A 57,047-nucleotide genomic window follows, 5' to 3' on the forward strand; every position below is an offset into this window, starting at 1 on the left:
GTGAACTGCGAGCCGTCCGAGTTGGCCAGGAAGGCCAGCTTCTGGGTCGAGCCGTCGGCGATCGACACGCCGTTGAACTTGGCGTTGGTGACAGCCTTGGTGATCTGGTCACGCAGGCTTTCGAAGTCCGACTTCAGGGCGTTGAACGACGCGGTGTTCAGCGAGGTGTCGGAAGCGGCCAGGGCCTTTTCCTTCATCTTGCCAAGCAGGTCGGTGATGGTGTCGCCGGCGGCCAGGGCCACGTCGATGGTCGACTGGCCGCGTTGCAGCGAGTCCTTCACGGCGTTCAGCGAAGAGGAGGTGGCCGATTGGTTCTTGGCCATGGCCCAGATCGCGCCGTTGTCCTTGGCGGTCCCGACCTTCTTACCGGTGTTGATGCGTTGTTGCGTGACCTGAAGCTCCGAATTGGTGCTGTTCAGGTTTTGCAGGGCGATCATCGCACCGGCGTTCGTGTTGATGCTATTCAGCGGCATCGCGACAGTTCCTATTCAAGGGTTCCGACGTCATTTTGACTGCCGGGAGCATTTTGCTCGTTGAACTAGGAAGCAATGATCGGGCCAAAACTGCCCAGTAGGCAGAAATTTCCAACCACTTGAAATTGCAATGTTATAGTTTTGTTTACCGTGATTTTGATCGGCAATAATTGCCGAGCGACACATGGTCTCGGCAAAATCTGCCGGGCAATTTTTAGGTGGGCTTCGGACAATTCGACGAACGTCGGTCCTAAAAAAAGAAATGCCGGACGGTCCGTAGACCGTCCGGCTTTGATCGCTTCTTGGAGCCTAGTCGCCGATCACTTGAACAGCGAAAGGATCGACTGAGGCGTCTGGTTCGCGATCGAGAGGGCTTGAACCCCCAGTTGCTGCTTCGTCTGCAGCGACTGCAGCTTCGCGCTTTCCTTGGCCAGGTCCGCATCGACCAGGTTGCCGACACCCGCGTCCAGGCTGTCCTGCAGCTTACCCGTGAAGGTCAGGTGCATGTCCAGGCCCGTCGAGCTGGTGCCCAGGCTCGCCAGCTTGTTCGTCGCCGTGGTCATCGACTTGGTGATCGTGTCGATCATGGTCTTGGCCGCGGCGGCGGTCGTGAAGGTCGAGGTCGTGGTCAGACCCAGGCCCTTCAGCGAGAGAGTCTTGGCGCTCACCGTGTAGGCGACACCGTCCGAGTTGCTGAGGAACTGCAGCTTGGTGGTGGTGCCGTCGACGAGGCTGACGCCGTTGAACTTGGCGTTGGTGACAGCCTTGGTGATTTGGTCACGCAGCGAGGTGAAGTCCGAGACCAGGGCGTTGAACGAGGCGGTGTTCAGCGAGGTGTCGGAAGCGGCCAGGGCCTTTTCCTTCATMTTGCCGAGCAGGTCGGTGATGGTGTCGCCAGCGGCAAGGCCGACATCGATCGTCGATTGACCGCGTTGGAGGGAGTCCTTCACGGCGTTCAGCGATTGCGACGTCGCGCTTTGCATCTTGGCCATCGACCAGATCGCGCCGTTGTCCTTGGCGTTGGAGATCTTCTTGCCGGTGTTGATGCGTTGCTGAGTGTTTTGCAGCTCCGTGTTGGTGGAGTTCAGGTTTTGCAGCGCGATCATGGCGCCGGCATTGGTGTTGATCGAGTTCAGCATGGTGTGTCTCGCCATTTTGGGAGGATTGCCCCGGCGTTTTGCCGGTCGGGCGTTTTGCCCGCGGGAACCATCGCAAGCGGCGGGCCAGTCGGCGCCACACGGTGCAAGTCTTTAAATTGCTGTTTTGAAATGGCTTTTTCGAATACCACGTTCGCCGTGGCGCCGCCGATCGCCTGCAGAAACCGCCGGGCGGCAGCTTTTACCGGAAAGGTTTGCCGCCGGCGCCGCTAGCCCCTGCCCGCTCGCGGCGCATGGAAAAGGCGGGCGCCGAAACCGACGCCCGCCTCGCCATGACGGCTGAATTCAAGTTGGCCCGTCGGGCCGGGATCAGGCGCCGTCGGAACGGCCGGCCAGGCCCTGCATGATCATGCGGTTGATCTCGATCAGCGGCTCGAAATCCTCCTCCTTGCGCATGATGGCGCTGGAGTGGCGCCCGACCCACAGGCTGAGCGAGATGATGCTGGCCCGCAGCTGCACCGGCAGGGTGTTTTCCGGCAGGGCGCAGTCGGTCGCCAGGGCCGACCACACGCGCCGGTTCCAGTCGAGCGCGTCGATGCGCGTGGCGATGTCGTCCGCCGGCGCTTCGGACGCGGCCATGAGGGCGCGCGTCACCTGACCGAACAGACGGTATTCCATCTCGCGCGGATTTTCGGTCCGCGTCGCCGTCTGTTGATAGGCCCTAAGAGACATGCCCCAACCTCTGATCTTCGTACTCGATTAGCTTACGGCTCAGCATGAGCGCCTTGTAGTATTCCCGCGCCATCACGTGCTTGGAGATGGCGATGCAGTCGCCCAGCACGTCGGGATTGCGCACCACGCCCATGAATTCGGTCAGGCGGGTGGCGAATTCCTCGTACTGACGCTCGGCGCCGGCCTCGTCCAGGTACATCATCATGACCGGGAAATAGATCCGGCGCGCCGGCGTCGTGGCCTCGTCGGGCTGCATGATGTCCTTTTCACGCAGCACCGAGGCCTTGTTCTGGAGCACCAGCACGCCGCGACGGTCGCCGTTCTGGACGACCGCCCCGTTCAGCACGAATTTCTCGCCGGGTTTCAGCGACAGCTTCAATGGCACAAGGCCGCTCCCTCTTGCATTGCCGTGTCGCCCCATCCGCCGGAAGAGCGGTTCGGAGCAGAAGCTAGGCGGAGGCGGTTAACGTCCCCTTGCCAAGCCTGCGACCGGGAGACGCAGCTTAGGATACAATTAAACATACTGACCCAGAGGATGACTCTCTCCAACCGCCAAGGCCGCAATAGATGTCTCGCAGTCGCGACACCCAGATCTCGGCCGCCGCGCTGGCCGTCGCACAGGAATCCGTCGTTCAGCCCGTTAACCTTGGCTTCCAGACGGCCACCGGCGACGCCGCCTCGACCGAGGCCCTGGAGCGGCTGGATCGACAGGTCCACGAGGTGCGCAATCGGGAAGCCTCGCGGCTGCTGGAGCGCTCGGTCAGCGCCATGCACGGCGGCGACTTCGCCAAGGGCGAGAAGCTGGCGCTGAAGGCGCTGGAGTTCGACGACAAGCTGGGCGTGGCCTGGCACGTGCTGGGCATCGCCCGCGAGAAGATCGGCGACTTCGCCGGCTCGATGCACTGCTACGAGGCGGCGCTGAAGCTGCTGCCCAATCACGACGGCGTCGCCGGCGACCTGGGCCGCCTGGCCTTCCGCCTGAACATGCCGGAAATCGCCGTCAAGTTCTTCGCCCACTACGTCCAGGCCCGCCCCGGCGACCTGGAGGGCGTCAACAACCTGGCTTGCGCCCTGCGCGACCTCAATCGCTGCGAGGAGGCCATCGAKGTCCTGCGACCGGCCATCAACGCCAATCCCGAACAGCCGCTGCTGTGGAACACCCTGGGCACGATCCTGTGCAGCCAGGGCGACGGCAAGACGGCCCTGACCTTCTTCGACGAGACGCTGCGACTGGCCCCCAGCTTCGGCAAGGCCTACCACAACCGCGCCTACGCCAAGCTGGACCTGGGCGACGTCGAGGGCTCGCTGGCCGACTGCGACCAGGCGATCGCCTTCGCCGAATCCGCCGAGGACCTGGCGACGATGCAGTTCGGCCGCGCCACCACCCTGCTGGCCCTGGGCCGGGTCGGAGAAGGCTGGAGCGCCTACAAGGCCCGGCTGTCCAAGGACCTGACCGACGCCCCGCGCTTCACCATCGACGCCCCGCGCTGGAGCCCGGGCATGGACCTGGCCGGCAAGTCGCTGATGATCTGCGCCGAGCAGGGCCTGGGCGACGAGGTGATGTTCGCCAACATGCTGCCCGACCTGGTCGAGGCGCTGGGCCCCGACGGCAAGCTGACCCTGGCGGTCGAGCGCCGGCTGGTCCCGCTGTTCCAGCGCTCGTTCCCCAAGGCCGCCGTCTTCCCGCACAAGACCGTCGCCTACGAGGGCCGCGTCTATCGCGGCGCGCCGGAGATCGAGGACTGGAGCGGCATCGACTTCTGGGCCCCGATGGCCGACCTGCTCGAGGTGTTCCGTCCCAGCCTGGCCGCCTTCCCCCACCGTCCCAACTTCCTGACGGCCGATCCGGCCCGGGTCGCGCACTGGCGGCGGGTCCTGGACGAGAGCGCGCCCAAGGGCCCCAAGGTCGGCCTGCTGTGGAAGAGCCTGAAGCTGAACGGCGAACGGGCCCGGCAATTCTCGCCCTTCCTGCTGTGGCGGCCGATCCTCGAAGTCCCGGAGGTCACCTTCGTGAACCTGCAGTACGGCGACTGCAGCGAGGAGATCGCCCTGGCCAAGGCCGAGTTCGGCGTCGACATCTGGCAGCCGCCGGGCATCGACCTGAAGCAGGACCTCGACGACGTCGCCGCCCTGTGCTGCGCGATGGATATGATCGTCGGCTTCTCCAACGCCACCACCAACCTCGGCGGAGCCTGCGGCGCACCGATCTGGATGCTGACGGGCGCGGCGTCCTGGACCCGGCTGGGGGCCCAGACCTGGCCCTGGTACCCGCAGGCCCGTTGCTTCATCACGCCGGACTTCAACGACTGGAACCCAACCATGCAGGCGGTCGGCGCGGCCCTGCGCGAGCGCTTCCCGACCGCGTGACGGACAAGGCTTCGCCACGAGGCCACCGCATTTCAGCGGTAGACGAACACCGGCGTTGGGGCTTCATGTTCCCAACCTAACCTTGAGTACGCCCTTGCCGCTCGCCATCCTCCAAGCTCGCATGTCATCGACGCGGCTTCCMGGCAAGGTTTTGGCCGATCTGGCCGGCAAGCCGATGATCCTGAGGCAGATCGAGCGCCTGAAACGCGCCACGCGGCTGCAAAGGATCGTGGTGGCCACCTCCGACCAGGTCAGCGACGACCCGTTGGCCGTGTGCCTGATCGCCGCCGGCGTCGAGGTGTTCCGCGGATCGCTGGACGACGTGCTGGCCCGCTTCATCGGCGCGATCGACACCTTCGGACCGATCCGCACCGTGGTGCGCCTAACGGCCGATTGCCCCCTGGCCGATCCCGACCTGATCGACCAGACCCTGGCCCTGCACGAGCGCTCCGGCGCCGACTACACATCCAACACCCCGGCCCGGCGCAGCTTCCCCAAAGGCCTKGACGTCGAGGTGTTCGAATCCGTGGCCCTGAAGATCGCCGCCGACGAGACGACCGATCCTTACGACCACGAGCACGTCACGCCCTTCCTCTATCGCCACCCCAACCGCTTCAAGATCGAGGGCCTCGAGCAGGCCGCCGACGAGGGCGACGTGCGCTGGACGGTGGACCGGCCTGACGACCTGGACTTCGTCCGCGCGGTGTACGATGGACTCTACGCCGCCAATCCGACCTTCACGTCGGACGAGGTCCGGGCCTTCGTGCGAGGCCGACCGGACCTTGCGGCCCTGGGAGGAGATCGCCGCGTATGACCACTGGAGCCTCGGACGCCCCGTCCCACGCCGTCGTCCTGCGCGACGTGACCGAAGACGATCGTCAGAGGCTGCTGGACTGGCGCAACAGTCCCGAGGTCGCGGCCTACATGTACACCGACCACAAGATCGGCCAGGCCGAACACGACCGCTGGTTCGACGGCATGGCGAGCGACGCCCGCCGACGCTACTGGGTGATCGAGGTGGACGGCGAGCCGGTGGGCCTGGCCAACCTGGCCGATATCGACGCCAGGAACCGCCGCTGCGCCTGGGCCTACTACCTGGCCAGCCCGTCGGTGCGGGGGCTTGGCGTGGGGTCGTACATCGAGTTCTGGGTGATCGAATACGTCTTCGGCCCCCTGGGCTTCGACAAGCTGTGGTGCGAGGTGCTGCTGTCCAACGAAAGCGTCTGGAAGCTGCACGAGCGCTACGGCTTCCAGCGCGAGGCGCTGTTCCGCCATCACGTGATCAAGGACGGCGCGCCGGCCGACGTGGTCGGCCTGGGCCTGCTGGCCCAGGACTGGCCGGCCCGGCGCGAGGAGATGGCCCGGCGCCTCCTGGACAAGGGCTACGCCCTCCCCTTCGCCTAGCGCGACCGACGGAACAATCGTCACGGACGACGGGTTGAATCCGGGACAGCGGGGGCGTCGCCCTCGCCCTTCTGGTTTCAGGGAGCCCGCCATGCCCACCGACACCGACTATGACGACCAGGACGGCGCCGAGGTCCTGGACGAGACCAACCTGACAGAGGACGGCGACGACATCGCCAATTTCGACGAGCTGGACGACGTCTATGACGTCACCCAGGCCGACGGCGATGAAGACGAGGACGAAGAAGACACCGACTTCGACGACGAGGACGCCGACGAGATCGATGACGACCTGGAAGGCGAACGCGACGACGAGGGGCTGGACGTCGAGCGCGAACCGCTCAGCGCGATCGCCGGCGACGACGAGGATGTCGAAGACTCGATCTCGGACGACGACGACAGCGCCGCCGACTTCGAATCCACCGAACTGGCCGAGGACGACATCGAGTCGCTGGGCTACGCCAAGGAGAGCTGAGACGTTCAAGACGGCCGGACCGGCGTTGAAGCTGTATCCCCGCGCGCCTAGATTCATAAGGCGATAGGAGACCTGCCATGTCCGACGCCTCGCCCGAATCCGACCATGACGACCCGACGGAATATCTCGAGGACCAGCTGGAGGAAGGCCTGGAGGACAGCTTCCCGGCCAGCGACCCGCCGTCGGTGGCCCGCCGCCACCGCAAGCCGCCGCCCGAACTGCTGAAGCCGCGCGACGGAGCCTGACCACAAGCTGGCCCACAAGCTGGCTTGATCCGGCCGACCGTTGGTCTGTAGGTTAGTCCTGATTTGAACAACTGTTCGAGGCGGCTCACTGGAGCCGCCGTCAGGAAACCGTATGAGCTCGCGCTTCGAAGGCACCGCCGACTACGTCGCAACCGAAGACCTGAAGGTCGCCGTCAACGCCGCCGTGGCGCTGGAACGCCCGCTGCTGATCAAGGGTGAACCCGGCACCGGCAAGACCGTGCTGGCCTACGAAGTGGCCAAGGCGATGAACGCGCCGCTGCTGACCTGGCACATCAAGTCGACCACCAAGGCCCAGCAGGGTCTCTACGAGTACGACGCGGTGACCCGCCTGCGCGACAGCCAGCTGGGCGACGAGCGGGTCAAGGACGTCCGCAACTACATCAAGAAGGGCAAGCTGTGGGAGGCCTTCGAGGCCCCGGTCCGCCCGGTCCTGCTGATCGACGAGATCGACAAGGCCGACATCGAGTTCCCCAACGACCTGCTGCAGGAGTTGGATCGCAACGAGTTCTACGTCTACGAGACCGACGAGACGATCGCGGCCAAGGTCCGGCCGATCATCATCATCACCTCCAACAACGAGAAGGAGCTGCCGGACGCGTTCCTGCGCCGCTRCTTCTTCCACTACATCCGCTTCCCCGAGGAGGCGACGATGCAGGCCATCGTCGACGTGCACTTCCCGGGCATCAAGCAGAAGCTGGTCGCCGAGGCCCTGCGCATCTTCTACGACATGCGCAAGGTGCCGGGCCTGAAGAAGAAACCGTCGACGTCCGAGCTGCTGGACTGGCTGAAGCTGCTGCTGGTCGAGGACATCGACGAAAGCACCCTGCGCGAGAAGGATCCGACCAAGCTGATCCCGCCGCTGCACGGCGCCCTGCTGAAGAACGAGCAGGACGTCCACCTGTTCGAGCGCCTGGCCTTCCTGGCCCGCCGCGAGGGCTCGGGCGCGCGGCCCGGGCAGTAAGGGCCGTTACCGCGATTTCATTGGATTTCCGAGCGCCGCCGGACCACGTTCGCGTCGAACGGGAGATTCCTTTTATGCGACACCTGACGCTGCTGGCCGCCGCGAGCCTGGCCGCCCTTGCCTGCGCCTGCTCGCCCAAGGTCGAGGTCAGCCAGGGCGATCACAAGACGCCCGGCAAGCGCGCGCCGCTGCGGGTGATCAGCCGGCTGGACTGCCCCGACAAGCAGGGCGAACTGACCCGCGTCAGCGCCGCCGCCGACGGCCAGACCTGCGCCTATACCGGCCAGAACGCCGAGGTCACGCTGAGCCTGGTCGCGCTGAACGGCGGCGACGCCGAGGCCGCCTTGGCGCCGATCGAGACCGACCTGAAGGCCCTGATGCCGGCGGTCAAGTCGCCGCCCCCGCCGCCGCCCGGCGGCAAGGCCAAGGGCGACAGCGCCAAGATCAGCCTGCCCGGCATCAAGATCGACGCCCATGACAAGGGCGCCGACATCAAGATCGGCGGCCTGACGATCAACGCCAACGACGACACCGCCGAGGTCAAGGTCTCCAAGAACATCACGACCCGCGACGGCGACAGCACCAAGCGGGTGACCGAGCGGACCAGCGGCGGCAATTCCAACGTCAGCGTCCAGTCCACCAACGAGGACGAGGGCGACACCGAGATCCACGCCACCAACGAGGGCGCCCAGATTCGCCAGCGGCGGGGCGGCGACGGCGTGCGCGCCACCCTGATCCTGGCCAGCGACAAGGCCGTCAGCGGCTACCGCGTCGTCGGCTACGAGGCCCGCGGCCCCAAGGGCGGCCCGCTGGCCGTGGCCGTGGTCAAGGCCAAGGGCCGCGACGGCAGCGACCACGACATCTTCGAGGACATGAAGACCCTGGTCCGCCACAACGTCGGCGGTTAGACCGGCGTCACCTCCATCACCTTGTAGGTCAGGGCCCGGCCGTCGTCGTCGGTGACGGTGACGTATTCGCCCAGGGCGAAGCGGTGCTGGCCCAGCCGGTGGACGGGCTCGTCGTCCAGGTCCTCGCCCTCGTCATAGTCGAAAAACCAGCGCTCGCCCCGACGGTTCAGGCGGCCGTCGGCGGCGTCCTCGTCGGGGGCGAAGCGGCGGACCACGCACTCGTCCTTGGCCTTGGCGTAGGCGGCGGCGTCGAGGTGGCCGTCCTCGGTCAGGGGCGCGGTCAGGGCGTAACCGCGGTGGTCGTCGCCTCCCGCGAACTCGGTGCCGGGATTGCGGGCCAGGCGCATGACGATGCGTGACAGGGACATTGACCGTCCTCCTTCTTCTTTCAAAAAACGCTAGTGCGACAGGAACAGCGAAGGGCCGTCGCTGTTCAGCAGGCTCCGGGTGGTGCCGCCGAAGATGAACTCCTGCAGGCGCGGATGGCCGAAGGCCCCCGCCACCAGGAAGTCGGCGCCGACGTCCTTGGCCGCGCCCAGCAGCAGGGCCGAGGCGTCGCCGCCCGTCCCCTCCACCGTCTTGGGCTCGGCCTTGACGCCCCGGGCCGACAGGAACGCGACCAGGCGTTCCAGCTCGAAATTGCGCGACGAGGCGCCCGGCGCCCCGGCCACCACCACCTTGCCGGCCTTCTGCAGCAACGGCAGCGAAGTTCGCATGGCCCGGCTGGCCTCCTTGCCGCCGTCCCAGGCCACCAGCACCGTGCCGCCGACCTTCAGGCCCGGCCGCGCCACGACGACGGGACGCTGCTCGTCGGCGATCATCTGCTGGAACGATTCCGCCAGCGGCCCCTTGCCGCGCGCCGCCGCGCTGTCGAACACGATCACGTCCGACAGCCGGCCCTCCATGGCCAGGCCCGCCCACACCGGCGATTCCAGGCTGATCGCCGTGGCCCGGGCGTAGCCCAGCTCGGCCACCAGCTTGTCGACGGCGTGGTGGCCCTCGACGGCGGCCTCCTTCAGGCTCTCCAGCGCCGTGACCTGCACGCCGCCCATGAACCCCTCGCCCATCCAGGGCATCAGGTCGGCCATGTCGGCCGGGGCGTGGACGCAGGCCAGCTCGGCGTCGAAACCCGCGGCCAGGGTCTTGGCCGCTTCCAGGACGCCTCGGTCGGCGGGGGTCCCCGCCAGCGGCGCCATGATTCTCGCCCAGCTCATGATCGATCTCCCGGGTCAGACGCTTCCTAACGGCGACGGCATTTCCACAGGCAACCGGCCGCCGCTCATTGATCTTTGTCAAACGATGGGCCAGTCCAGACTGTGTAAGGCCTGCACCTTCACCGTAAGGAACGATCTCGTGGCCAAAGGGCTGCATAAAACTCCGCCCCGGGCGTGGCAGCGCATGCTGTCGGGCCGCAGGCTCGACCTGCTGGATCCCTCGCCGATGGACATCGAGATCGAGGACATCGCCCACGGCCTGGCCAGGGTGGCGCGCTGGAACGGCCAGACCACCGGCGAGCACGGCTTCTCGGTGGCCCAGCACAGCGTGGTGGTCGAGGAGATCGCCGCCCACATCAAGCCCGACCTCGAGCCGAAATGGCGCCTGGCCGCTCTGCTGCACGACGCCAGCGAATACGTGATCGGCGACATGATCAGCCCGTTCAAGGCGGCGCTGGGCGTCAGCTACAAGGACTTCGAGGCCCGGCTGGAGGACGCCATACACATCCGCTTCGGCCTGCCGCCCAAGGTGCCGGCCGCGATCAAGAAGCTGATCAAGCAGGCCGACCGGGCCTGCGCCTTCTTCGAGGCCACCCAGCTGGCCGGGTTCGAGCACGCCGAGTCCCTGGCGATCTTCGGTCCGCCCCCGGCCGGCTACGACCTGAAGATCCTGCCCCTGCCGCCGTTCGAGGCCCAGGCCCGCTACGTTCAGCGCTTCCATGTGCTGTCCCGCGCCGCCGGCTTCGAAAGCGCGCCGGGCATGGCGTTCGAGACCGAATGACCAGCGGGKCCGGCCCCACCTCGGTCGTCATCGGCCTGTCGGCGGTGGTGGTGGCCATCCGCGACGGCGAGGCCGTGGTCCTGACCGTGCGGCCGCACGACGCCGTCACCGACGTGGCCAGCCCCCTGCCCGGCCTGCCGTTCGGCCCGTTCGACCCGGCCGGCCACCGCACCTTCGAACTGGGCCTGCGGGCCTTCGTCACCGAGCAGACCCGGTTCCAGCTGGGCTATGTCGAACAACTCTACACCTTCGGCGACGAGGGCCGCGACGCGCCGCGCGCCGAGATGGGGGCCGGGGCGGCCCGGATCGTCTCGGTCGGCTATCTGGGCCTGACCCCCACGGCGGTCGAGACCCAGGTTCCCGACACCGCCTGGGCGCCCTGGTCGGCCTTCTTCCCGTGGGAGGACTGGCGCCACGGCCGTCCCGCCTTGCTGGACGAGGCCATCGCCCCCGCCCTGCGCCGCTGGGCCGGCGAGGACGCCGGCAAGTGGTCCCGCGCCCGCCTGGCCTTCGCCCTGGACGGCGCGCCCTGGAACGAGGAGCGCGTCCTGGAGCGCTACGAGCTGCTCTACGAGGCGGGCCTGGCCCCCGAGGCCGCCCGCGACCGGGCCCGGGCCGAGGGCCACGACCCGGCCGAGCCGGCCGCCCTGTCGGCCGCCCTGGGCGAGCCGATGATCTCGGATCACCGCCGCATCCTGGCCACCGGCCTGTCGCGCATCCGGGGCAAGATCAAGTACCGCCCGGTGGTCTTCGAGCTGATGCCCGCCGAGTTCACCCTGTCGGCCCTGCAGCGCACGGTCGAGGCCATCGCCGGGGTGCCGCTGCACAAGCAGAACTTCCGCCGCGTGGTCGAGCGCGAGGACCTGGTCGAGGGCCTGGGCCGCCAGGACGCCGACACCGGCGGCCGCCCGGCTGAGCTGTTCCGTTTCCGGAGGGAGATCCTCTCGGCGCGGCCGGCCATGGGGCTGAGCCTGCCGCTGCTGCGGGACTGATCGACACTTGCCCCCTACGGACCGCTTCGTGGTCGTCTTCCCCCACAGGGGGAAGATGGCCCGCGTTTTCGGCCTCCGCCCCCTGTGGGGGCGGACAGGCGGCGAAGCCGCCAGGTGGGGGCAAGTGTTCACCGGCGCAGTCTGACCAAACTTGCACCCGGCCGCTTCACGGCTAGGCTGCACGCCAAGATGGCAGCCCTGACCAGACCCCAACTCATCGCCGGCGGCGCGGCCGTGCTCGTCCTGGCCGGACTGGGCGCGGGCCTGACCGCCTACGTCCTGCGCGACACCCAGGCCGAGGCCGTCGATCATCGCGCCGACGACGTCGAGGCGATCGCGGGCGCCCGGATCGCCGTCGCCGACCGTTTCCCGGAGGCCCAGGGCGTCGACTTCGGCAAACTGTTCGTCCATTGGGACGGCGAAATCCCCTCCGTCTGCGGCGAGGTCGACATCGTCCAGGAGCAGGACGGCTTCGACGGCCCCGAGCGCTTCGTCTGGTCGCAAGGCGACCTGAAGCTGGAAGAGACCGACGGCAGCGACGCCCTGGACCAGTCGTGGAGCGACCTCTGCGTCTGAGGCGCGTCTCGGCCGCCTCACACGGCGAGCCGCTGAAGTTCGGGGAGGGCTGCGGAGCGCCGGGCCGGGCCCGGAAGCTTTTGAAGAAATACCGTTTCGACCAGGACCGACGCTCCGCGCGACCGTTATCCAGGAGCGTCCGGCGTCCGGCCCTGTTCGGACCTCGCCGGTCTAAAGCCCCCGACGGGCGGGCCGGGCCCACGAAGCCCGGTCCCGGAACGCGCGGGTCACCCCGCGCCTGTCGCCCCGCCGACCCTCATCCAACGCCGTATCTGTGGACCACGCCCGGCCGGCACCAGATGGATGAGGTCGCGGCCCCTCTCGGAACCGCCGCCGACGAGCGCTTCCCGCTCGACCGCCCCCCAAGGCCGCGAAGGTCGCAGGCCTTAGCGCCCTCCCCATCGCCTCGAGGTGGCCTGATTATGCGCCGGCGTGAAAGGGGGAGGATAAGTGATTTCGGAGCGTTGTTTTTGTTCAGGAAACACGCCGGGAGAGAGGGGGATAATTTTCCTGACTCTTTTGATCCCTCTCTCTTAGAGAGAGGGAGGGGCCCGCCGCGAAGCGGTAGGAGGGTGAGTGGTTACAATCTCTCAGGACAAAGCTCAGACGAAGACGCCGTATGTCCGGCCGCCACAGTGGAAGTCCGGATCATTTCGAAGAGCACGACGGCTCTGAATTTGCCTGCCGGCGGTGAAACCACTCACCCTCCCACCGCCTGTCGGCGGTGGGCCCCTCCGTCTCTCAAAGAGAGAGGGGTTTCAGCGCGTCCGCCACCACCTCCTCCAGCACGCCGACATCGACGTCCTTCACCGACCTGAAGCTGATGCAGTACCCCGTGACCTTGGCCTTGCCGAGCCGCGCCCCACAGGTCTTCGACAGGTAGGTCTTGTCCTCGAGACCCATGACGTAGAGCGACAGGCCGGAGGTATTTGCGCTGAGGCCGATCTTGTAGAACGCCCGCGTCTCCCCGTTGGCGTAGTGGAGCGTCTGCGCCCCGTATCCGATGTTCGGGTTGGAGACGACCTTGCCCTCGGCGTTCCGGCCGTCCAGGAACCACAGCTCGGCGTCGGGTGAAATCGCCTGGATGCGCCGGTCCAGGTCGCGCAATTCGTCGCGCTTGGCCGGAGACAGGCCGTCGATATAGCCGTCGATCTGTTCGCGCACGCCCATGCGAAGACCTCCATCTGTAGCTTCGCCAACGCCATGGCCCGGACCCGGTAGGCCGGCCGTTCGTCTGGAAGACGATCGAACCTGTCCGGAACCGACACGGGCCGCCGACTTTCCTCGTCCTTCGACCGCCTGCCGGACTCGCCTTCGTGGACAAGGTTTCACGTGCGTAGCTTGAGCAGACTTGTCACTGTGGCCGCGCCGGGCCGACACGCCTGACGTCAGGGACCGGCGGGGGGCCGTCATGATCTATGCCAAGGCCGCGGCCTATCTCATCGGATGGGTGACGCTGGCCGTCGTCCTGATTCGAGTCATCGTCGGCCCGCTCTGGGGCTCGGCCACCGACATCGGCCTGATCGCCGCGCCCCTCGCCTTCGCGATCGGCGTCGTCGGTCTCGGCAAGCTGGCGTCGATCATGCTCAAAGACCTGCACAAGACACGCGAACCGACCAACGAGGATATCGGGGAATGACTGAAGACTTCCAGACCAAGGCCGCCAAGGCCCGCGCCAAGGCCAAGGCGGCCGGCCGGAACTTCGCCGTCGGCGGGGTCAGCCTGCTGGTCCTGGTGGTGGGCTCGTGCAGCGTGATCTCGCACAGCACCACGGTCGAGCCCGGCAACGCCGGGGTGAAGATCAAGACCCTCGGGTCCGGCGCCGGCGTCTCGCCCGAGCCCCTGCCCGCGCGCTGGTACTTCCGCGGCATCGGCGAACGGATCATCCAGTATCCGGTGATCCAGCGCACCTACAGCTACACCCGCGAGAAGGACGAGCGCGGCAACGAGAACGAGGAGATCACCTTCTCCGACAACACCGGCCTGCCCATGACGGCCGACGTCTCGGTGACCCTGCAGGTGAACCCCGCCTCGGCGCCCAACCTGTACCAGACCTATCGCCTGTCGTTCGACCAGCTGCTGGACGGCCCGATCCGAAACGACGTGCGTTCGGCCGTCGCGGCCGAGGCCGAGAAGGTCGGCGTCGAGACTCTCTACAGCGGCGGCCGCCAGGCGGTGATGCAGCGCGCCTTCGCCCGGGTGTCGGGCAAGTGGGCCCGTCACGGCGTCACGGTCTCGCAGATGGATTGGATCGGCTCGATCCGTTATCCGGACGCCATCATCCAGCAGATGCAGAACAAGACCCAGCTGGAGCAGGAAGCCCTGGCGGCCAAGGCGCTGGAGGCCAAGGAGACCGCCCTGGCCAACGCCGCCATCGCCAAGGCGCGCGGCGAGGCCGAATCCATCCGCATCAAGGGCGAGGCCCTCCGCGCCAATCCGCAGGTCCTGCAGCAGCAGGCCATCGAGAAGTGGAACGGCGAACTGCCCAAGGTGACCGGCGGCTCGACGCCGTTCGTCAAGATCGACTAGGCAAACGGCCCGGGCGCGGCTCGCCGAGCGCGCCCGGCGTCGCCGCCTATTCCGCCGCCTGCGTCTCCGGCGTCGCCTTGCCGTCCCGCTCCAGCCGCGCCCGCCACTTGGCCTTCAGGGTGTGGGACGTGTCGCGCGAGCCGTCATGGCTCCAGCCCGGCGGGCCGAAGACATAGCCCAGGGCGTGGCGCGGGTGGGCGACGACGTCCTTGGCGATGCCGATGAACTCGTGGAAGACGTTGGTCAGCAGGTTGAAGCTGGCCAGGTTCTTGACCGTGCCGTAGCGGCACGCTTCCTCGTCCGACTCCGGGATGAAGGTGCCGAACATCCGGTCCCAGATGATCAGGATGCCGGCGTAGTTGGCGTCCAGATAGCGGGCGTTGCGGGCGTGGTGCACCCGGTGGTGCGAGGGCGTGTTGAACACCGCCTCGAACCAGCGCGGCATGCGCTTGATCGCCTCGGTGTGGATCCAGAACTGGTAGATCAGGCTGATCCCCTTCTGGATGGCCACCATGGCCGGCGGGAAGCCCAGGAACGACAGCGGCAGCCACAGCAACCACGTGCCGACCACCCCGCCCGTCCAGGTCTGCCGCAGGGCGGTCGACAGGTTGTAGTGGGTGGAGGTGTGGTGGTTGACGTGGCTGGCCCACCAGAACCGCCGCTCGTGGGCGATGCGGTGGAACCAGTAGTAGGTCAGGTCCTCGGCGAAGAAGAGGATCACCCAGGCCCAGACGGCGGTCATCGGGATCGTGAAGATGCGGTGCTGGTACACCCACACCGTGGCGGCGAAGATCGCCCCGCCCAGGATCGCGCCGGCGACGCTGCTGCCCAGGCCCATGGTCAGGGACATGGCGGTGTCCTTGGCCTCGTAGCGGGCGTCGGCCTTGCCCAGCCGGGCCAGGACGATCTCGAGGATGACGGCCAGCACGAAGAACGGAATGGCCATCTGCACGGGGTCGAAGGTCTTCATGCGAATTCCCGCGGCGGCCAGACGCCGTCCTTCAGGGCCAGGCGCGGGGCGCCGTCGGCGGTCTTGAGGCGGAGGAAACCCTTGTCGGCCTTGGCGGCCAGGGCGGCGCTCCAGGCCAGGTCGCGGGCCACGTAGCCGTCGCCCTTGCGCCAGGCGACCAAGGCCCGCTCGCCCGACCGCGCCACCAGGCCCGCGCCGTCGGCGGCGATCCACAGGGCGTCGACGCGGTCGTCGGGGAACTCCACGCCCAGCAGAGCGCGGGCCCCCTCGGCGTCCAGCGGCGGGGTCGGACGCGGAATCCGCGCCCAGGCCGCGATGGCGACCAGCAGGCTGACGGCCACGGCCGAGCCCACCAATTGAATCAACAGCGCCTTGTCCAAGCGACGCTTCCTCCCGAAACTTGACGCCAGCGTCACGCTTCACGGCGCGGGCGTCAAGCCGGCTCCGCCGAGGCATGGCGACGCGCGTCGGTCGAAAAGCGCCTTTACGGTGGGGCTTGCGCCGCCCTACGGTACCGCCAGGGTTGTTCAGTGCTCGCGAAGCCGATCTTTTGGGGGAAATCGATGTCCTTGATGTTTGAGCCATTGMGCCGCTACGCCGATTTCGAAGGGCGCTCGCGACGGACGGAGTATTGGCTCTTCTTCCTGTTCCATATCCTGGCCGCCCTGGTCTTCACCATCGTCACCGTGTCGTTGGTGGTCGCGGGCGCGGAGGCGAGCAAGGGCCAGGGCCAGAGTGGACCCGGCGTCGCCTTCGTCGTCTGGATCCTGGTCGCCATGGCGGGCGCGCTGGCCCTGATCGTCCCGACCCTGGCTGTCCACGTCCGCCGACTGCACGACATCGACCAGTCGGGCTGGATGGTGCTGCTGGGCCTGATCCCCGGCGTGGGCGGGATCATCCTGCTGGTCTTCCACCTGATGGACGGCACGCCCGGCCCCAACCGCTACGGCGAGGACCCCAAGGGCCGCCAGCCCTACGGCGGCGGACCGACCGTGCATCACCATCACTACGCGCCCGGCGCGGAGCCGCCCACGGCCTGATTGAGGACCGGCTCGGAATCAGAACGCGCGCCCCGGGCTCGAGGCGCGCGTTCTTCGTTTCGGGGGGCCTGGATCCTAGAACTTCCGGGCGTAGCCCACCGAGACCACGTTGGCGTCGGCCGCGTCGTCGTCGCGGTACTGCTGACGGGTGTAGTCGACGCGGACGCCGTTCTTGTCGTCGAACTTGTACTGGGCGCCGACGCCGTAGTTGACGCTGTCGGCGTCGAACTTGTTCTCGACCCCGGCCACGGTCTGCTTGAACTGGCTGTTGCCGTAGCCKACGCGGCCGATCAGGTCGATGTTCGGGGTCACCGGCAGGAAGCCCACGCCGTAGACCGCGGCCTGGTGGGTCTGCTCGAGCTTGGAGCGGACGCCGGCCTGGTCGATATTGTCGTCCTTCACGCCGCCGGACAGTTCGCCCTCGACGCCGAAGTGCGGGGTCAGCTTGGCGCCCAGGCGGCCTTGGACGGCGCCGGTGTCGGCGCCTTCGGCGCGGGACCCGGCATAGCCTAGCGTACCGTAGACGCCGGTGTCCTGGGCTTGCGCCAGGCCAGGCGCCGAAGCGAGCGAGATCGCGACCACGGGAGCGGCCAGCACGGCCGCCGACATGAGAGTCTTCATTGTTGTACTCCTTGGTACTGGCGAGGCTGGGGGAGCGCCTCGACGGTCCTGGGATAGCCTTGCCATTGGGCCGCCTTTGGACCCTGGCGAGCCCGTTTGGGGCCATTGCGTGTCGATCGCGACACGTCCGTGGCGATTGTGGCGGCGCGGAATCGTTCCCCTCCCCGACCCGAAAGCGGCAAGGTGTTGCCCTCCTGCCGCGCGGGGAAACGTGACGGCTGCGCCAAGCGTGCTATTGATCGGGCAAGAACCGAAAGGCGCGCCCCCCTTAATCTTGGAGGAGGCTCGCCAACGTCACCGGGATCKCCGCCTTGCCTAAAGCCGTCATCGTCGCCACGGGGCTGTACACCCCGCCGTTCAGCGTTTCGAACACCGAGTTGGTCGAGACCTTCAACACCTATGTCGAGCGCTTCAACGCCGCCAACGCCGAGGCCATCGCCGCCGGCGAGGTCACGGCCCTGCTGCCCTCCTCGCCCGAGTTCATCGAGAAGGCCTCGGGCATCAAGTCGCGCTTCGTGATGGACAAGACCGGGATCGTCGATCCCGAGGTCATGCGCCCGATCCTGCCCGAGCGCCCGAACGAAGAGATCTCGATCCTGGCCGAGATGGCCGTCGAGGCCGCCAAGCAGGCCATCGCCCGCTGGGGCAAGCCGGCCTCGGAGATCGGCGCGGTGATCTGCGCCGCCTCGAACATGCAGCGCGCCTACCCCGCCATGGCCATCGAGGTGCAGCAGGCCCTGGGCATCGAGGGCTTCGCCTTCGACATGAACGTCGCCTGCTCGTCGGCCACCTTCGGCATCAAGACCGCGGCCGACTTCATCGCCACGGGCAGCGCCAAGGCCGTGCTGATGGTCAATCCCGAGATCTGCTCGGGCCACCTGAACTTCACCGACCGCGACAGCCACTTCATCTTCGGCGACGTGGCCACGGCCGTGATCCTGGAAGAGGAAAGCCAGGCGACCGGCGGCTGGGAGATCCTGGGCACGCGGCTGAAGACGGTGTTCTCCAACAACATCCGCAACAACTTCGGCTTCCTGAACCGCGCGGCCCCGGAAGGCATCGGCGCCAAGGACAAGCTGTTCGTGCAGGAAGGCCGCAAGGTGTTCCGCGAGGTGGTGCCGATGGTCAGCGAGATGATCGTCGAGCACGCCGGCGACATCGGCGTGGAGCCGACGGGGCTGAAGCGCCTCTGGCTGCATCAGGCCAACATCAACATGAACGAGATGATCGGCCGCAAGGTGCTGGGCCGCGATCCCGCCCCCGGCGAGAACGTGATCATCCTGGACACCTACGCCAACACCAGCTCGGCCGGCTCGATCATCGCCTTCCACACCGCCAACGACGACTTCAAGCCCGGCGACACCGGCCTGATCTGCAGCTTCGGCGCGGGCTATTCGGCCGGCACGGTGTTCGTCCGCAAGCGGTAGCGGCTGGGGACACGCACAAGTGCATGTCCCCGACCCTATTTCGCCTAGTCCGCCTTCGGATGCGCCGCCTTCCAGTCCATCGCCCGGCGGATGCGGTTACCCACGGCCGGGTGGTCGTAGAACAGCACCTCCTCCAGCCGGCTGGGCGTGGCCGCGCGATATTCGATAGTCTTGACCAGGGCCTTGGACAGGCCGTCCGGCTCGTTGAAATGCTCCAGGCTGTAGTGGTCGGCGTCGCTTTCGGCGATGCGGACCAGGCTGTTGGTCAGTGGCGTGCCCAGCAGCGACAGCACCGCCAGGATCACGCTCAGCACCGGCAGGCCGGCGGGATCGGCCAGGCCCTTGATCGTGTCGCCGCCCAACAGGGCGCAGACCGGCGCGAACAGCCGGTCGACCAGGAAGAACGACACGATGGCCAGCAGGCTCATCACCCCGGCGATCCACAGCGAGTGGTAGTGGGCGTAGTGGCCCATCTCGTGGCCGACGACGCCGCGCACCTCAGCCAGGTCCGCGCCCTGCTTGAACATCGTGTCGCTCATCGCCACCCGCGCCGAGCCGAACAGGCCCGAGACGTTGGCGGTGTAGGCGTTGGACTGCTTGGAGCCGTTGTAGACGAAGATCTTGTCGGCCGGGATGCCGTTGGCCTTGGCCATGGCCACCACCTGATCGCGCACGGGGCCGGCCGGCGCGGGCGTGTAGTGGTTGAAGATCGGCTCGATATAGATCGGCGACAGCACCATCAGGACGGTGATGAACACCGCGGTCAGCCCGCCGCTCCACAGCCACCAGGTGCGCGGCGCCTTGCGGATCAGGGCGTAAAGCGCCGTCAGGAACAGGCCGAAGGCCACGGCGCTGATCAGCAGGCTGATGGCGCTCTCGCCCAGCCAGCCGCTGAAGGCCTGGCTGGTCAGGCCGTACTGCTTCTGCCGCCACCAGCCGGCATAGGCCGACCACGGCAGGCTCAGGACGCCGTCGATCAGCAGGTAGACGACGCCGACCGCCAGGCTGACCAGCACCGGTCGCGGCTTGCGCCGCTCCATCCCGCGCCGCAGGCCGACCAGCACGCCGCTGCGCACGATCAGGAACGACACCAGCACCGAGACCAGGAAGCCCCACAACAGCAGCCAGTGGCCGCCCTGGGTGTAGGCCGTGGCCTTGGCGTGGGCCTCGGGCGGCAGTTGCGCCAGATAGGCCGCGGTCGCCGCGGCCGGGTCGAACAGAACCATGGAATCCCCCGATGGGTTACGCAGCCTCGCAGGAAGCCAGACCGGGGACCCGTCGTCAGGTTAAATCTCGGTCAGGTTGGGTCGCGCACGCTCCCGGCGACGCTTGCCTCTGGCGGCGGCTCGCGGGGCGTATAGAAATGCGCCCCTGACTTTTGTCTTTCGAGGCTTCGCATGCGATTCCCCGCTCGTCGTGAACTCCTGACCGCCCTGGGCGTGGGCGCCGTCGCGCTCGGCCTGGGCGCCCTGGCCGCCTGCGGGGGCAAGACCGGCGACGTGGCCGAGACGGGCCTCAAGCGCGTCGAATCGACCAAGGTCCTGCGCGTCGGCCTGGAAGGCACCTATCCGCCGTTCAACTTCCAGGACAAGGACGGCCAGCTGGCCGGGTTCGAGGTCGACTTCGCCAAGGCCCTGGCCGCCCAGATGGGCGTCAAGGCCGAGTTCCACCCCTCGCCGTTCGCCGGCCTGCTGGGCGCGCTGGAATCCAAGCGCATCGACGTGGTGATCAACCAGATCACCATCACCCCCGAGCGCGCGGCCAAGTACGACTTCTCGCGGCCCTACACCGTGTCGGGCATCCAGATCATCGTCCGCAAGGGCCAGACCGGCATCGCCGCCCCAGCCGACCTGGCCGGCAAGAAGGTGGGCGTGGGACTGGGCACCAACTACGAGAGCTGGCTGCGCAAGAACGCCCCCAAGGCCATTGTCCGCACCTATGACGACGACCCCACCAAGTACCAGGACCTGAAGGCCGGCCGGATCGACGCCGTGCTCAACGACCGGCTGGTGGCCGCCGACTTCGTCAAGACCACGCCGGACTTCGAGGCCTCGGGCCCGCCGTTCGCCAGCCAGGGCATGGGCGTGGCCATGCTGCGCGATCCCGCCCTGAAGGTGACGATCGATCAGGCCATCGACGCCCTGCGCGCCAACGGCCAGCTGGCCGCCATCTCGACCAAGTGGTTCGGGCAGGACGTGACGAAGTGATATCCCGCGCTAGGATCGGGGTCATGTCCCTCTCCGTGTCCCCGGCCGTCGGCCGATGAACCCCGCCCTCGATCTCGTCGCCCAGTCCGCCCCGCTGCTGCTGAAGGGCGCGGTCTACACCGTGCTGCTCAGCGTGATCGGCATGGGGGTGGGCCTGGTCATCGGCTTCGGCCTGGCCCTGATGCGGCTGTCGCGCAGCCCGCTGCTGCGCTGGCCAGCGGCGGTCTATGTCTCGGCGATCCGGGGCACGCCGCTGCTGGTCCAGCTGTTCCTGATCTATTACGGCCTGCCGCAGCTGGGGATCGAGCTGCCGCCGCTGCTGGCCGCCGGGATCGGCTTCTCGATCAATATCGGCGCCTATGCCGGCGAGATCCTGCGCAGCGCCATCGCCGCCGTCGACAAGGGCCAGTGGGAGGCCGCCAGCGTGCTGGGCATGAGCCGCGGCCAGACCCTGCGCCGGGTGATCCTGCCCCAGGCCGCCCGCACCGCCGTCGCGCCCCTGTCCAACAGCTTCATCAGCCTGGTCAAGGACACCTCCCTGGCCGCCACCATCCAGGTGCCCGAGCTGTTCCGCCAGGCCCAGCTGATCACCGCCCGCACCTACGAGATCTTCGCCATGTATCTGGCGGCCGCCGCAATCTACTGGGTCCTGTCCAGCCTGCTGGCCCTGGGCCAGACCCGCCTGGAACGCCGCGCGGAGGGCCGCAGATGAGCGCGATCGACGCTAAGGGCCTGATCAAGCGCTTCGGCGCGACCACCGTCGTCAACGGCGTGGACCTGACGGTGACGCCCGGCGAGACCGTCGCGGTCATCGGCCCCAGCGGCTCGGGCAAGAGCACSCTGCTGCGCTGCCTGGCCGGGCTGGAGGTCATCGACGGCGGGACCCTGACCGTGGCCGGCGTCACCGCAGGKACCAAACCGCCTTTCGCCCGCGCCCTGAAGGGCCGGGTCGGCTTCGTGTTCCAGAGCTTCAACCTGTTCCCGCATCGCACGGCCCTGCAGAACGTGGCCGAGGGCCTGATCGTGGTGCGCGGCGTCAAGCCGGCGGAAGCCTACGACAAGGCCCGCGCCCTGCTGACCAAGGTGGGCCTGGCCCATCGGGTTGACGCCTATCCACGCGAGCTGTCCGGCGGCCAGCAGCAGCGCTGCGCCATCGCCCGCGCCCTGGCCATGGATCCGGAGGTCATCCTGTTCGACGAACCGACCTCGGCGCTCGACCCGGAACTGGTCGGCGAGGTGCTGACGGTGATCCGCGACCTGGCCGCCGAGAAGCGCACCATGGTCATCGTGACCCACCAGATGGACTTCGCCCGCGATGTGGCCGATCGGACGCTCTTCATGGATGACGGCGTTATTATTGAACAAGGCCCTTCCGCCGCCGTGCTCGGTTCGCCTAAGGAAGAGCGCACGCGGCGATTCCTCAGCAAGGTGAGCGGCCTAAGGTCATAATTTGGCCTCCGGCGCCCCTCACCTCCTCTCCGCCGACGCCGTGTGCTGTGAGGCGAGGTCCTGTGAAACCCTATATCGATCTGCAAGGCGCATCGGGCGCCGTCTACCGTTACAAGTTGGCCGAGGATCGTGATCCGCGGACGACCATCGCCGGCAATTTCGTCTTCGTCGACGCGGCCGGAACCATCGTCTATGCGGGCGAGGCCAACAACCTGCACGGGGCCGGCAACCGCTTCCCCGAGGCCTCGCTGAAGCACAAGGCCGAGTACCTCTACACCCGCCTGAACGTCTCGGGCGCCTCGCGCTCGGACGAGCTGCAGGACATCGTGGCGGCCGTCCGGCCGGTCATGAACAAGGGCGAGTAGGCCCTTCCCGGATCCCACGGCCGACAGAATCGTCGCCCCGGGATCCGTCCGACCTCGTACGGTCGAGCTTTCCTTCGCCATCAAGTACGAAAAGAGAACATCGCGGCGTCCACATCCGACGCAGGCTTCGCTATGGTGGAGTCCGCATGCGCCCCGAGATTCTCTTTCCGCTGTTCACGCCGGTCTCCACGCTGAAAGGCGTGGGGCCGCGCGTCGCGCCGCTGGTCGAGCGCCTGGCGGGACCGATCGTCCGCGATGTGCTGTTCACCCTGCCCCAGGGCCTGATCCGCCGGACCGTCACCACCAGCGACCGCGCCGTGGACGGACAGGTCCAGACCTTCCTGGTCACCATCGACACCCACATGCCGCCGCAGCGCAGCGGCCAACCCTGGCGGATCCGGACCTGGGACGAGCACGGCTTCGTCACCCTGACCTGGTTCAAGGGCCACGGTCCGCACCTGGAGCGCCAGCATCCGGTCGGCGCCAGGCGCGCCGTCAGCGGCAAGGTCGAGCGCTACGGCAACGAGATTCAGGTCGCCCATCCGGACTACCTGCTGGACGCGGAGAAGGCTGGCGAGATCCCGGCGGTCGAGCCGGTGTATCCGGCGACGGCGGGCCTGCCTTCGCGCACCTTCCGCAAGTTCGCCCAGGAGGCCCTGGACCGCGCCGCCGCCCTGCCCGAATGGCAGGACCCGGCCTGGCTGGCCAAGAGCGGCTTTCCGGCCTGGCGCGAGGCCCTGATCCTGGTCCACGGCCCGCAGGCCGAGATCGACCTGTCGCCGATGTCGGTCGCTCGCCGGCGCCTGGCCTTCGACGAACTCCTGGCCCACCAGCTGGCCCTGGCCCAGCGCAAGGCCGGCAAGCGCTCGCACCCCGCCCCGCGCATCGTCGCCGGCGACCTGTCCGACGCCGTCGAGGAGGCCCTGCCCTTCAAGCTGACCGGGGCGCAGATCCGCGCCCTGTCCGAAGTGCGCGGCGACATGGCCAGCGGCGAGCGGATGGGCCGGCTGCTGCAGGGCGACGTCGGCTCGGGCAAGACCGTGGTGGCCATGCTGGCCATGGCCGACGCCGCCTCCAGCGGCCTGCAGTCGGCCCTCATGGCCCCGACCGAGATCCTGGCCCGCCAGCACTACGAGACCCTGGCCCCGCCGCTGGAGGCGCAAGGCCTGGCGGTGATCCTGCTGACCGGCCGCGACAAGGGCTCGGTCCGGGCCTCGAAGCTGGCCAAGCTGGCCGACGGCTCGGCCGCCGTGGCCGTGGGCACCCACGCCCTGTTCCAGGACGACGTGGCCTTCCACGCCCTGGGTCTGACCATCATCGACGAGCAGCACCGCTTCGGCGTCAACGAGCGCAAGCGGCTGCAGGACAAGGGGGAAGGCGCGCACCTGGTGGCCATGTCGGCCACGCCGATCCCGCGCACCCTGGAGCTGACCGTCTTCGGCGACCTGGACGTCTCGCGCATCGACGAGAAGCCGCCGGGCCGCACGCCGGTCGCCACCCGCGCCGTGCCCACCCCGCGCATCCCCGAGATCATCGCCCGGCTGAAGGCCGCCGCCGAGGCCGGGGCCCAGGCTTTCTGGATCTGCCCGCTGGTCTCGGAGTCCGAAAAGATCGACCTGCGCGACGCCGAGATGCGCGCCGCCTCGCTGCGCCAGGCCATCGGCCCGACGGTCGGCCTGGTCCACGGCCAGATGCCGGTCGCCGAGAAGGACGCGGTCATGCAGGCCTTCGTCGACGGCGAGGTCAGCGTGCTGGTCGCCACCACGGTGGTCGAGGTCGGGGTCAATGTGCCCAACGCCAGCATCATGGTCATCGAGCACGCCGACCGCTTCGGCCTGGCCCAGTTGCACCAGCTGCGCGGCCGCGTGGGTCGCGGCGCGCGCGAGAGCTCGTGCGTGCTGCTGTACGACCCGCCGCTGTCGGAGACCGCCCAGCAGCGTCTGGACATCCTGCGCCGCAGCGACGACGGCTTCGAGATCGCCGAGAAGGACCTGGAGCTGCGCGGCGGCGGCGATCCGCTGGGCCTCAAGCAGAGCGGCTTCCCGGCCTACCGCCTGGCCGATCCGGTGGCCCACCGCGACCTGATCGCCGCGGCCGCCGACGACGCCCGCCTGATCCTGGCCCGCGACCCCGATCTGACCTCGCCGCGCGGTCAAGCTGTGCGGACGCTGCAGGAACTGTTCGATTGGAAGGCAGCTTCACCGTTGAACGACGCGGGCTGATTGACCCGCCCAGGGTCCGGCATAAGCTGCCGAAAACGACGCCTGGGGGGCAGCGTGCCGAAGGTCCTGATGCCGATCCCCGCCCGCGATTTCGACCCGACCGAGGTCGCGATCAGCTGGAAGACCTTGACCGGACGCGGCCATGACGTGGTCTTCGCCACGCCCGACGGTCGTCCCGGCGCCGCCGACCCCATCATGTTGACCGGGCGCGGCCTTCCGCTGGTCGGCGGCCTGCTGCGCGCCAACGCCGAGGCGCGCGCCGCCTACGCCGCCATGCTGGCCGATCCCGCCTTCCAGTCGCCGCTGAAGTGGAGCGACATCGCCACGACCGCCTTCCAGGGCCTGCTGCTGCCGGGCGGCCATCGGGCGCGGGGCATGCGCGAATATCTGGAGAGCCCGCTGCTGCAGGCGGCGGTCGTCCGGGCCTTCGCGGCCGGCAAGCCCGTCGGCGCCATCTGCCACGGCGTGCTGCTGGCGGCCCGGAGCATCGACCCCTTCACCGGCCGCTCGGTCCTGTACGGCCGCAAGACCACGGCCCTGACCTGGACCCTCGAGCGCTCGGCCAGCGCCCTGGCCCGCACCTTCCGCTTCTGGGACCGGAACTACTACCGCACCTATGTCGAGGCGCCGGGCCAGCCGGCGGGCTTCATGTCGGTGCAGGCCGAGGTCACCCGGGCCCTGGCCCGGCCGGACGATTTCCGCGACGTCCAGGTCGGCGTCACGGAGTACAAGCGCAAGGCCTCGGGCCTGGCGCGCGACAGCGTCGGCGACTTCCGCCCCTCCTTCGTGATCCGCGACGGCCAGTACGTCTCCGCCCGCTGGCCCGGCGACGCCCACGCCTTCGCGGCGACCGTCGCCACCATGCTCGACCAAGCCGTCTTGCCTGACGTTAGGTGAGCCGAAGGAGGCTGGCGACATGGATGTGCCCGCCGCCCTTTCCGCCCTGGCTCCGCGCCTGTCCGCCGCCGCGGCGACGGCGCTGAACGTCCGCCGGCTGTCCGGCGGGGCCAGCCAGGAGACCTGGGCCTTCGACCTCGACGACGGGACGCCGCTGATCCTGCGCCGGCGCCCGCCGGGCGGGTCGATGAGCGCCGCCGCCCTGCCCCTGTCGACCGAGGCCGCCCTGCTGGCCGCCGTCGCTCCGCGCGGCGCGCCGGTGCCGGAGGTGGTCCGGGTCTGCGAGCCGGGCGACGGCCTGGGCGAGGCCTATGTCATGCGCCGGCTGTCGGGCGAGACCCTGGGCAAGCGCATCGTCCAGGGCGAGGCCTTCGCCGCCGTGCGCCCCGGCCTGGCCCGGCGCTGCGGCGAGGTGCTGGCGACGATCCACGCCACGCCGCTGGAAGGCCTGCCGCCCCTGAACGTCTCGGACGCGGCCAGCGAGCTGGCGCGCTACGAGACCGTCTATCACCAGTCCGGCGCCCGGCGGCCGGTGTTCGAGGCGGCCTTCCGCTGGCTTGAGGAGCGCGCCCCGCCGCCGCTGGACCGGCCGGTGCTGGTGCACGGCGACTTTCGCAACGGCAACCTGATGATCTCGCCCGAGGCGGGCCTGGTCGGGGTGCTGGACTGGGAGCTGGCCCACCTGGGCGACCCGGCCGAGGACCTGGGCTGGATCTGCGTCAATTCCTGGCGGTTCGGCGAATGGCGACGGCCCGTGGGCGGGTTCGGCGACTACCAGGACCTGCTGGACGGCCACGCCGCGGCCGGGGGCGAGCCGGTGTCGCTGGACCGGCTGCTGTTCTGGCAGGCCCTGGGCTCGCTGAAATGGGGCGTCATGTGCCTGATGATGTACGCCAGCTTCGCCAGCGGCATGGACCGCTCGATCGAGCGCGCGATGATCGGCCGGCGGGCCAGCGAGACCGAGATCGACCTGGTGCTGCTGATGGAGCTGTCCGCATGATCACCCATCCGACCGCCGCGGAGCTTCGCCAGGCCCTGGCCGATGTGGAAACGGGAGCGCCGGGCGACGCCCGCGCCGCCTTCATCGCCCGGGTCGCCGACAACGCCCGCGCCACCCTGGAACGCGAGGCGGCCCTGGGACCGGCGGCCGAGGCGGCGGCGGTGGAGCGGCTCCGGGCCCTTCTGGGACGGGACGGCGGCTTCGAGGCCCTCAACGCCGAGCTCTGCGCCCGGCTGCGCGACGGGCGCCTGGCGCCGCTGGCCCCAGCGGTCCTGGCCCATCTGAAGGCCAGCCTGATGGATCAGGTCGCGATCGACCAGCCGGGGTACTCGGGCTTGGCGGCGCTGCAATCTGAAAGCGCGCCTTCCCGCTGAGAATCCCTCCTCCGCTCATCCCGGCGAATGCCGGGACCCAGATGGAATGGCTTTGAGGCTGACGCCAGGAACTCTGAGTTCATCCCATCATCCACACCGCCACAGGATCTGGGTCCCGGCATTCGCCGGGATGAGCGGATTTGGGGATGCTTATTTGGGTGCGTTCGCCGTCGTGGACCGCGCCTTCAGCGCCGCCACCCGCGCCAGGGCGTCGGCCTCGATGTCGGCCCAGAACAGATTGTAGCCGTCGACCTTGCGGCGGTCGGTCCAGGAGCCGCTGTCGCGCAGCGAAGTCGACTTGGGCCGCCCGGTGTGCAGCAGGCCGTTCTCGCACTGCGCCCAGACCTGGCGCTTCAGCAGGGCCGGCCGCGAGCCCCATTCCAGCCCCGTGGCGTTGACCGCGCCCAGGTTCAGCTTGGCCGGGGCGCGAATCTCGTTGCGGGCGCCCAGCAGCGGGTTGACGCACAGCGGGGCCCGGCCGTCGATCGGCACCAGTTCGCCGTCCCGGGTCCAGACCAGCGAACGGTTGGACAGTTCCTGGGCGCGCTGGAAATCGCCGTCGGTCACGGACGCCCAGGCGACCACGCAACCGGCCTCGTTGCGACCGGCGCAGGCCGGCGTCGGCGCGTCGGGCCCGAAGGCGTCGGCCGGCACCACGGTCTCGATCAGATAGACCCCCGCCAGGCGCCCGCGCAGCGCCGGATCGGGGACGATCTCCTCCTTCAGCAGGCGATCGGCCAGGACCCCGCCCTGCTCCACCCCGACCAGCACCAGCGGCCGGCCGCCGTTGTCGTGCTCGAGGTAGTAGCGGAAGGCGTCGCGCACGTCGTCATAGGCGAAACGGCGGGCGTCGCGGGCGTCGTCGCGCAGGGTCAGGAAAGTGTAGAGGCTGGCCTGGCGATAGTGCGGCGCGAAGATCCGCCCCACCCGCGCGAACGGCGCGGCGTAGTTGGGCAGCATCACCCGGGCCAGGTCGCGCTCGGCCTTGGGCTGGTCGAACGGCGCGTTCCAGTCGCGTCCGCCGTCATAGCTGGTGGGGTGCACGAAGAAGACGTCGACCGCCTTCGGCGCCGCCGCCCCGCCCTGGGGCCGCAGGGCCCAGGCCTCCGGCTTGGCGTAGTTCGGGGCCGGCGGCGGGTCGTAGGTCTGGAACGGGATTTTGGGGTCGAGCGTGGTGCGCAGGATGTCGTAGCGCCAGTAGAACGCCGCCGACACGACCATCACCAGGAACAGGACCGTTCCCGCGAAGATCCAACGCTTGAAACCCTTGAACCGCTCGGCCATGGCCCCTCGTTACACGAAGCCGGGCCGGGGCGCGAGACGGCGCGGAAGGCCTTACGCGCCTTCCTGTCCGATGATCGCCACGGAGCAGACATTGCTGGCCGGCGCGCCGCCCAGATTGTGAGTCATGCCGAACACCGGGTCCTTCAGCTGGCGCTCTCCGGCCCGCCCTTGCAGCTGCAGGTACATCTCGTAGAGCATGCGCAGGCCCGAGGCCCCGATCGGGTGGCCGAAACACTTCAGGCCGCCGTCGATCTGGCACGGCAAGCCGCCGTCGGCGTCGTAGAAGCCGTCCAGCACGTCGCGCCAGCCCTGGCCCTCGGGCGAGATGAACAGGTCCTCCATGGTCACCAGCTCGGTGATCGAGAAGCAGTCGTGCACCTCCATCATCGAGATCTGCTCCCGCGGCCGCTCGATGCCGGCCTCGCGATAGGCCTTGCCGGCGGCGATGCGGGCGGTGTGGAAGTGGCTGCCGTCCCAGCCGTTGTACTGGCTCTCGTAGCCGTTGGAGACCGACAGCTGCAGGGCCTTGACCGTGACCAGGTCGCGCTTGCCCAGGGCCCGGGCGATCTCGGGCGTGGTGACGATCGCCGCCGCCGCGCCGTCCGACACGCCGCAGCAGTCGAACAGGCCCAGGGGCTCGGCGATCATCGGGGCGTTCAGCACCTGGTCGATGGTCACCGCCTTCCGCAGGTGGGCCTTGCTGTTCTTGGCGCCGTTGGCGTGGCTCTTGACCGAGACGTGGGCGATGGCGCGCTTGAGGTCCTCGCGCGAGACGCCGTGCTTGGCGCGGTAGGCCGAAGCCAGCTGGGCGAAGTTGCCGGGGGCCGAGCCGTTGGGGATCACCTGCGGCGCCAGCGTGCCGGGATTGCCGACCGGCAGGCCGCCGTAGCCGGTGTCCTTCAGCTTCTCCACGCCCACGGCGATGGCGATGTCGGCCGCCCCCGCCGCCACGGCGTAGACCGCGCCCCGGAAGGCCTCCGAACCCGAGGCGCAGAAGTTCTCCACCCGGGTGACGGCGATGTTGGGCAGGCGCAGGGCGATCGACAGCGGCGTGCCGCCCTTGCCCGTGCCCAGCTCGTCGACATGGGTCGAGAACCAGGCCGCGTCCAGCTGGCTGGGCTCGATGCCGGCGTCGGCCATCGCCTCGACATAGGCCTCGACCATCAGGTCGTCGGGCCCGGCGTCCCAGCGCTCGCCGAACTTGCTGCAGCCCATCCCCAGGATGGCGACCTTGTCGCGGATGCCCTTGGCCATGGTATTTTCTCCTCCTTCGCCGCCAGGGCGGCGGGGCTCCCTATTCCGCCGCCAGGGCGGCGGTCTTGGCCATGGCCGCGCGGTCCGGGGCGGCCTTCCAGAAGTAGCGGACGAAGCCCCGCTTCTCGTCGACGTCCTTGATGCGGAACACCATCTTGACCGGCAGGCCGCTGTCGACCTCGCCGGGCTCGACGTCGGTGATGTCCATCATGATCCGCCCGCCGCCCTCGAAGACGATCATGCCGTAGTGGTTGGGCGGGCTCATCGAGAAGGTCAGGTAGTCGGCCGAATAGCTGAGAACGGAGGCCTTGCGCTCGGCGAAGCGGTACGGCTCCTGGGTGTCGACGCCGGGATTGTTGGGCGCGACCGAGATGCGGGTGCGCGGGAACTGGACGACGCCGGTCTCGCGGCAGCGGCCGCCGACCAGGCCCAGGATCATGTCCTGGTTACGGTAGAGGGTGGTCAGGGCCGTCTTGTTGTCCTTCTCGGCCCGCATGCCCTTGTCCCATTCGACCAGGCCGTTGAAGGTGAGGAACTTTAGATAGTTGGCCTCGTCTCTTCGATCGGCCAAGGAGCCGGTGACGCCGCGCGCGGGACGGTTGGCGCCAACTCTGTCGCCGACGCGGAACACCAGGGCCTCGGCGCCCTGGCCGAACTGGGCGACCAGGATCACCTCGCCTGGCTGGGCCTGCTCCAGGGCGTGGGCCAGCATCAGCGGACCGTGGGCGCAGCCGGCCTCGCCCAGGGTCAGGGCCAGGTTGTCGCGCACCGCCTCGGGGACGATCCCGACCGCCTTCGCCAGGCTGGCGGCCATGCCCGAGAACGTCGACGGGAAGCAGAAATGCGAGACGTCGGAAGCGTTTAGGCCCGAAACCTCCAGCGCCCGGCGGATGGCCGGCGGGACGAGCTTGACGATACCCTCGTCGCGGATCCAACGCTCCTCCCAGGCGTAGTCGAAGTCGCTGTCGGCCCCGCGGAAGTGGTCCACGAAGTCGTCGGTGACGCTGCCCCGGCCCAGGAATTCGGCAGCGGCGCCCTCGGCGTCGATCACGAAGGCCGCCGCGCCGTCGCCGTTGTCCAGCTCCTGGGCCGAGGCCGCGCGGGCCCGTCGGTGCTCACCGGTCGCCACCAGGGCGCGCGTGGCCGCCCCGCCCTTCACTGCCGCCAGGGCCTGGCCCAGGGCCGAGAGGCCGCAGCGCTGCGAGCCGGTGACGTCGGCCGAGGCGATCGACTTTTCCAGGGTCAGGGCGGCGGCGACGATCCCGGCGTTCTGGCGGTCGACGAACGGGGCCGTGGTSGAGGCGAAATAGAGGGCGTCGACGGCCGAGCGATCGTCGTCGGGGCCGAGCGCGTCGCGGGCCGCCTCGACCGCCATGGTCAGGGCGTCCTCGTCCCAGTTGGCCATCGAGCGCTCGCCCTTGGCCTTGGCCCGCAGGTTCGGCGCGACCCAGGCGTTGGCCTCGGTGACCGCCTTGCGGCTGAGCCGAAGACGCGGCGCATAGGCGCCCCAGGCGGCGATGCCCACCATGTTCCACTCCCTGACGCACGCCTGTTTCGGCGACTTATCAGCGGTTAGCTTACGCTCGCGGAAAGGGTCGGCAAGTGTGACCTGACGTCAGCGGATACGATTGGGGACAGGCCCTTGGGCCTGTCCCCGGCCGCATTACCGATGCGGATCGTCCGTGTTCAGGAACCCGCAGACATAGTCCTCGACGCCGTCCTCCAGCGAGGTCATCGGCGCGTTGTAGCCGGCGGCGCGCAGGCGGCTCATGTCGGCCTCCGTGAAATACTGGTACTTGCCGCGCAGCACTTCGGGCATGTCGAAATAGTCGATGTCGGGATCGCGGCCGATGGCGCGGAACGTCGCCTCGGCCAGGGCCTTGAACGAGCGAGCCTTGCCCGAGCCCAGGTTGTAGACGCCGTTGACGTGCGGGCTCTTGGCCAGCCAGGCGACCACGTCGGCCACGTCGCGCACATAGACGAAGTCGCGCAGCTGGCCGCCGTCTTCGTAGTCCGGATGGTGCGACTTGAAGAGCCTGACGCCCTGCCCTTCGGCCACCTGAGGCCAGATCTGGCAGACGACCGACTTCATGCCGCCCTTGTGCTGCTCGTTGGGGCCGTAGACGTTGAAGAACTTCAGCCCCACCCACTGGGTCGGGGCGTGGCCGCGGGCGGCCTCGCGGACGGCGTAGATGTCGAACAGCGCCTTGGACCAGCCGTAGGCGTTCAGCGGTCGCAGGGCCTTGAGGCTTTCGATGTCGTCCTTGCCGTCGAAGCCCTGCTGGCCGTCGCCATAGGTGGCCGCCGACGAGGCGTAGATCAGCCGGCGCTTGTGCTGGGCGCACCAGCGCCACAGGTCGCGCGACAGCACGAAGTTGGACTCCACGATCAGGTCGGCGTCCGGTTCGGTGGTCGACGAGATGGCGCCCATGTGGATGACCAGCTCGACCTCGTCGCCGCGCTCGGCCAGCCATTCGAACAGATCTTCCGGCGGCACGAAGTCGGCGATCGGCGACTTGGCCAGGTTCTTCCACTTGTTCTCGGCGGCCTCGCCCAGCCAGTCGCAGACCACGACGTCGAGGCTGTCGTCCTCGCACAGCTTGGCGACGATGTTGGAGCCGATGAAGCCGGCGCCGCCGGTGACGAGGATGACGCGTCTGGACATGATCCGCGTTATGGCACAGGGGGCGACGGGAGCAAGGTGTTGGACTGGGCGTCGGAGTGAACGTGCGGATCGATCGGGACGGCCCTGTCATCGTCTGGCTGCGCAGCGACCTGCGCCTGGCCGACAACCCCGCCCTCGCCGCCGCGGCGGCCACGGGACGGCCGGTGATCCCGCTGTACATCCTGGACCAGACGCCCGGCGTGCGGCCGATGGGCGGGGCCTCGCTCTGGTGGCTGGACAAGTCGCTGGCCGCCCTGGGGGGCTCGCTGGCGGCGATCGGCTCGCGGCTGATCCTGCGGCGTGGTCCGGCCCGCGAGGTCCTGGCGGACGTCGTCGCCCACGCCAAGCCCGCCGCCGTGGTCTGGAACCGCCTCTACGACGCGGCCGCCATCGATCGCGATACCGAGATCAAGGCCTGGCTGAAGGACGAAGGCGTCGCCTGCGAGAGCTTCGACGCGGGCCTGCTGAACGAGCCCTGGACGGTGAAGAACGGCGCGGGACAGCCCTACAAGGTCTTCACGCCCTATTGGCGCGCGGCGCGCGAGCAGCTGCATCACGTCCACGTCGAACCCGCGCCCAAAGCCCTGGCCGCGCCCGAGCATTGGCCCCATACCGAGGCGCTGACGGGCTGGAAGCTGCATCCGACCCGGCCCGACTGGTCCAAGGGCTTCGACCTCTGGACGCCCGGCGAGGCCGGGGCGCGGGCGCGGCTGGACGACTTCCTGTCGGGGCCGGTCGACGACTACGAGCGCCAGCGCGACCTGCCCGGCGTCGAGGCCACATCGCGCCTGTCGCCGCACCTGCATTTCGGCGAGATCGGCCCGCGCCAGGTCTGGGTCGCCGCCCGCAACGCCGTGGAGGCGGGCGACGCGCCCGCCGGCCAGGTCGAGAAGTTCCTGTCCGAGATMGGCTGGCGCGAGTTCAACCACGCCATCCTGTTCCATCATCCCGACCTGCCGAGGACCAGCTTCCGGCCTGAGTTCGACGCCTTCCCCTGGGTGACGGACCACGCCGGCCTCGAGGCCTGGACGCGGGGCGAGACCGGCTATCCGATCGTCGACGCCGGCATGCGCGAGCTGTGGGCCACCGGCTTCATGCACAACCGCGTGCGGATGATCGCCGCCTCGTTCCTGGTCAAGCACCTGCTGGTCGACTGGCGACGGGGCGAGGCCTGGTTCTGGGACACGCTGGTCGACGCGGACCTCGCCAACAATGTCGGCAACTGGCAGTGGGTGGCCGGCGGCGGGGCCGACGCCGCGCCCTATTTCCGGATCTTCAATCCCATCGCCCAGGGCCAGAAATTCGATCCCGCCGGGGCCTATGTCCGCCGCTGGGTCCCGGAGCTGGCGAACCTGCCCGACGAGACGATCCACGAACCGTGGAAAGCTTCAGGGCAACTGAACCCCGCCGCCAGGCGTATCTACGGAGAGCCGATCGTGGGGCATGCGGCGGCGCGCGAACGCGCGCTCGAGGCCTATCGCGGCCTCAGGGGAGACCAGGCGGACCACCCGGTTAGGTAGTAACCCCATTTACAGGTCGATCCCGAGAGTTCTTACTTTCGTCATCAAGCTTGGGAGGGACCGTCGATGACCGATATCCTGCCTTCGACCTGGCCGGCCACGGCCCGCGATCCCGAACTGCGCCGCGCGCCCGCCGCCTTCCGCACCGCCCTGCGCCTCGCCGTGGAGAACTGGGCCGCGGGCAACCTGACCTTCGTCCTGCCCTCCGGCAAGCCGCTGCGGATCGTCGGCAAGGCGCCGGGACCGGACGCGGTGGTCCGCATCCACGACTATCGCTTCATCCGCCGGGTCCTGGCCGCCGGCGGCATCGGCTTCGCCGAGGGCTACATGGCCGGCGAGTGGGACACGCCCGACCTGTCGGCGGTGCTGGAGGCCTTCTCACTGAATTTCGACCGGCTGACCGCCCTGGTACGAGGCAATCCGGTGATGCACGCGGTCAACAAGCTGTACCACCTGTTCCACCGCAACGACCGCGCGGGGTCCCGCAAGAACATCCACGCCCACTACGACCTGGGCAACAGCTTCTATTCGCGCTGGCTGGACCGGACGATGACCTATTCGTCGGCCCTCTACGAAGCCCCCAGCCAGCCCCTGGACCAGGCCCAGAACGCCAAGTACGCGGCCCTGGCCCGCTCGATCGCGCTGAAGCCCGGCCAGCACGTGCTGGAGATCGGCTGCGGCTGGGGCGGCTTCGCCGAGTTCGCGGCCAAGGAGGTGGGCGCCAAGGTCACCGGGGTCACCATCTCCCAGGCCCAGCACGACTTCGCCAGGAAGCGCCTGTTCGACCAGGGCCTGGCCGAGAAGGCCGACATCCGGCTGATCGACTATCGCGACATCCAGGGCCAGTTCGACAGCGTCGCCTCGATCGAGATGTTCGAGGCCGTGGGCGAGGAATACTGGCCCACCTATTTCGGCAAGATCCGCGAGGTCCTGTCGCCCGGCGGTCGGGCCGGCCTGCAGATCATCACCATCCGCGACGAGCTGTTCGCCCGCTATCGCGCCCGCACCGACTTCATCCAGCGCTACGTCTTCCCGGGCGGCATGCTGCCCAGCGAGGCGCGGCTCAGGCAGGAGACCGACGCCGCGGGCCTGTCCTGGACCGGCGTCACCCGCTTCGGCCAGAACTACGCCGACACCCTGGCCGAATGGGCCATGCGGTTCGAGGCGGCCTGGGAGGACATCAAGGGCCTGGGCTTCGACGAGCGGTTCCGCCGGCTGTGGCGCTTCTATCTCAGCTATTGCGAGGCCGGTTTCCGCACCGAACGCACCAACGTGATCCAGCTGGGTCTGGCCAGGGTCTAGCGAAGGCCGGCCGTCGTCCCGACCTTTGACGTGCATCCCCGCGCGAGCGCGCGTCCGAGGTCGGCCCGATGAACCTCTACACCCTGGTCCTGGATTTCCACGGCGGCACCTACATTACCCAGTTCGAGGCCGACACGCCCACCGACGCGGTCGCCGCCTGGTGCAAGGAGCTGGAGGACGAGCAATTGCTGGGCGACGCCTCGTTCCCCGTGGCCGAGGGCATCATGGTCGACGCCATCGAGAACCACCTGGTCGAGGTGGAGGGCCTGCACGGCGCCTGGTGCGCGGCGGCGACGGTCAACGGCGCCCTGGCCCTGCTGAACGTGATCGTCACCCAGCGCCTGGATTGAACCTGCGCTGAAACGGCCCCAGAAGCGTTGACGAGGGTCGCCTTCAGGAAAACTGGCCTTGCTTACCGGGCGCGCATCACGATCTACCCTACCGAGCTCACGACCGGCCGGACCGAAGAGATGACCGTAAAGACCAGCGTCCTGGACGCTATCGGCGACACGCCCCTGATCCGCCTGAACCGCGCCAGCGAGGCCACCGGCTGCGAGATTCTCGGCAAGGCCGAGTTCATGAACCCCGGCCAGTCGGTCAAGGACCGCGCGGCTCTGGGCATCATCCGCGACGCGGAAGCCAAGGGCCTGCTGCGGCCCGGCGGCCGGATCGTCGAGGGCACGGCGGGCAACACCGGCATCGGCCTGGCCATGGTCGCCTCGGCCCTGGGCTACAAGACCACCATCGTCATCCCGCGCACCCAAAGCCAGGAGAAGAAGGACGCCATCCGCCTGCTGGGCGCCGAGCTGGTCGAGGTGGACGCGGTCCCCTACTCCAACCCCGACAACTATGTCCGCTATTCGGGCCGCCTGGCCGAGGAACTGGCCAAGACCGAACCGAACGGCGCGATCTGGGCCAATCAGTTCGACAACGTCGCCAACCGCCAGGCCCACTTCGACACCACGGGCCCGGAGATCTTCGAGCAGACCGACGGCAAGGTCGACGGCTTCATCTGCGCCATCGGCTCGGGCGGCACCCTGGCCGGGGTCGCCGCGGCCCTGCGGGCCCGCAAGCCGTCGGTGAAGATCGGCCTGGCCGACCCGCACGGCGCGTCGCTGTACAGCTGGTACGCCAACGGCGAGCTGAAGGCCGAGGGCAACTCGATCAGCGAGGGCATCGGCCAGGGCCGGATCACCGCCAACCTGGAAGGCCTGGCGATCGACTATCCGTTCCGCGTCAGCGACGAGGAGATGCTGGAGCAGGTCTTCGACTTGGTGCAGCACGAGGGCCTGTGCCTGGGCGGCTCGACCGGGATCAACGTGGCCGGCGCCGTGCGCATGGCCAGGGCCATGGGCCCCGGCCACACCATCGTGACAGTGCTGTGCGACCACGGCTCGCGCTACCAGAGCAAGCTGTTCAATCCCGCCTTCCTGGCCGAGAAGGGCCTGCCCACTCCGCCCTGGATGTAAGGCCAAGCTCGCCATACGGGTAGCGCGCGAAACGCTGACCGAGAAGTTGCGGAATTCAACCATCCGGTGCAGGATCGAGGCAAGTCGCACCGGGAGGGCCTGATGGCTTGGAAGGGTATTGTCGGCAAGAGCTTCTCGCCGGAAGCGTTCGAGACCTATTGCGAAGGCCTGAAGTGGTCGACCTGGCGACCCAATTTCATCGTCCTGCACAACACGGGCGTACCGTCGCTGGACCAGCGGCCGCAGGGCCTGACCCAGCAGCACATCGCCAATCTCGAGGCCTATTATCGCGATAACCAGAAATGGAGCGCGGGGCCGCACCTGTTCGTCGACGACAAGCAGATCTGGGTGTTCACGCCCCTGACCACGTCCGGCGTCCACTCGCCCAGCTGGAACAGCGTGGCCCTGGGCATCGAGATGCTGGGCGACTTCGACAAGGACGCCTTCGACACCGGCCGCGGCGCCCTGGTGCGCGACAATGTCGTGGCGGCCATGGCCACCCTGTCGGCCGTGCTGGGCCTGGACCCGAACACCATGCGCCTGCACCGCGAGGACCCCAAGACGACGCACGCCTGCCCGGGCAAGAACGTCAAGAAGCTGGAGGTCATCCAGCGGGTCCAGGACAAGATGGAGGAAGAGGCCAAGGAGCACAGCCTCAGCGAGGCGCATCCGTAAGATTTCCGCTCATCCCGGCGAATGCCGGGACCCAGATGGAACAGCGGCGCGGCTGACGCCATGAACTCCACGCCCCTCCCATCATCCGCACGGCCATGGGATCTGGGTCCCGGCATTCGCCGGGATGAGCGGATCAGGGGACCGCGGAAATGCCGGCCCTATCGCTTGCCCCTCACCGCCGATCGCGTGATCTTGCCCGCCTTCTCGAAGGGGCGAGTCGGACCCCGAAAGGCTTATCGTCATGACCCACATCGATCCGCTGGTCTCCACCGCCTGGCTGGCCGAGCACCTTGATGCGCCCGACGTCCGCGTCGTCGACGGCTCGTGGCACATGCCGGCCGCCCAGCGCGATCCCAAGGCCGAGTACGACGCCGCCCACATCCCGGGCGCGGTGTTCTTCGACATCGACGAGATCTCGGACGAGACCTCGCCCCTGCCGCACATGCTGCCCTCACCCATCAAGTTCGCCTCGCGGGTCAAGAAGCTGGGCCTGGGCGACGGCTCGCGGATCGTCGTCTACGACACCAGCGGCATCCTGCCCGCCGCCCGCGTGTKGTGGGAGTTCCGCGCCATGGGCCACGAGGACGTGGTCGTGCTGGACGGCGGCCTGCCCAAGTGGATCGCCGAGGGCCGCCCGGTCGACGACCTGACCGTCAGCCCGCAGGAGCGCCACTTCACCCCGCGCTTCCAGGCCGACATCGTCCGCTCGATCGACCAGATGAAGGCCAATCTGGACACTCGCCGCGAGCAGGTGATCGACGCCCGCGCCGCCGGCCGCTTCGAGGGCCGCGACCCCGAGCCCCGGGCCGGTCTGAAGAGCGGCCACATCCCCGGCTCGCGCAACATCCCGCTGTCGGCCCTGCTGGCCGCCGACGGGACCATGCTGCCGGCCGACAAACTGACCGCCGTGTTCGCCGCCGCCGGGGTCGACATCGACAAGCCGATCGCCACCACCTGCGGCTCGGGCATCACCGCCGCCGTGGTCTCCCTGGCCCTGGCCCGCCTCGGCAAGCCCCGCTCGGCCGTCTATGACGGTTCGTGGACGGAATGGGGCGGCCGGGAGGACGTGCCGGTGGCGACGGGCGAGGCCTGAGCACACCCACTTGCCCCCACCTGACCGCTTCGCGGTCTGTCMGCCCCCAGAGGGGGCGGAGGCCGAAAGGCGCGCGCCTCTTCCCCCTCTGGGGGAAGACGACCGCGAAGCGGTCCGTAGGGGGCAAGTGTTCACCGCACGAACGCCGACCAGCACCTCTCTTGGTCCTGAGGGATTTCCTGCCTTGAACCGGTTCACCCCCGCACCCTAAACCACAGGGGTCAGCAGCCCGCCGAGTCCGCCCATGCCCCTGGATGAAGAAACCCGCCTGATCCGCCGGGGCGCCCCGCCCAGGGAGGGCACGGTGCTGGCCCGCACGGTCAATCCGCCGGTCCAGCGCGGCTCGACGGTGCTGATGCCCAACGCCGCCTCGCTGTACGACGACAACCAGCTGACCTACGGCATCACCGGCCTGTCCTCACCGGCCAACCTGCAGCTGGCCCTGGCCGAGCTGGAGGGCTCGCCGGACGTGACCCTGTATCCCTCGGGCCTGGCGGCGATCACCGGCGTCATGCTGGCCCTGCTGAAGGCCGGCGACGAGATCCTGGTCGTCGACAGCGCCTACAAGCCCACCCGCCGGTTCTGCGACCGCGTACTGACCCGGTTCGGCGTCAAGACCACCTATTACGACCCGGCCCTGTCGCCCGAGGCCCTGATGGCCCTGTGCGGACCGGCCACCCGGATGATCCTGCTGGAAGCCCCCGGCTCGCTGACCTTCGAGATGCAGGACATCCCGGCCATCGCCGCCGCCGCCAACGCCCGCGGCGTGCTGACCCTGATCGACAACACCTGGGCGGCCGGCTTCTACTTCAAGCCCCTGGCCCACGGGGTGACCATCAGCGTCCAGGCCCTGACTAAATATGTCGGCGGTCACTCGGACGTGTTCATGGGCAGCGCCGCGACCGCCGACAACGTGATCGGCAACCAGCTGGGCGACGCCATGTGGGACATCGGCTGGTCGGTGTCGCCCGACGACGCCTACACCGTGCTGCGCGGCCTGCGCACCCTGACCACCCGCCTGCCCGCCCACCAGGAAGCCGGGCTGAAGATCGCCCGCTGGCTGCAGGATCGTCCGGAGGTGTCGCGCGTGCTGCATCCGGCCCTGGAGACCGATCCCGGCCACGCCCTGTGGAAGCGCGACTTCACCGGCGCCTGCGGCCTGTTCGGCGTGGTGCTCAAGCCCGCCTCGCAGAAGGCCGTCCATGCCTTCCTCGACGCCCTGGACCTGTTCGGCCTGGGCTTCTCGTGGGGCGGCTACGAGAGCCTGGCCATCCACTGCGACCCGCAGCTGAAGAACCGCACGGTCCCGGTGAACCTGGAAGGCCCGCTGCTGCGCCTGCACGTGGGGCTGGAAAGCATCGCCGACCTCAAGGCCGATCTGGAACGGGGTTTCGAGGCCCTGGCCAAGGCCTAGATCCGTCCGCCCCAAATCGAAGGGGACGGCGCGGCCCGGAGGGTCTAGACAACCGCCTCGTTCGAAAGGCCCGTCCATGACCGTCCACATCGCCCTGCTGCGCGGCGTCAACGCCGCCGGAAACCGTCAGGTCACGGCCGACGAGCTGACCGCTTTGCTGACCGAGCTGGGCCATACCGATGCGCGCATGGGCCCCAAGGTCGGCGACCTGGTGTTCGCCAGCGGCGGCCAGACGGGCGCCGAGCTGCAGGCCCAGATCGAGACGGCGCTGATGGACCGTTTCGCGCTGCGCACCGACGTCTATGTCCGCACCGCCGACGCCTGGCGCGCCCTGGTCGCCGCCAACCCGTTCCCGGAGTTCGCCGCCCAGGACCCGGGCTGGATGATGGTGCTGTTCTGCAAGGACACACCCGACAAGAAGGTCATGGGCGCTCTTCGCGCCGCGATCCGAGGGACCGAGCAGGCGCGGGCCGAGAGCCGCCAGATCTATGCGACCTATCCCGACGGGATCGGCGGCTCGAAGCTGACCAACAGCCTGGTCGAGAAGACCCTGGGCGCGCGGATCACCGGCCGGAACTGGACGACGGTMCTGGCCCTCGAAGCGATGCTGGACGGCTAGGGGCGACTAGGCACGCTTGGCCAGCGGCATGGTCGTGATCAGCGTCTTCTGCAGGCTCGCGCCCGCCGGCACGGTCTGCCCCCAGCTCGCCCCGCCGTAGTTCCAGCCCTTGTTGATGTCGAAGCTGGCGGCGACTTGCGCCTGCTCGGCCAGGTTGGCGAGCAGACTTTGCGACATCGACGTGTTCAGCACGGCGCCGGCGCCGAGGCCGGCGGTCGAGAACGTCACCAGATAGCTGTCCTTCGGCGCGAAGATGTCGCCGCCCAGGCCGTAGAGCGGCGCCGAGACGAACGGCATCGGCAGGCCGCCCTCCGGTCCGGCGCCGAGCCCGGCGGTCAGCGGGTCCGTCGTGCCGTTGAGCACGGTCACGCCGCGGGGATTGCCGCCCGGCGTCACGGTGGGCGGGCCGCCGGACACATAGGTGAACACGTCGCCCAGGACGACCTCGGCGCCGACCGATATGTCGACGAGGCTCCCGCTGGTGGTCACGGTGGCCTGGAGGGTCGGTGTGAAGGTGATCGTGGTCTGGCCCAGGATCTCGGTGAGCGCGAACATGACCAGCGCCTTGGCGCCGGCGTTGTTGGTGTCGACCGCCCGCAACACGTAGAGGGCGTAACCCAGGTCCTTGAGGGCGACCAGCGAGGTCTCGTCGACGGTGATCTTAATCTGCTGGATCGTGGACATGGCGGCTCCGGTGGCGGGGTTGCGATCGGCCAAGCTTGCGCGAACTCTGGCTGCTGCACAATCCAGGAGCGAATCCGTCAGCCGGGCTTGGGCAGTCTCAGCAGCCGCCAGGCCGCCGCCGTGCCGATCAGGCCGAACACGCAGGTCCCGTAGGCCGCATTGGCCAGGAACCCGCTCCAGGCCAGGTCCAGATGGGCGAAATAGCGGGTCAGCAGCAGGGAGACGCTGCCGACATAGCCGCAGGAGTCGGCGACATAGATCAGGAACCCGGCCGTCCCCACCTGCCCCGTCGCGGCGATCAGACGGTCGAACAGTATGCCGTTGAACGGCGTGTAGGCCATGTAGACGCCCGCCCCCGTCGCGATCATCCAGGCCACCGGACCGATCAGGCCCAGCCGCCAGCCCAGGGTKGCCACGCCCAGCAGGGCGAAGCCGAGGGCCACGAAGGCGAAGTTGAAGCCGACCGCCCGGCGGTTGTCGCGCACCAGGCTCAGCACGCCCAAGCCCACCAGCACGATGGCCGCCACCGGGATCTCGGACAGCGAGAAGATCGCCGCGGCGTTCTTGAAGCCCAGCTCGGCCCAGATCTCAGCGGCGAAGTTGTCGCGGAAATCGCGCAGGGCCGTCAGCACCACATAGACCGCCACCAGCAGGACCAGGGCCGGGGCGTGGGCGGCGAACATGGCGGCGCGGGCCTTGGCGTCCATGGGCGCGCGGCGCACCCGGGCCGCCTCGTCGGCCGGCGACGGCGGCGGCAGCTGGGTCAGGGCCGCCACGGCCAGCAGCAGCAGCGGGGTGAACATCAGTCCGGCCAGGGCGGGCATCCAGCGCTCGTCGACGCCCTGCAGCAGCAGGCCCTTGCCCACCGACTTCACCACGCCCGAGGCCAGGATGAAGCTGGCGCACAGCATGGCCCCCAGCGCCTCCGACAGCCGCCGCCCCTCGACGAAGCCGAACACCAGCCCCCAGATCATGCCCAGGCACAGGCCGTTGACGAACAGGGCCAGGGGGCCGATCACCGCCGGCCCGCCGCCCAGACCCAGCAGCGACAGTTCGGCCACGCCGATCAGCGCCAGGATGGCGATCCAGCGCCGCTGCGGCCGCATCTCGGAGATCACCTTGATGCCGATGATCTTCGACACCGCGTAGCCGGCGACCTGGGCGATCACCAGGGCGACCTTGAAGTCGATGGCCAGCGGCCAGCCGGCCATGTGCTCGTAGTGGGCGGCCGTGAACGGCTTGCGATAGGCGAACATCGAGAAATAGGCCGCGAAGGCCGCCAGCCCGCCGTACAGGGCGAAGGCCCAAGGCGGCGCCTTGGCTAGCGCGCGAGTGATCGGGCTCTGAGTCGGCGTGATGTTCCCCATGCCCCATGGGCGGGTCGTTTGGGGAGGTTCGTCAAGCTCACTCACGGTTGTCATCCCGGAAAGCGCGCAGCGCTTGTCCGGGACCCAGGTGAACCGCAAAGCCTTCGCCCAGTCCCCTGGGTCCCGGACAGCCTCTGCGAGGCTTCCGGGATGACAACGGATAGAATTCAGGCGCTTTTGGCCGCCACCATCTCTTCAACCGCTTCGGCTGTCCTAGCCTGGGCCGCCACCTCGCCGACCACGATGACCACCGGGCCGCCCTGGCCGTCCAGCCGGTCGCCCAGGGTCGCCAGCGTGCCGTGGGTGATGCGGGCGTCCGCCCCGCCGGCCTGCTCGACCGCCACGGCCGGGGTGCTGGGCGCGCGGCCGGCGGCGATCATCCGATCGCAAAGGGCCTGGGCCATCTCGCCGCCCATATAGACCGCCATCGTCGCCTCGGGGTCGCCGGCGGCGCTCCAGTCGCCGCTCAGGGCGCCGGCCTCCAGCCGGGCCGTGGTGAACACCACCCGCCGGGCCTCGCCGCGGTGGGTCAGGGGGAAGCCGAACTGAGCGGCGGCGGCGCAGGCGGCGGTGACGCCGGGCACCACCTCCACCGACACCCCGTGCTCGCGCAGGAAGCCGGCCTCCTCGCCCACCCGGCCGAACACCGATGGATCGCCGCCCTTCAGCCGCACCACCCGCAGGCCCTTGCGGGCCAGGCGCAGCATCAGGCGGTTGATCTCGTCCTGGTGCATGCTGGGCTTGCCCGCCCGCTTGCCGGTCTGGATGCGCACGCAGCCGGGCGGGGCCAGGGCGATGGCCTCCTCGCTGATCAGGGCGTCGTAGAGCAGCGCCTGGGCGCTCTCGACGGCCCGGACAGCCCGCAGGGTCATCAGGTCGACCGGGCCGGGACCGGCGCCGACGAGCAGGACTTGAGCGCTAGACATGGACGGGCTCCTTGCTGGAGACGGAGGCGGAAGCGGCGATMATCCGGGCGATCTCGGGACGGCAGGACCCGCAGTTGGTCCCCGCCCCCGTGGCGGCGCCGACCGCGTCGGCACTGGCGGCCCCGGCGGCGATGGCGGCCTGCACGGCCTTGGCGCCCACCTTCAGGCAGGCGCAGACCAGCGGTCCCTTGTCGACCGGAGCGCCGGGCGGGCGGCCGAACAGCAGGGCCGAGCGCGCGTCGGCGCCCAGCACCGGCTCGGCGAACAGCTCGGCCAACCAGTCGCGCGGCGGCAGGCGGCCAGTCAGGGTGACGTACAGCACCGCCACGAGGCGGCCGTCCTGAACCCAGGCGTCGCGCCGCGCGCCGGTGGCGGCGTCCTCATAGGTCACGAGTTCGCCGGCAAGGCCCTTCGACAGGGCCTTGCGCAAGGCGGCGCGCTCGACCTCGTCGCCTCGGCCGGCGAACTCGTGTTGCTGGCAGGCGTCGTGGGGGATACGCCGCCAGACGAGGTCCAGCCCGGGGGGTAGAGACAGGCTGTCCCGCGTGAGGAAGAAGCCCTTCCAGGTCTCGCGATAGGCGCGGATCCGGGCGGGGGTGTGCTTGAATTCCGGCTGGCCGGAGGTGGGGTCCAGGTTCGGCGCGACCAGCGGATTGGCGCGGCCAGACGGCGCGAAGGCGTCGGTCCAGTGCATGGGCATGAACAGACCGCCCAGCCGCTGGCGGTCGGTGACCTTGGCCAGGGCCACGGCCTCGCCGCGCGCCGTGATCACCCGCGCCAGGGCGCCGTCCTTGACCCCCAGGACCTCGGCGTCGGCCGGGTGGACCTCGACGAACGGCTCGGGCGCGTGCCGGCACAGGTCCGGCGCCAGGCCCGTGCGGGTCATGGTGTGCCACTGGTCGCGGATGCGGCCGGTGTTCAGCGACATCGGATAGGCCGCGTCGACCGCGTCGGCTGGTCCCTTCGGTCGGGTCGGGATCATGCGCGCACGACCGTCCGGGGTCTGGAAGCGGCCGTCGACGAACAGCCGCGACGTGCCCTCCCCGTCCGCCGCCACCGGCCACTGCACCGGCAGGAGTTCGGCGTAAGCCTCTGGCGTCAAAGCCGAAAGTCCAGCCAGGTTCAGCATGCGATCCGTATTCTCATAGGCCGTCAGACGGGCCCATTCGCGGAACACGCTGGCCTGCGAAGCCCAGCCGAAGCCGTCGAAACCCATGGCCCGGGCCACGTCGGCCACGATCCGCCAATCGGCCCGCGCCTGGCCCGGCGCGGGGAACAGCGCCCGCTGGCGCGAGATCCGGCGCTCGGAATTGGTGACCGTGCCGTCCTTCTCGCCCCAGGCCAGGGCCGGCAGCTTGACGTCGGCGAAGGCCGTGGTGTCGGTCTCGACGCAGTCGGACACCACCACGAACGGGCATCGCTCCAGCGCCTCGCGCACGCGGCTGGCGTTCGGCAGKCTGACGGCGGGGTTGGTGGCCATCACCCAGACGGCCTTGATCTTGCCGGCGTGGATGGCCTCGAACATGTCGACGGCCTTCAGGCCCGGCGCGCGGGCGGTGTCGGGCGCGCCCCAGAAGCGGGCGACGCGGTCACGGTCGGCGGGGGCGAAGTCCATGTGCCCGGCCAGGGTGTTGGCCATGCCGCCGGTCTCGCGCCCGCCCATCGCGTTGGGCTGGCCAGTGATCGAGAACGGGCAACCGCCGGGCTTGCCGATCCGTCCAGTGGCCAGGTGGACGTTGAGGATCGACAGCCCCTTGGCGGTGCCCTGGGCCGACTGGTTGGCGCCCATCGAGAACAGGCTGACCGTACGCTMGTGGGCCGCGAACAGGTCGAAGAAGCTTAGCACATCCTCGACCGGCACGCCGCAATCGGTGGCGACGGCGGCCGGCGACTGGTCCAATTCCTCAAGCGCTTCCATGACTTCCGCGAAACCGTTCACGTGGGCGGCGATGTAGTCGCGGTCGATGGCGTCGATGCGGATCAGGTGGGCCAGCAGGCCGTTCCACAGCCGCACGTCGCTCTGCGGGGCGATGGCCAGGTGCAGGTCCGCGCCCTCGGCGGTGTCGGTGCGGCGCGGGTCGATGACCACATGCTTCTGGCCGCGCGCCCTCGCCGCCTCCATGCGCCGGAACAGCACCGGATGGGTCCAGGCGGCGTTGTGGCCGCTGAACACCACCAGGTCGGCCAAGTCCAGGTCCTCGTAGCAACCGGGCACCAGGTCGGCGCCGAAGGCCTGCTTGTGGGCCGCCACGGCCGAGGCCATGCACAGGCGGCTGTTGGTGTCGATGTTGCCCGAGCCGATGAAGCCCTTCATCAGCTTGTTGGCGACGTAGTAGTCCTCGGTCAGCAGCTGGCCCGAGACGTAGAAGGCCACGCTGTCGGGGCCGTGCCTGGCGATGGTGTCCTTGAAGCGCTTGGCGACCAGGGCCGTGGCGTCGTTCCAGGACGCCGCCTTGCCGTTGATCGTCGGCTCCAGCAGCCGGCCCTGCAGCCCCACCGTCGCCCCCAGCGCCGTGCCCTTGGAGCACAGGCGGCCGAGATTGGCCGGGTGGGCCTTGTCGCCCGTCACCAACAGGGCGCGCTCCTGGACGACCGCGCCCGAGACGCCGCAACCCACCCCGCAATAGGGGCAGGTCGTCTTGACGCTCGGGACGGCCGACCCGTCAGCCATGGACGTCTAGGCTCAGCAAGAGACGGCCTTCACGGACCTCCAGCGGCACGACCGGCGTGCAGCCCTTGCCCTTGTCGGCGCCCATGGCCTCGCCCGAGGCCAGGTCGATGTTCCACGAGTGCAGCGGACAGGTCACCGCCCGGCCGTGGACGATGCCCTGGCTCAGCGGTCCGCCCTTGTGCGGACAGGCGTCCATCAGCGCGAACACCTCGCCGTCGCCGGTGCGGAAGATGGCGATGTCGCCGCGCGGGCTGGGCACCCGGCGCGCGCCCCGACGGGGCACGTCCGTGACCGCGCCGACATCGACCCAGACCGGAACTTTCACATGTGCGTTCATGCGGGGGCGAACTCCATCCGGCGGCTCATGGGGGTGAATTCCTCGGTGTGGCGGCCGGCCACGCGCTCGGCCCAGGGGTCGAGGCGGGCGAAGCGCTGCGAGAACACGAAGCGGTCGTAGAGGGCCTTGCGCTGGTCGGGGTCGAGGACCTTGTCCTGGATGCTCTCCAGGCCCACGCGCGCCATCCACTTGTAGACCCGCTCCAGGTACCAGCCCTCCTCGCGGTACAGCTGCATGGCGGCGGCGATCACCCAGACGGCCTCGTCCTCGGTGGCCACCCGGGTCAGCACCTGGGTGCCCTGGATGTGCAGGCCGGCGGCGCCGCCGATGTGGATCTCGTAACCGCTGTCGACGCAGACCACGCCGAAGTCCTTGCAGGTGGCCTCGGCGCAGTTGCGCGGGCAGCCCGACACCGCCAGCTTGACCTTGGCCGGCGCCCACGAGCCCCACAGGAACTTCTCCAGGCGCACGCCCAGGCCCGTGGAGTCCTGGGTGCCGAACCGGCACCAGTCGCTGCCGACGCAGGTCTTCACCGTGCGCAGGCCCTTGGCGTAGGCGTGGCCGCTGACCATGCCGGCGGCGTTCAGGTCGGCCCAGACGGCCGGCAGATCGTCCTTCTTGACGCCCAGCAGGTCGATGCGCTGGCCGCCGGTGACCTTGACCGTCGGGATCGCGAACTTGTCCGCCACGTCGGCGATGGCCCGCAGCTCGTTGGGCGTGGTCACCCCGCCCCACATGCGCGGCACGACCGAATAGGTGCCGTCCTTCTGGATGTTGGCGTGGACCCGCTCGTTGATGAAGCGCGACTGCTTGTCGTCGCGGTATTCCGACGGCCAGGCGCACAGCAGGTAGTAGTTCAGGGCCGGGCGGCACGACGAGCAGCCGTCGGGCGTGGTCCATTCCATGGCCTGCATGACGGCCGGCATGGACTTCAGCTGCCACTCCACGATCGCCTTGCGGACGTCCGAGTGCGGCTTGTGCGTGCACTTGCACATCGGCTTGGGCCCGGTCTGCTCCTTGAAGCCGTCGCCCAGGGTCAGCTTCAGCACCTGCTCGACCAGCGGCGTGCACGAGCCGCACGAGGCCGAGGCCTTGGTGACCGCCTTCACGTCGTCCAGGGTGGTGAGGCCCTGGCTGGTGATGGCCGAGACGATCGAACCCTTGCAGACGCCGTTGCAGCCGCAGATTTCCTGCGTGTCGGGCATGGCCGCAACGGCGGCGTTAGGGTCCAGGCCGGACAGCCCTTCCGTGATGGCCTGGCCGAAGATCAGGGTCTCGCGGATGTCGGTGACGCTGGCGCCCGAGCGCATCAGGTCGAAGTACCAGCCGCCGTCGGCCGCGTCGCCGAACAGCACCGCCCCGGCCACCTTGCCGTCCTCTATGACCACGCGCTTGTAGACCCCGCGCCCGGCGTCGCGGAACACGATGTCCTCGCAGCCTTCGCCGCCCGAGAACTTGCCAGCCGAGAACACGTCGACGCCCGAGACCTTCAGGCGGGTCGACAGGACCGAGCCCTCGTAGGCCCCTTCCCCGTCGGTCATGGACTCGGCCAGCGAGCGGCACATGTCCCAGATGGGCGCGACCAGGCCGTAGCAGTTGCCCCGGTGCTCGGCGCATTCGCCCACGGCGAACACCGCCGGGTCGGAGGTGCGCATGGCGTCGTCGACCAGCACGCCACGATTGACCGCCAGGCCAGCGGCCTTGGCCAGGCCGGCGTTGGGACGGATGCCCACGGCCATGACCAGCAGGTCGCATGGCAGCGTCCGGCCGTCCTTCAGCTTCAGGCCGGTGACCTGGCCGTCCACGCCGACGATCTCCTCGGAGTGGGCGCCCAGGACGGTCTCGACGCCGCGTTCGGCCAGGGCCTCGCGGAGCAGGAAGCCGGCGCTCTCGTCCAGCTGGCGCTCCATCAGCACGTCCATCAGGTGGACGACCGTGGCGGCCATGCCGCGCCGGGCCAGGCCGTAGGCGGCCTCCAGGCCCAGCAGGCCGCCGCCGATCACCACGGCGCGGGCGCCGGGCTTGCCCGAGGCGGCGACCATGGCCTCGACGTCGTCCAGGTCGCGGAAGGTGACCACGCCCTTCAGATCGATGCCCGGCAGCGGCAGGCGGAACGGGTCGGAGCCCGTGGCCAGGATCAGCTTGTCGTAGGCGACCTCGAGCCCGCCCTCGGCCACCACCTTGCGGCCTTCCAGGTCGACCGCGGTGACGGCGCGACCGGCGTGCAGGGTGATGGCGTTGTCGGCGTACCAGGCCTCGTCGTTGATGACGATGTCGGCGAAGGTCTTCTCGCCCGCCAGCACCGGCGACAGCATGATGCGGTTGTAGTTCACCCGCGGCTCGGTCCCGAAGATGGCGATCTCGTAGCGGTCGGGATCGCGCTTGAGGACTTCCTCGACCGCCCGGCAACCGGCCATGCCGTTGCCGATGACGACCAGCTTTTCCTTGGTCATGGTTCTGCTCACTGGAAGAGGAAGATCAGACGCGGATCGGACGGGCGTCGCCGCCGTGCAGGGTCGGCCAGACCGCCCGCCAGCGGGCCTTCAGGCCGGTCAGGGCGACCAGGGCGAACACCGCCAGGGCCGCGAAGCCCAGGAAGCCGACCTGGTAGGAGCCGGTCATCTTCTTGGCCATGCCCAGGGACGAGGCCAGGTAGAAGCCGCCGATCCCGCCGGTCATGCCGATCAGGCCGGTCATGACGCCGATCTCCTTGCGGAAGCGCTGGGGGGCCAGCTGGAACACCGCGCCGTTGCCGGCGCCCAGGGCCAGCATCGAGAACATCAGCACCGCCAGAGCCACCCAGGCCGAGGGCAGCTGGAAGCTGGCCGCCGACAGGCCGGCGGCGGCCAGGGCGAAGACGAAGGTCAGGGTCCGCGCCCCGCCGAAGCGGTCGGCCAGGGCCCCGCCGACCGGGCGGATGAACGATCCGGCGAACACGCAGGCGGCGGTGAAGAAGCCGGCGACCACCGGGTCCAGGCCGTACTCGGCGTTGAAGTAGATGGTCAGGGACGAGGCCAGGCCGACGAAGCCGCCGAAGGTGACCGCGTACAGCAGCATCAGCCACCAGGCGTCCGGAACCTTCAGGACGTCCAGGTACTCGGTCAGCTTCTTGGGCGCGGGCTGTTCCGGCGCGTCCTTGGCCAGGGCCAGGTAGACCACGAAGGCCACGGCCAGGGGGATGGCGGCCAGGCCGATCACGTTCTGCCAGCCGAAGGTCTTGGCCAGGATCGGGGCGAACAGGGCCGCCAGGGCCGTGCCGCTGTTGCCGGCGCCGGCGATGCCCAGGGCCAGGCCCTGATACTCCTGCGGATACCAGCGCGAGGCCAGCGGCAGGGCGACGGCGAACGAGGCGCCGGCCACGCCGAGCACCACGCCCAGGGCCAGGACCTGATGATAGTTGTGGATTCCCAACAGCCAGGCCGCGGCGAGGCCGGCCAGCACGACCAGTTGGCTGATGATCCCGGTCTTCTTGGGGCCGATGCGGTCGACCAGGACGCCGTTGACCAGGCGCAGCACAGCGCCGGCCAGGACGGGCACCGCGACCATCAGGCCCTTCTGGGCGGGGTCGAGGTGGAACGCCTTGGCGATGGCCACGCCCAGCGGGCCCAGGATCACCCAGACCATGAAGCTGAGGTCGAAATACAGGAACGCGGCGAACAGGGTCGGCGTGTGGCCGGCCTTCAGGAAATCACGAGAGATCATGATGCGCCTCGGATGTTGCGTGTCTGCGAGAGCGGGGCGGCGGCGCCCCGGGCGGGTGACCGCATCCGAGCGGTCGTCTCTGGCAGCCACGAACGCCGTTGTCCGAAGGCTTGATGTCAGTGGAACTTCAGGCGGCGGACGGAGTCACGCGCCATGTTGCGGTGCGGTGGGTACCCGGGTCGCTTCGTATGATCCGCGTGCGATTGCCCAACATCCAGGCGCCAATCCTGCCCGAAGTTTAGGCAAAATGCCGCCTGAACGGCCCCTGCCCCGCCCGACGGATCAGGGACGCAGGCGACCGATCGGGAAGGCGGCCGCGTAGCCCAGGGCCTTCGCCGGATCGAACGCGGCGCCGTCGAACAGGCCCGGGTCGGCGGGCGCGGCGTCGGCGAACACCATGGCCGGGTCGACGACCGGCCCCAGCGACAGCGCCGCCTCGCGGAAGAGATCGGGGCGGTAGACCCCGTCGGCCGCCTCGTCGAGGTCGAGTTCCGGCCGGACCTGCCCCCAGCGGACCATCTGCGACAGGAACCACAGGGCGTGCTCGCGGCGCGGCAGGCCGGCGGCGTCGCGGTGGAAGATGATCTCCGACCGCAGCGCGCGCGCCAGGGCCTCGGGCTCGACGCCCACGTGCTCCGGACGCGACAGCAAGGCCACCAGCTCGGCGTGGTTGCCCGGCTCGTCGGCCCAGGCGGCCGCGCGGATCAGGGCCCTCAGCGCCGCGCGCAGTTCGTCCGGATGCCGCTCGGCCCAGCCCGCGGTGACGCCGAACACCTTGTCCGGGCCGCCCGGCCAAAGCTGCGAGGCCTTGATCAGCACCTCGCCCAGCCCCTCGTCGACCGCCACGGCGTTCCACGGCGCGCCGACGCAGAAGCCGTCGATCTCGCCCAGGCGCAGGTGCTCGACCATGCGCGGCGGCGGCGTGACCACCAGACGCACGTCGCGGTCGGGGTCGATCCCCGCCTGGGCCAGCCAGTAGCGCAGAGCGTAGTTGTGCATCGACTGCGGGAAGACCATGGCGAAGGTCAGGATCGGCGCGTCCTGCGCGCGACGCTGCTCGACCAGCCTGGCCAGGGGAGCCGCCGTGATCAGGGGCGCGGCCATGCCCTCGGGGTCGATCTGGCGCAGCTGCGCCGCCAGACGCGTCGAGACGGTGATCGCGCTGCCGTTCCGGTTAAGGGCCAGCGGCGCCAGCATGGCCGAGCGCGGGTCGTTGAGGCCGGCGGCCAGGGCCATGGGCGCCAGCATGTGCGCGCCATCCAGCGCGCCGACCAGCACCTTGTCGCGGACCGTCGCCCACGAGGCTTCGCGGCTGAGCGCGACCTCCAGCCCCTCCTCGGCGAAGAAGCCCCGCGCCCTGGCCACCACCAGCGGCGCGCAGTCCGTCAGGGGGATGAAGCCCAGGGTCAGGTCGGCCAGCCCGCTCACGAGGCGTCGCCCTTCAGCACGCCGGCGAAGGCCAGCAGGTCGGCGGCGACCTGGCCGATCGGCTTGCCGCGGTCCATGGCCAGCTTGCGCAGCAGGCGATAGGCGCCGTCCTCGTCCAGGCCGCGCTCCTTCATCAAGAGGCCCTTGGCTCGTTCGACGGTCTTGCGCGACTCCAGGTCGGCCTTGGCCTTGGCCAGGTCGCCGCGCAGCTGTTGGGTCAGGGCGAAGCGGCTCATGGCCACGTCGAGGATCGAGCGCACCCGCGCCGGCGCCAGGCCGTCGACCACATAGGCGGCCACCCCGGCCCGCACGGCCTGCTCGGCCAGGCCCGGCTCGGAGCGGTCKACGAACATCACCACGGCCCGCGGATTGTGCTGTCCCGCCTCACGCAGGCTTTCCAGGGTGTCGCGGTCGGGGCTGTCGGCGGCGATCACCACCACGTCGGGCGCGAAGGCCGCAGCCTCGCGCTCGTCGAACGTGGCCGCCCGACGCACCTCCAGCGGCTGCACGCCCTCCAGCCCCTCGGCCACGAGGGCGGCGCGCGCGGGATCCGGATCGATGACGAGGACGCGCATGCCCTCCGCCCTAAGGCTCTCGGGCGACGGGGGGGAGCGGTGAAGGTCCGTCACGGGCGCGGTTGCTCGATCAGCCTGGGATTTGTGCACCCTAGCCTGAAATAGCGGCGCCGAAAGGCCTTCAGCGCGCGCCGCGTAGCCGGATCCAGGCCGCCGGCTTCTTGCCCGTCTTGGCCGAGACCTCGTCGCGCACCGGCCCGTAGCGGGGGTCCAGCAGCGCGGCCAGGCCGTAGGTGCCAACGGCGTTCGACACGTCCCAGGGATGGGGCGCGTACTCCGCCTGGCCGGCGGCGGCGCGGTCGCGGTCGAACTGGATCTTGGAGTTGGCGAACTCGATGTGGGTCTTCTGGCCCCGCGCGTAGGGAACCAGCCAGTCCAGGGCGGCGGCCAGGCTGACGCCGTTGTCGGCCTTCCAGGTCAGCCAGTCCTCGCCGTGCGCCTTGGCCGACAGGGCCGCCATCATCAGCGGATCCAGGTCGTAGGTCACGTAGTGCAGCGCGTCGCGCTCGTGGAAATCGAACACCGAGCCGTCGGGCTGGATGTTGGTCGAGACCTGGGCGCGGTAGGCCGCCCTCGCCCGCTCGATCAGCTTGGCGTCGCCGGTCTGGAAGGCGGCCATGGTCGCCAGCTTGACGCGGTGGCTCTGCCAGTTGGTGTTGAAGTTCTTCGGCTTGGCGTCCATCGCGTCCAGATAGCCGGCGGCCATGCCCCGCCACATCTTGTCGACCTTGGCGCGGGTCGCGGCCGGCAGGTCGGCCTCGGTCAGGTCGGTGGCCATCAGCAGGGTGTCGAAGCCGGTCTCGTCGATCGGGTTGAACGACGGCTCATAGATGTCGGCCCAAGCCTCCAGATAGCGGCCGGCCTGGTCGAGATAGGCGCGGTCGCCGGTCAGGCGCCAGGCCAGGGCCAGGTTCAGGACGATCGGCTGGTCTTCCTTGGCCTTCAGGCTGATCTCACGGATGCCCTTGCCCGGCAGGGTGCCCTCGGTGTGCAGCTTGGGGATCGCGCCCGGCGGACGGTCGAGGGCGGCCTTGGCCTTGGACAGGACCTCCTGGGCCGCCGGGGCCTGGGCGGCGCCTTTGGCGTAGTCGGGACCCAGCAGGGCGTAGTCGGCCGCCCCCGAAGTCATCGCCAGGGCGGGTGAAGCCAGAAGGGCCAAGGCGCCGGCCGCGCCCATCAGCAGGGTCTTCATGTCACGCGTCTCTTCGTACTGGAGATCAAAGAAAAAGGGCCGGGCTGTGCGCCCGGCCCTGCAGGAGGGGATCAGAACTTGGCGCGCATGGTCACCTGGTAGGTGCGCCCGTCGTAGTCGATCCGGCGCGGCAGCATCGGGTCGTTCTCGTACTCCGACCGGGTGGCGTCGGTCAGGTTGAACGCATCGACCGAGACCGTCAGGTCCTTGGTGATGTTGTACGAGGCCGAGGCGTCCAGCTGGCTGCGCGCCTTGACGGTGCGGGCGTCGCCGACGAACGAGTTGCCGGCCGCCAGGTCGTACTTGTCGCGCCAGTTGTAGACCAGGCGGACGCCGAACTTGTCGGACTCGTAGTAGCCGATGACGTTGACGTTGTTCTTCGACACGCTGGGCAGGGTGATCTTGTTGCCCGCCGTGTCCTTGCCGTCGATCTTCGTATACGAATAGTTCAGGCCGCCGCCGAAGTTCCGCCAGAAGCCCGGCAGGAAGTCGAAGTTCTGCTGGATGTTGAACTCGAAGCCCGTGACGGTCATCGGCGACTGGTTGGTCTTGCCGCTGATGTTGACCTGGGCGTTCTTCAGCGTGCCGCCGGCCCCGACGAACTTGTTGGAGCTGATGCACTTGGGCGAGCCGCCCGAGGTGTCGATGGTCAGGGTGCCCAGGTCGACATCGATGCCGTTGATCTTGCCGCTGGCCGGGCAGAGGATCGACTKGTCGGTGATCGGGCCGATATAGCCCTTGATCTCTTTGCGGTAGGCCGCCACCGAGATCAGGCTGCCCGGGCGGTTATACCACTCCAGCGACATGTCATAGGAGTCGGAGGTGTAGGGCTTGATGTCCGTGGCGCCCAGCGTGACCGTGTAGACCGGGTCGGTCGGCGGGTTCACGTCGACCGGGACCTGGACGTAGGTGGTCGGCACGTTGTCGCGCGGTTGCGGGCGGACATAGGTGCGGTAGGCGGCCGCGCGGAAGATCAGGTCCTCGCGCAGGTCGGCCACCACGATCGCCGACGGCAGCCAGTAGTCGTAGTTCTGCTTCGTCGTGCTGTTGGAAAGCGAGTGGTTGATCGCGCCGGCCTGGTTGGAGAGCGCGGTCGTGCAGTTCTTGCAGTTCAGGGCGACGATCTTGCTGTCGGTGTACTCGTAGCGGGCGCCGACCGCGCCGCGCACCGGGATGCTGCCCAGGTCGGTCTTGAACTTCGCCGTCAGGTACGCCGAGAAGACGTCGTTCTGGTTGCTGAAGTTGTTGTTCCAGTAGTTGCCGTCCGTGTAGTTGTTCACGAAGCCGTACGGCGTCAGGAACACGCCCGGCGAACCCAGGGCGAACTGGTCGGGCAGGCCGTTCGGATTGCCGGTCGTGCGCAGGTTCGTGTTGACCGGCGTGATCGCCCCCAGGACCCGATTGATGTCCAGGTTCATCCAGTTGCTGGTGGGGCCGCCCGCCTTGCCGCCGAAGAAGTCGCTGGCGTAGGACAGCTGCGACGCCATGTTCGGCATGATGTTCTGGGTCTGGGCGCCCAGCGCGCTGTTGCGCGAACCGCTCGACGTATACTTGTTGTGCTCGGCGCGGCCGCCGAACACCAGGTTCGTGAAGAACGAATTCTCGATCGTGCGGTCGAAGTCCAGCTGGAACGCATCGAGCACGTTCTGGGCCTGGCCGTTGGTGCCGGTGATGCCGAACTTGTCGCCGGCGACCGTGGCCGCCTGGCCGGGCATGACGGCGCCGGCCTGGGTGGTGGCGGTGGCGGTCGCCGGGATGGTGAAGCCGCCGGTCGGCAGGTGGGTCGCGTGCGGCGTGGTCAGCAGCGCCGTGTAGTTGGCCAGGTCCGTGCCGCCCAGGTTCACCGACGTGGTGATGCCGTTCAGGCCCGCCGAGCCGAGGTTGCGGTACGGGTTCTGGACGATGTCCAGCTCGATCTGGTTGGCGACCGCCTTGGCTTCCGACACGGTCAGGTTGGCCGTGGCCTTCCAGACGTCGTTGTTGAATTCCAGGGTCGGGTTGATGGCCCAGGTCTGGTTCTTGGCCGGCTCGGAACGGATCGAGTCGAACGTGTTGATGTTCGAGGCCGAGAAGCTGTTGATGTAGGCCCGGTCGCCGTTCGGCGTGTGCACGATGTACGGCGCGCCGATGTCGGTGATCTTGGCCACGGCCGAGGTCGCGGTCAGGCCGGTGTTGGTGCCGTTGCCCGGGCCCGCGTCGATATAGAGGATGTTGTTGGTCGCGTCCTTGAGGTTGCGCTTGGTGATGAAGGCGTTGGCCCCCAGCTTCCATTCCTCGTTGATCCGCCACTCGAAGCCGGTCGCGGCCGACAGCGTGGTGCCGCGGTTGTACTTGACCAGTTGGCGGGTCTGGCTGGGATAGTAGACCCCGCCCGGATTGGCGGCGATCAGGGAGTCATAGACGGGGTTGGAACCGGCGGCGGCCTGGTTGCCCACCTGGATCGCGCCCAGCTTGTTGGCCCACGAGTTCACCGTGATCGAGTCGCGGCGGAACTTCTCGTCCTTCCAGCCCACCACGCCGAACACGGCGAAGTCGTCGCTGAGGTGGGCGTTATAGCCCATCGAGGCCAGCGGGCTGCCCAGGTTGCCCAGGTCGTTGTACTCGTACGAGACCTTGGCGAAGCCGCCGTCCTTGCGCTGCAGCGCCGGCGCGATGCGCAGGTCGATATTGCCCGACAGGCCGCCGGCCAGGTCGGTGGCCATCGGCGACTTGATCACGTTGATCGAGGTGAAGATGTCGGAGTTGAAGGCGCCCAGCGGGGTCGAGCCGTTCAGGATCGGGTCGGCGAAGGCGCCGCCGTTCAGGGTGGTGCGGGCGAAGGTGCCGGGCAGGCCGCGCAGGCTGATCGTGGCGTTGCGGCTGTCGGCCTCGCGGTTGATCTGGATGCCGGGGACGCGCTGGATCGCCTCGCCGACGTTGAGGTCCGGGAAGCGGCCCAGGCCGTCCGACGAGATGCCGTCAGAGATCTGCAGGGTGTCGCGCTTGGTGGCGATGGCGTTGGCGTAGGCGGCGCGGAAACCGGTTACCACAACGGTGTCGACGACGCCGTCGTCGGCCGGGGCCTGCTCGGCCTGGGCGGGCGCGGCTTGTTGCGCCTGGGCGACCGAGCCCAGCGCCAGGGCGGCGCACGAGGCCAGCAGCGCGGTCCGCAGGACAAGAGTGTTTCGAACGGTGGTCATKATCCCTCCCCTGGCGCGTCTGAGTGGGCGCCCTTATGCGGCGACTTATCCGACCAATCGGCAATTGTGTCAATGATTGGTAATGCCACTTTTCAAAGTGGCAGAACTTTCTGGTCAGGCCAAAACCCAAGGAGGCAAGACCAGGACCGTCACGGCCTTGTTGCAAAGGCGAAACCGGCCGCGACGCCGGCGGCCGACAACGACACGTTGCACGCGCCGCCGCGCCGTCCGGGATAGGACCCGACGGCTCCGCGGCCGAATCGTACAGCCGCGATCATGCACGCCCTTTGAGGGCCGCGATGTCGGATAAGATCGGTTTTGGGGCGAAAACGCCCCTGTCGGCG

Annotated in this window: 55 protein-coding genes and 1 pseudogene; 30 read left to right on the forward strand and 26 right to left on the reverse strand. The window is 69.0% G+C overall.

The window, feature by feature from the left end; genetic code table 11:
- The 4 genes from AC1U89_RS05120 to flbT all read right to left on the reverse strand — a co-directional run.
- Positions 1-473: flagellin (locus AC1U89_RS05120; RefSeq protein ID WP_479898657.1), on the reverse strand; the 473-nt coding region annotated here is incomplete at its 3' end.
- 320 nt (positions 474-793) lie between these two features.
- A complete protein-coding gene (locus tag AC1U89_RS05125) occupies positions 794-1,612 on the reverse strand; it encodes a flagellin (RefSeq protein ID WP_479898658.1) in 819 nt (272 codons plus the stop codon).
- Positions 1,613-1,939: 327 nt separating this feature from the next.
- Positions 1,940-2,302, reverse strand: a complete 363-nt coding sequence (gene flaF, locus AC1U89_RS05130; protein WP_029914851.1) for a flagellar biosynthesis regulator FlaF — start codon at positions 2,300-2,302, stop codon at positions 1,940-1,942.
- Entirely contained in the window at positions 2,292-2,687 is a 396-nt protein-coding gene (flbT, locus tag AC1U89_RS05135; protein WP_029914853.1) for a flagellar biosynthesis repressor FlbT, read from the reverse strand. Before flbT ends, flaF begins: the two co-directional genes overlap by 11 nt.
- A gap of 182 nt (positions 2,688-2,869) precedes the next feature.
- On the opposite strand from flbT, the gene AC1U89_RS05140 reads away from it, so the two are divergent.
- The 7 genes from AC1U89_RS05140 (at position 2,870) to AC1U89_RS05170 (ending at position 8,683) form a co-directional block, all read left to right on the forward strand.
- Positions 2,870-4,669 (forward strand): tetratricopeptide repeat protein, encoded by a 1,800-nt coding sequence (locus AC1U89_RS05140; protein ID WP_479898659.1) that lies wholly within the window; start codon positions 2,870-2,872, stop codon positions 4,667-4,669.
- 94 nt (positions 4,670-4,763) lie between these two features.
- Positions 4,764-5,483, forward strand: a complete 720-nt coding sequence (locus AC1U89_RS05145) for a cytidylyltransferase domain-containing protein (protein WP_479898660.1) — start codon at positions 4,764-4,766, stop codon at positions 5,481-5,483.
- Entirely contained in the window at positions 5,480-6,073 is a 594-nt protein-coding gene (pseH, locus tag AC1U89_RS05150) for a UDP-4-amino-4,6-dideoxy-N-acetyl-beta-L-altrosamine N-acetyltransferase (RefSeq protein ID WP_479898661.1), read from the forward strand. Before AC1U89_RS05145 ends, pseH begins: the two co-directional genes overlap by 4 nt.
- Positions 6,074-6,164: 91 nt before the next feature.
- Positions 6,165-6,548: a primosomal protein gene (locus AC1U89_RS05155; protein WP_479898662.1), complete on the forward strand. Its 384-nt coding sequence runs from the start codon at positions 6,165-6,167 to the stop codon at positions 6,546-6,548.
- A 77-nt stretch (positions 6,549-6,625) separates the two neighbouring features.
- Positions 6,626-6,793, forward strand: coding sequence for a hypothetical protein (locus AC1U89_RS05160; RefSeq protein WP_479898663.1), 168 nt, complete (start codon positions 6,626-6,628; stop codon positions 6,791-6,793).
- 112 nt (positions 6,794-6,905) lie between these two features.
- Positions 6,906-7,775, forward strand: a complete 870-nt coding sequence (locus AC1U89_RS05165) for an AAA family ATPase (protein ID WP_479898664.1) — start codon at positions 6,906-6,908, stop codon at positions 7,773-7,775.
- Between the two features lie 74 nt (positions 7,776-7,849).
- Positions 7,850-8,683 (forward strand): hypothetical protein, encoded by an 834-nt coding sequence (locus AC1U89_RS05170; RefSeq protein WP_479898665.1) that lies wholly within the window; start codon positions 7,850-7,852, stop codon positions 8,681-8,683.
- On the opposite strand, the gene AC1U89_RS05175 is transcribed toward AC1U89_RS05170, so the two are convergent.
- The gene (locus tag AC1U89_RS05175) at positions 8,680-9,051 is read right to left on the reverse strand and encodes a hypothetical protein (RefSeq protein ID WP_479898666.1); all 372 of its coding nucleotides are present in this window, start codon (positions 9,049-9,051) and stop codon (positions 8,680-8,682) included. The genes AC1U89_RS05170 and AC1U89_RS05175 overlap by 4 nt on opposite strands.
- Before the next feature lie 30 nt (positions 9,052-9,081).
- A complete protein-coding gene (locus AC1U89_RS05180) occupies positions 9,082-9,897 on the reverse strand; it encodes a universal stress protein (protein ID WP_479898667.1) in 816 nt (271 codons plus the stop codon).
- A 139-nt stretch (positions 9,898-10,036) separates the two neighbouring features.
- On the opposite strand from AC1U89_RS05180, the gene AC1U89_RS05185 reads away from it, so the two are divergent.
- From AC1U89_RS05185 to AC1U89_RS05195, 3 genes and pseudogenes are all read left to right on the forward strand, one after another.
- Positions 10,037-10,678, forward strand: coding sequence for a YfbR-like 5'-deoxynucleotidase (locus AC1U89_RS05185; protein ID WP_479898668.1), 642 nt, complete (start codon positions 10,037-10,039; stop codon positions 10,676-10,678).
- Positions 10,617-11,670 (forward strand): annotated as a pseudogene (locus AC1U89_RS05190) (NUDIX hydrolase). Before AC1U89_RS05185 ends, AC1U89_RS05190 begins: the two are co-directional and overlap by 62 nt.
- A 189-nt stretch (positions 11,671-11,859) precedes the next feature.
- The gene (locus AC1U89_RS05195) at positions 11,860-12,246 is read left to right on the forward strand and encodes a hypothetical protein (RefSeq protein ID WP_479898669.1); all 387 of its coding nucleotides are present in this window, start codon (positions 11,860-11,862) and stop codon (positions 12,244-12,246) included.
- Positions 12,247-12,987: 741 nt separating this feature from the next.
- Here the strand turns inward: AC1U89_RS05195 and AC1U89_RS05200 are convergent.
- Positions 12,988-13,416: a DUF1801 domain-containing protein gene (locus AC1U89_RS05200; protein WP_479898670.1), complete on the reverse strand. Its 429-nt coding sequence runs from the start codon at positions 13,414-13,416 to the stop codon at positions 12,988-12,990.
- A 241-nt stretch (positions 13,417-13,657) separates the two neighbouring features.
- On the opposite strand from AC1U89_RS05200, the gene AC1U89_RS05205 reads away from it, so the two are divergent.
- A complete protein-coding gene (locus tag AC1U89_RS05205; RefSeq protein WP_479898671.1) occupies positions 13,658-13,885 on the forward strand; it encodes a hypothetical protein in 228 nt (75 codons plus the stop codon).
- Positions 13,882-14,775, forward strand: a complete 894-nt coding sequence (locus AC1U89_RS05210; RefSeq protein WP_479898672.1) for an SPFH domain-containing protein — start codon at positions 13,882-13,884, stop codon at positions 14,773-14,775. Before AC1U89_RS05205 ends, AC1U89_RS05210 begins: the two co-directional genes overlap by 4 nt.
- A gap of 46 nt (positions 14,776-14,821) precedes the next feature.
- On the opposite strand, the gene AC1U89_RS05215 is transcribed toward AC1U89_RS05210, so the two are convergent.
- Positions 14,822-15,745: a sterol desaturase family protein gene (locus AC1U89_RS05215; RefSeq protein ID WP_479898673.1), complete on the reverse strand. Its 924-nt coding sequence runs from the start codon at positions 15,743-15,745 to the stop codon at positions 14,822-14,824.
- The gene (locus tag AC1U89_RS05220; protein WP_479898674.1) at positions 15,742-16,125 is read right to left on the reverse strand and encodes a hypothetical protein; all 384 of its coding nucleotides are present in this window, start codon (positions 16,123-16,125) and stop codon (positions 15,742-15,744) included. Before AC1U89_RS05220 ends, AC1U89_RS05215 begins: the two co-directional genes overlap by 4 nt.
- Positions 16,126-16,317: 192 nt before the next feature.
- On the opposite strand from AC1U89_RS05220, the gene AC1U89_RS05225 reads away from it, so the two are divergent.
- On the forward strand, positions 16,318-16,785 hold the full coding sequence (locus AC1U89_RS05225) for a DUF805 domain-containing protein (protein WP_479898675.1): 468 nt from the start codon (positions 16,318-16,320) through the stop codon (positions 16,783-16,785).
- 75 nt (positions 16,786-16,860) lie between these two features.
- On the opposite strand, the gene AC1U89_RS05230 is transcribed toward AC1U89_RS05225, so the two are convergent.
- Positions 16,861-17,406 carry a porin family protein gene (locus AC1U89_RS05230; protein ID WP_479898676.1) on the reverse strand — a complete coding sequence of 182 codons (546 nt, stop codon included), beginning with the start codon at positions 17,404-17,406 and terminating at the stop codon, positions 16,861-16,863.
- A gap of 311 nt (positions 17,407-17,717) precedes the next feature.
- Here AC1U89_RS05230 and AC1U89_RS05235 point away from each other — a divergent pair, with 311 nt between their 5' ends.
- Positions 17,718-18,833 (forward strand): beta-ketoacyl-ACP synthase III, encoded by a 1,116-nt coding sequence (locus AC1U89_RS05235; protein WP_479898677.1) that lies wholly within the window; start codon positions 17,718-17,720, stop codon positions 18,831-18,833.
- Positions 18,834-18,877: 44 nt separating this feature from the next.
- Here AC1U89_RS05235 and AC1U89_RS05240 read toward each other — a convergent pair whose 3' ends face one another.
- Positions 18,878-20,059 carry a M48 family metallopeptidase gene (locus AC1U89_RS05240; protein ID WP_479898678.1) on the reverse strand — a complete coding sequence of 394 codons (1,182 nt, stop codon included), beginning with the start codon at positions 20,057-20,059 and terminating at the stop codon, positions 18,878-18,880.
- A gap of 171 nt (positions 20,060-20,230) precedes the next feature.
- Here AC1U89_RS05240 and tcyJ point away from each other — a divergent pair, with 171 nt between their 5' ends.
- From tcyJ to AC1U89_RS05280, 8 genes are all read left to right on the forward strand, one after another.
- Positions 20,231-21,040, forward strand: coding sequence for a cystine ABC transporter substrate-binding protein (gene tcyJ, locus AC1U89_RS05245; protein WP_479898679.1), 810 nt, complete (start codon positions 20,231-20,233; stop codon positions 21,038-21,040).
- A 55-nt stretch (positions 21,041-21,095) separates the two neighbouring features.
- Entirely contained in the window at positions 21,096-21,752 is a 657-nt protein-coding gene (tcyL, locus tag AC1U89_RS05250) for a cystine ABC transporter permease (protein ID WP_479898680.1), read from the forward strand.
- A complete protein-coding gene (locus AC1U89_RS05255; protein ID WP_479898681.1) occupies positions 21,749-22,489 on the forward strand; it encodes an amino acid ABC transporter ATP-binding protein in 741 nt (246 codons plus the stop codon). The genes tcyL and AC1U89_RS05255 overlap by 4 nt, the downstream gene beginning before the upstream one ends.
- A 62-nt stretch (positions 22,490-22,551) precedes the next feature.
- Positions 22,552-22,854 carry a hypothetical protein gene (locus tag AC1U89_RS05260; protein ID WP_479898682.1) on the forward strand — a complete coding sequence of 101 codons (303 nt, stop codon included), beginning with the start codon at positions 22,552-22,554 and terminating at the stop codon, positions 22,852-22,854.
- 146 nt (positions 22,855-23,000) lie between these two features.
- Positions 23,001-25,076: an ATP-dependent DNA helicase RecG gene (gene recG / locus AC1U89_RS05265; protein WP_479898683.1), complete on the forward strand. Its 2,076-nt coding sequence runs from the start codon at positions 23,001-23,003 to the stop codon at positions 25,074-25,076.
- A 54-nt stretch (positions 25,077-25,130) separates the two neighbouring features.
- Positions 25,131-25,973 carry a type 1 glutamine amidotransferase domain-containing protein gene (locus AC1U89_RS05270; RefSeq protein ID WP_479898684.1) on the forward strand — a complete coding sequence of 281 codons (843 nt, stop codon included), beginning with the start codon at positions 25,131-25,133 and terminating at the stop codon, positions 25,971-25,973.
- A 19-nt stretch (positions 25,974-25,992) separates the two neighbouring features.
- Complete coding sequence (locus AC1U89_RS05275; RefSeq protein ID WP_479898685.1) at positions 25,993-26,973, forward strand: phosphotransferase family protein; 981 nt, start codon at positions 25,993-25,995, stop codon at positions 26,971-26,973.
- Complete coding sequence (locus AC1U89_RS05280) at positions 26,970-27,347, forward strand: DUF6285 domain-containing protein (RefSeq protein ID WP_479898686.1); 378 nt, start codon at positions 26,970-26,972, stop codon at positions 27,345-27,347. The genes AC1U89_RS05275 and AC1U89_RS05280 overlap by 4 nt, the downstream gene beginning before the upstream one ends.
- A 150-nt stretch (positions 27,348-27,497) precedes the next feature.
- Here the strand turns inward: AC1U89_RS05280 and AC1U89_RS05285 are convergent, their stop codons facing one another.
- The 4 genes from AC1U89_RS05285 to rfaD form a co-directional block, all read right to left on the reverse strand.
- A complete protein-coding gene (locus AC1U89_RS05285) occupies positions 27,498-28,631 on the reverse strand; it encodes a DUF3089 domain-containing protein (RefSeq protein WP_479898687.1) in 1,134 nt (377 codons plus the stop codon).
- 51 nt (positions 28,632-28,682) lie between these two features.
- Positions 28,683-29,885, reverse strand: a complete 1,203-nt coding sequence (locus AC1U89_RS05290) for an acetyl-CoA acetyltransferase (RefSeq protein WP_479898688.1) — start codon at positions 29,883-29,885, stop codon at positions 28,683-28,685.
- 40 nt (positions 29,886-29,925) lie between these two features.
- The gene (locus AC1U89_RS05295) at positions 29,926-31,413 is read right to left on the reverse strand and encodes a hydroxymethylglutaryl-CoA synthase family protein (RefSeq protein WP_479898689.1); all 1,488 of its coding nucleotides are present in this window, start codon (positions 31,411-31,413) and stop codon (positions 29,926-29,928) included.
- Positions 31,414-31,548: 135 nt separating this feature from the next.
- The gene (gene rfaD, locus AC1U89_RS05300; RefSeq protein ID WP_479898690.1) at positions 31,549-32,550 is read right to left on the reverse strand and encodes an ADP-glyceromanno-heptose 6-epimerase; all 1,002 of its coding nucleotides are present in this window, start codon (positions 32,548-32,550) and stop codon (positions 31,549-31,551) included.
- Between the two features lie 62 nt (positions 32,551-32,612).
- Between rfaD and AC1U89_RS05305 the strand changes: the two genes are divergently transcribed.
- From AC1U89_RS05305 to AC1U89_RS05340, 8 genes are all read left to right on the forward strand, one after another.
- The gene (locus tag AC1U89_RS05305) at positions 32,613-34,070 is read left to right on the forward strand and encodes a cryptochrome/photolyase family protein (RefSeq protein ID WP_479898691.1); all 1,458 of its coding nucleotides are present in this window, start codon (positions 32,613-32,615) and stop codon (positions 34,068-34,070) included.
- Positions 34,071-34,136: 66 nt separating this feature from the next.
- Positions 34,137-35,372: a class I SAM-dependent methyltransferase gene (locus AC1U89_RS05310; protein WP_479898692.1), complete on the forward strand. Its 1,236-nt coding sequence runs from the start codon at positions 34,137-34,139 to the stop codon at positions 35,370-35,372.
- Positions 35,373-35,440: 68 nt separating this feature from the next.
- Complete coding sequence (locus AC1U89_RS05315) at positions 35,441-35,722, forward strand: hypothetical protein (protein ID WP_029914906.1); 282 nt, start codon at positions 35,441-35,443, stop codon at positions 35,720-35,722.
- Positions 35,723-35,842: 120 nt separating this feature from the next.
- Entirely contained in the window at positions 35,843-36,841 is a 999-nt protein-coding gene (locus AC1U89_RS05320) for a cysteine synthase A (protein WP_479898693.1), read from the forward strand.
- A 102-nt stretch (positions 36,842-36,943) separates the two neighbouring features.
- Positions 36,944-37,516, forward strand: coding sequence for an N-acetylmuramoyl-L-alanine amidase (locus AC1U89_RS05325; protein WP_479898694.1), 573 nt, complete (start codon positions 36,944-36,946; stop codon positions 37,514-37,516).
- A gap of 241 nt (positions 37,517-37,757) precedes the next feature.
- Entirely contained in the window at positions 37,758-38,609 is an 852-nt protein-coding gene (gene sseA / locus AC1U89_RS05330; protein WP_479898695.1) for a 3-mercaptopyruvate sulfurtransferase, read from the forward strand.
- A gap of 250 nt (positions 38,610-38,859) precedes the next feature.
- Positions 38,860-40,023 carry a cystathionine beta-lyase gene (gene metC, locus AC1U89_RS05335; RefSeq protein ID WP_479898854.1) on the forward strand — a complete coding sequence of 388 codons (1,164 nt, stop codon included), beginning with the start codon at positions 38,860-38,862 and terminating at the stop codon, positions 40,021-40,023.
- A gap of 76 nt (positions 40,024-40,099) precedes the next feature.
- Positions 40,100-40,642 (forward strand): DUF1697 domain-containing protein, encoded by a 543-nt coding sequence (locus AC1U89_RS05340; RefSeq protein WP_479898696.1) that lies wholly within the window; start codon positions 40,100-40,102, stop codon positions 40,640-40,642.
- A 6-nt stretch (positions 40,643-40,648) separates the two neighbouring features.
- On the opposite strand, the gene AC1U89_RS05345 is transcribed toward AC1U89_RS05340, so the two are convergent.
- The 11 genes from AC1U89_RS05345 to AC1U89_RS05395 all read right to left on the reverse strand — a co-directional run bounded on the left by AC1U89_RS05345 (position 40,649) and on the right by AC1U89_RS05395 (position 56,703).
- On the reverse strand, positions 40,649-41,326 hold the full coding sequence (locus AC1U89_RS05345; RefSeq protein ID WP_479898697.1) for a hypothetical protein: 678 nt from the start codon (positions 41,324-41,326) through the stop codon (positions 40,649-40,651).
- A gap of 77 nt (positions 41,327-41,403) precedes the next feature.
- A complete protein-coding gene (locus AC1U89_RS05350; protein WP_479898698.1) occupies positions 41,404-42,693 on the reverse strand; it encodes a DUF5690 family protein in 1,290 nt (429 codons plus the stop codon).
- A 167-nt stretch (positions 42,694-42,860) separates the two neighbouring features.
- Positions 42,861-43,619 (reverse strand): uroporphyrinogen-III C-methyltransferase, encoded by a 759-nt coding sequence (gene cobA / locus AC1U89_RS05355; protein WP_479898699.1) that lies wholly within the window; start codon positions 43,617-43,619, stop codon positions 42,861-42,863.
- Positions 43,612-46,290 carry a molybdopterin-dependent oxidoreductase gene (locus tag AC1U89_RS05360; RefSeq protein ID WP_479898700.1) on the reverse strand — a complete coding sequence of 893 codons (2,679 nt, stop codon included), beginning with the start codon at positions 46,288-46,290 and terminating at the stop codon, positions 43,612-43,614. The genes cobA and AC1U89_RS05360 overlap by 8 nt, the downstream gene beginning before the upstream one ends.
- Positions 46,283-46,627, reverse strand: a complete 345-nt coding sequence (nirD, locus tag AC1U89_RS05365; RefSeq protein WP_479898701.1) for a nitrite reductase small subunit NirD — start codon at positions 46,625-46,627, stop codon at positions 46,283-46,285. Before nirD ends, AC1U89_RS05360 begins: the two co-directional genes overlap by 8 nt.
- Positions 46,624-49,080, reverse strand: coding sequence for a nitrite reductase large subunit NirB (gene nirB, locus AC1U89_RS05370; RefSeq protein ID WP_479898702.1), 2,457 nt, complete (start codon positions 49,078-49,080; stop codon positions 46,624-46,626). Before nirB ends, nirD begins: the two co-directional genes overlap by 4 nt.
- 25 nt (positions 49,081-49,105) lie before the next feature.
- A complete protein-coding gene (locus AC1U89_RS05375; protein WP_479898703.1) occupies positions 49,106-50,329 on the reverse strand; it encodes a nitrate/nitrite transporter in 1,224 nt (407 codons plus the stop codon).
- Positions 50,330-50,611: 282 nt separating this feature from the next.
- The gene (locus AC1U89_RS05380; RefSeq protein WP_479898704.1) at positions 50,612-51,757 is read right to left on the reverse strand and encodes a CmpA/NrtA family ABC transporter substrate-binding protein; all 1,146 of its coding nucleotides are present in this window, start codon (positions 51,755-51,757) and stop codon (positions 50,612-50,614) included.
- The gene (locus tag AC1U89_RS05385; protein WP_029914933.1) at positions 51,754-52,332 is read right to left on the reverse strand and encodes an ANTAR domain-containing response regulator; all 579 of its coding nucleotides are present in this window, start codon (positions 52,330-52,332) and stop codon (positions 51,754-51,756) included. The genes AC1U89_RS05380 and AC1U89_RS05385 overlap by 4 nt, the downstream gene beginning before the upstream one ends.
- A 121-nt stretch (positions 52,333-52,453) precedes the next feature.
- Positions 52,454-53,524, reverse strand: coding sequence for an alginate lyase family protein (locus tag AC1U89_RS05390; RefSeq protein ID WP_479898705.1), 1,071 nt, complete (start codon positions 53,522-53,524; stop codon positions 52,454-52,456).
- A 71-nt stretch (positions 53,525-53,595) separates the two neighbouring features.
- Positions 53,596-56,703, reverse strand: coding sequence for a TonB-dependent receptor (locus AC1U89_RS05395; protein WP_479898706.1), 3,108 nt, complete (start codon positions 56,701-56,703; stop codon positions 53,596-53,598).
- Positions 56,704-57,047 lie beyond the last annotated feature (344 nt).

The sequence above is a fragment of the Caulobacter sp. 05T431 genome (assembly GCF_056665975.1).

Bases quoted from the DNA above. Each gene is read 5' to 3' on its own strand.
- recG (WP_479898683.1), top strand. From the start codon at position 23,001: ATGCGCCCCGAGATTCTCTTTCCGCTGTTCACGCCGGTCTCCACGCTG.
- AC1U89_RS05175 (WP_479898666.1), bottom strand. From the start codon at position 9,051: ATGTCCCTGTCACGCATCGTCATGCGCCTGGCCCGCAATCCCGGCACC.
- AC1U89_RS05315 (WP_029914906.1), top strand. From the start codon at position 35,441: ATGAACCTCTACACCCTGGTCCTGGATTTCCACGGCGGCACCTACATT.
- nirB (WP_479898702.1), bottom strand. From the start codon at position 49,080: ATGACCAAGGAAAAGCTGGTCGTCATCGGCAACGGCATGGCCGGTTGC.
- tcyJ (WP_479898679.1), top strand. From the start codon at position 20,231: ATGCGATTCCCCGCTCGTCGTGAACTCCTGACCGCCCTGGGCGTGGGC.
- AC1U89_RS05320 (WP_479898693.1), top strand. From the start codon at position 35,843: ATGACCGTAAAGACCAGCGTCCTGGACGCTATCGGCGACACGCCCCTG.
- AC1U89_RS05240 (WP_479898678.1), bottom strand. From the start codon at position 20,059: ATGGTTCTGTTCGACCCGGCCGCGGCGACCGCGGCCTATCTGGCGCAA.
- AC1U89_RS05280 (WP_479898686.1), top strand. From the start codon at position 26,970: ATGATCACCCATCCGACCGCCGCGGAGCTTCGCCAGGCCCTGGCCGAT.
- AC1U89_RS05180 (WP_479898667.1), bottom strand. From the start codon at position 9,897: ATGAGCTGGGCGAGAATCATGGCGCCGCTGGCGGGGACCCCCGCCGAC.
- cobA (WP_479898699.1), bottom strand. From the start codon at position 43,619: ATGTCTAGCGCTCAAGTCCTGCTCGTCGGCGCCGGTCCCGGCCCGGTC.
- pseH (WP_479898661.1), top strand. From the start codon at position 5,480: ATGACCACTGGAGCCTCGGACGCCCCGTCCCACGCCGTCGTCCTGCGC.
- AC1U89_RS05285 (WP_479898687.1), bottom strand. From the start codon at position 28,631: ATGGCCGAGCGGTTCAAGGGTTTCAAGCGTTGGATCTTCGCGGGAACG.
- AC1U89_RS05200 (WP_479898670.1), bottom strand. From the start codon at position 13,416: ATGGGCGTGCGCGAACAGATCGACGGCTATATCGACGGCCTGTCTCCG.
- AC1U89_RS05170 (WP_479898665.1), top strand. From the start codon at position 7,850: ATGCGACACCTGACGCTGCTGGCCGCCGCGAGCCTGGCCGCCCTTGCC.
- tcyL (WP_479898680.1), top strand. From the start codon at position 21,096: ATGAACCCCGCCCTCGATCTCGTCGCCCAGTCCGCCCCGCTGCTGCTG.
- rfaD (WP_479898690.1), bottom strand. From the start codon at position 32,550: ATGTCCAGACGCGTCATCCTCGTCACCGGCGGCGCCGGCTTCATCGGC.
- flaF (WP_029914851.1), bottom strand. From the start codon at position 2,302: ATGTCTCTTAGGGCCTATCAACAGACGGCGACGCGGACCGAAAATCCG.
- AC1U89_RS05275 (WP_479898685.1), top strand. From the start codon at position 25,993: ATGGATGTGCCCGCCGCCCTTTCCGCCCTGGCTCCGCGCCTGTCCGCC.
- AC1U89_RS05205 (WP_479898671.1), top strand. From the start codon at position 13,658: ATGATCTATGCCAAGGCCGCGGCCTATCTCATCGGATGGGTGACGCTG.
- AC1U89_RS05195 (WP_479898669.1), top strand. From the start codon at position 11,860: ATGGCAGCCCTGACCAGACCCCAACTCATCGCCGGCGGCGCGGCCGTG.
- AC1U89_RS05215 (WP_479898673.1), bottom strand. From the start codon at position 15,745: ATGAAGACCTTCGACCCCGTGCAGATGGCCATTCCGTTCTTCGTGCTG.
- AC1U89_RS05160 (WP_479898663.1), top strand. From the start codon at position 6,626: ATGTCCGACGCCTCGCCCGAATCCGACCATGACGACCCGACGGAATAT.
- AC1U89_RS05290 (WP_479898688.1), bottom strand. From the start codon at position 29,885: ATGGCCAAGGGCATCCGCGACAAGGTCGCCATCCTGGGGATGGGCTGC.
- AC1U89_RS05210 (WP_479898672.1), top strand. From the start codon at position 13,882: ATGACTGAAGACTTCCAGACCAAGGCCGCCAAGGCCCGCGCCAAGGCC.
- AC1U89_RS05310 (WP_479898692.1), top strand. From the start codon at position 34,137: ATGACCGATATCCTGCCTTCGACCTGGCCGGCCACGGCCCGCGATCCC.
- AC1U89_RS05155 (WP_479898662.1), top strand. From the start codon at position 6,165: ATGCCCACCGACACCGACTATGACGACCAGGACGGCGCCGAGGTCCTG.
- AC1U89_RS05375 (WP_479898703.1), bottom strand. From the start codon at position 50,329: ATGATCTCTCGTGATTTCCTGAAGGCCGGCCACACGCCGACCCTGTTC.
- AC1U89_RS05390 (WP_479898705.1), bottom strand. From the start codon at position 53,524: ATGAAGACCCTGCTGATGGGCGCGGCCGGCGCCTTGGCCCTTCTGGCT.
- nirD (WP_479898701.1), bottom strand. From the start codon at position 46,627: ATGAACGCACATGTGAAAGTTCCGGTCTGGGTCGATGTCGGCGCGGTC.
- AC1U89_RS05325 (WP_479898694.1), top strand. From the start codon at position 36,944: ATGGCTTGGAAGGGTATTGTCGGCAAGAGCTTCTCGCCGGAAGCGTTC.
- AC1U89_RS05345 (WP_479898697.1), bottom strand. From the start codon at position 41,326: ATGTCCACGATCCAGCAGATTAAGATCACCGTCGACGAGACCTCGCTG.